At 41.3% G+C, this 41440-nt stretch carries 58 protein-coding genes and 5 pseudogenes (1 of these 63 running past the window's edge); 45 read left to right on the top strand and 18 right to left on the bottom strand.

What is annotated here, in order from left to right:
* Nucleotides 1–76: 76 nt before the first annotated feature.
* From MKP07_RS40750 to MKP07_RS36550, 11 genes and pseudogenes are all read left to right on the top strand, one after another.
* A complete protein-coding gene (locus MKP07_RS40750) occupies nt 77–640 on the top strand; it encodes a tryptophan--tRNA ligase (RefSeq protein ID WP_262920232.1) in 564 nt (187 codons plus the stop codon).
* 28 nt (nt 641–668) lie between these two features.
* A complete protein-coding gene (locus MKP07_RS40745) occupies nt 669–974 on the top strand; it encodes a tryptophan--tRNA ligase (protein ID WP_262920231.1) in 306 nt (101 codons plus the stop codon).
* Between the two features lie 193 nt (nt 975–1167).
* Nucleotides 1168–1559 (top strand): annotated as a pseudogene (locus MKP07_RS43455) (deoxynucleoside kinase).
* Nucleotides 1560–1572: 13 nt separating this feature from the next.
* Complete coding sequence (locus tag MKP07_RS40735) at nt 1573–1803, top strand: deoxynucleoside kinase (protein WP_317236270.1); 231 nt, start codon at nt 1573–1575, stop codon at nt 1801–1803.
* 183 nt (nt 1804–1986) lie between these two features.
* Nucleotides 1987–3279 (top strand): aminopeptidase P family protein, encoded by a 1293-nt coding sequence (locus MKP07_RS36580; RefSeq protein WP_240852947.1) that lies wholly within the window; start codon nt 1987–1989, stop codon nt 3277–3279.
* A 25-nt stretch (nt 3280–3304) separates the two neighbouring features.
* On the top strand, nt 3305–4099 hold the full coding sequence (locus tag MKP07_RS36575; protein ID WP_240852946.1) for a CDP-alcohol phosphatidyltransferase family protein: 795 nt from the start codon (nt 3305–3307) through the stop codon (nt 4097–4099).
* A gap of 2 nt (nt 4100–4101) precedes the next feature.
* Nucleotides 4102–4335: an SAM-dependent methyltransferase gene (locus MKP07_RS36570; protein WP_240852945.1), complete on the top strand. Its 234-nt coding sequence runs from the start codon at nt 4102–4104 to the stop codon at nt 4333–4335.
* Nucleotides 4323–4538, top strand: a complete 216-nt coding sequence (locus MKP07_RS36565) for a hypothetical protein (RefSeq protein ID WP_240852944.1) — start codon at nt 4323–4325, stop codon at nt 4536–4538. Before MKP07_RS36570 ends, MKP07_RS36565 begins: the two co-directional genes overlap by 13 nt.
* 17 nt (nt 4539–4555) lie before the next feature.
* The gene (locus tag MKP07_RS36560; protein WP_240852943.1) at nt 4556–4804 is read left to right on the top strand and encodes a hypothetical protein; all 249 of its coding nucleotides are present in this window, start codon (nt 4556–4558) and stop codon (nt 4802–4804) included.
* A gap of 243 nt (nt 4805–5047) precedes the next feature.
* On the top strand, nt 5048–6142 hold the full coding sequence (locus MKP07_RS36555; protein WP_240852942.1) for a M1 family metallopeptidase: 1095 nt from the start codon (nt 5048–5050) through the stop codon (nt 6140–6142).
* Nucleotides 6064–6882, top strand: coding sequence for a M1 family aminopeptidase (locus tag MKP07_RS36550; RefSeq protein WP_317236269.1), 819 nt, complete (start codon nt 6064–6066; stop codon nt 6880–6882). The genes MKP07_RS36555 and MKP07_RS36550 overlap by 79 nt, the downstream gene beginning before the upstream one ends.
* Before the next feature lie 68 nt (nt 6883–6950).
* On the opposite strand, the gene MKP07_RS36545 is transcribed toward MKP07_RS36550, so the two are convergent.
* The gene (locus MKP07_RS36545; protein ID WP_240852941.1) at nt 6951–7817 is read right to left on the bottom strand and encodes an AraC family transcriptional regulator; all 867 of its coding nucleotides are present in this window, start codon (nt 7815–7817) and stop codon (nt 6951–6953) included.
* Between the two features lie 322 nt (nt 7818–8139).
* On the opposite strand from MKP07_RS36545, the pseudogene MKP07_RS36540 reads away from it, so the two are divergent.
* The 7 genes and pseudogenes from MKP07_RS36540 (at nt 8140) to MKP07_RS41815 (ending at nt 13454) form a co-directional block, all read left to right on the top strand.
* Nucleotides 8140–9584: pseudogene (locus tag MKP07_RS36540) on the top strand (glucoamylase family protein).
* A gap of 28 nt (nt 9585–9612) precedes the next feature.
* Nucleotides 9613–10065: a Gfo/Idh/MocA family protein gene (locus MKP07_RS36530; protein WP_240852939.1), complete on the top strand. Its 453-nt coding sequence runs from the start codon at nt 9613–9615 to the stop codon at nt 10063–10065.
* 103 nt (nt 10066–10168) lie between these two features.
* The gene (locus MKP07_RS36525) at nt 10169–10777 is read left to right on the top strand and encodes a Gfo/Idh/MocA family protein (RefSeq protein ID WP_317236267.1); all 609 of its coding nucleotides are present in this window, start codon (nt 10169–10171) and stop codon (nt 10775–10777) included.
* Nucleotides 10778–10835: 58 nt separating this feature from the next.
* Nucleotides 10836–11081, top strand: a complete 246-nt coding sequence (locus MKP07_RS36520; RefSeq protein WP_240852937.1) for a phytanoyl-CoA dioxygenase family protein — start codon at nt 10836–10838, stop codon at nt 11079–11081.
* Nucleotides 11075–11662, top strand: coding sequence for a phytanoyl-CoA dioxygenase family protein (locus MKP07_RS36515; protein WP_240852936.1), 588 nt, complete (start codon nt 11075–11077; stop codon nt 11660–11662). Before MKP07_RS36520 ends, MKP07_RS36515 begins: the two co-directional genes overlap by 7 nt.
* A 59-nt stretch (nt 11663–11721) precedes the next feature.
* The gene (locus tag MKP07_RS36510; RefSeq protein WP_317236258.1) at nt 11722–13296 is read left to right on the top strand and encodes a GMC family oxidoreductase; all 1575 of its coding nucleotides are present in this window, start codon (nt 11722–11724) and stop codon (nt 13294–13296) included.
* Nucleotides 13293–13454 (top strand): GMC oxidoreductase, encoded by a 162-nt coding sequence (locus tag MKP07_RS41815; RefSeq protein WP_317236257.1) that lies wholly within the window; start codon nt 13293–13295, stop codon nt 13452–13454. The genes MKP07_RS36510 and MKP07_RS41815 overlap by 4 nt, the downstream gene beginning before the upstream one ends.
* A gap of 271 nt (nt 13455–13725) precedes the next feature.
* Here the strand turns inward: MKP07_RS41815 and MKP07_RS40730 are convergent, their stop codons facing one another.
* Nucleotides 13726–13860: a hypothetical protein gene (locus MKP07_RS40730; RefSeq protein WP_262920229.1), complete on the bottom strand. Its 135-nt coding sequence runs from the start codon at nt 13858–13860 to the stop codon at nt 13726–13728.
* A gap of 205 nt (nt 13861–14065) precedes the next feature.
* Here MKP07_RS40730 and MKP07_RS36505 point away from each other — a divergent pair, with 205 nt between their 5' ends.
* The 8 genes from MKP07_RS36505 to MKP07_RS36470 all read left to right on the top strand — a co-directional run bounded on the left by MKP07_RS36505 (nt 14066) and on the right by MKP07_RS36470 (nt 18208).
* Nucleotides 14066–14503, top strand: coding sequence for a hypothetical protein (locus tag MKP07_RS36505; protein ID WP_240852935.1), 438 nt, complete (start codon nt 14066–14068; stop codon nt 14501–14503).
* 23 nt (nt 14504–14526) lie between these two features.
* On the top strand, nt 14527–15822 hold the full coding sequence (locus MKP07_RS36500; RefSeq protein ID WP_240852934.1) for a hypothetical protein: 1296 nt from the start codon (nt 14527–14529) through the stop codon (nt 15820–15822).
* The gene (locus MKP07_RS36495) at nt 15794–16009 is read left to right on the top strand and encodes a hypothetical protein (protein WP_240852933.1); all 216 of its coding nucleotides are present in this window, start codon (nt 15794–15796) and stop codon (nt 16007–16009) included. The genes MKP07_RS36500 and MKP07_RS36495 overlap by 29 nt, the downstream gene beginning before the upstream one ends.
* Before the next feature lie 169 nt (nt 16010–16178).
* Nucleotides 16179–16478, top strand: a complete 300-nt coding sequence (locus MKP07_RS36490; RefSeq protein WP_240852932.1) for a BlaI/MecI/CopY family transcriptional regulator — start codon at nt 16179–16181, stop codon at nt 16476–16478.
* Nucleotides 16475–16675, top strand: a complete 201-nt coding sequence (locus MKP07_RS36485; protein ID WP_240852931.1) for a hypothetical protein — start codon at nt 16475–16477, stop codon at nt 16673–16675. The genes MKP07_RS36490 and MKP07_RS36485 overlap by 4 nt, the downstream gene beginning before the upstream one ends.
* Nucleotides 16676–16743: 68 nt before the next feature.
* Nucleotides 16744–17316 carry a M56 family metallopeptidase gene (locus MKP07_RS36480; protein WP_240852930.1) on the top strand — a complete coding sequence of 191 codons (573 nt, stop codon included), beginning with the start codon at nt 16744–16746 and terminating at the stop codon, nt 17314–17316.
* A gap of 11 nt (nt 17317–17327) precedes the next feature.
* Complete coding sequence (locus MKP07_RS36475; protein ID WP_240852929.1) at nt 17328–17897, top strand: hypothetical protein; 570 nt, start codon at nt 17328–17330, stop codon at nt 17895–17897.
* Entirely contained in the window at nt 17861–18208 is a 348-nt protein-coding gene (locus MKP07_RS36470) for a hypothetical protein (RefSeq protein ID WP_240852928.1), read from the top strand. Before MKP07_RS36475 ends, MKP07_RS36470 begins: the two co-directional genes overlap by 37 nt.
* A gap of 60 nt (nt 18209–18268) precedes the next feature.
* Here MKP07_RS36470 and MKP07_RS36465 read toward each other — a convergent pair whose 3' ends face one another.
* The 3 genes from MKP07_RS36465 to htpG all read right to left on the bottom strand — a co-directional run bounded on the left by MKP07_RS36465 (nt 18269) and on the right by htpG (nt 20152).
* Nucleotides 18269–18736 (bottom strand): hypothetical protein, encoded by a 468-nt coding sequence (locus MKP07_RS36465; RefSeq protein ID WP_240852960.1) that lies wholly within the window; start codon nt 18734–18736, stop codon nt 18269–18271.
* A gap of 32 nt (nt 18737–18768) precedes the next feature.
* A complete protein-coding gene (locus MKP07_RS36460) occupies nt 18769–18942 on the bottom strand; it encodes a hypothetical protein (protein WP_240852927.1) in 174 nt (57 codons plus the stop codon).
* 163 nt (nt 18943–19105) lie between these two features.
* Nucleotides 19106–20152, bottom strand: coding sequence for a molecular chaperone HtpG (htpG, locus tag MKP07_RS36455; protein ID WP_240852926.1), 1047 nt, complete (start codon nt 20150–20152; stop codon nt 19106–19108).
* Between the two features lie 332 nt (nt 20153–20484).
* Between htpG and MKP07_RS36450 the strand changes: the two genes are divergently transcribed.
* The 6 genes from MKP07_RS36450 (at nt 20485) to MKP07_RS36425 (ending at nt 23884) form a co-directional block, all read left to right on the top strand.
* Nucleotides 20485–20844 carry a cupin domain-containing protein gene (locus MKP07_RS36450; protein WP_240852925.1) on the top strand — a complete coding sequence of 120 codons (360 nt, stop codon included), beginning with the start codon at nt 20485–20487 and terminating at the stop codon, nt 20842–20844.
* 306 nt (nt 20845–21150) lie between these two features.
* Nucleotides 21151–21771: a mechanosensitive ion channel family protein gene (locus MKP07_RS36445; protein ID WP_240852924.1), complete on the top strand. Its 621-nt coding sequence runs from the start codon at nt 21151–21153 to the stop codon at nt 21769–21771.
* Between the two features lie 109 nt (nt 21772–21880).
* Entirely contained in the window at nt 21881–22240 is a 360-nt protein-coding gene (locus MKP07_RS36440) for an iron chaperone (protein ID WP_240852923.1), read from the top strand.
* 63 nt (nt 22241–22303) lie between these two features.
* Nucleotides 22304–22609: a cation:proton antiporter domain-containing protein gene (locus MKP07_RS36435; RefSeq protein ID WP_240852922.1), complete on the top strand. Its 306-nt coding sequence runs from the start codon at nt 22304–22306 to the stop codon at nt 22607–22609.
* 166 nt (nt 22610–22775) lie between these two features.
* The gene (locus MKP07_RS36430) at nt 22776–23408 is read left to right on the top strand and encodes a cation:proton antiporter domain-containing protein (RefSeq protein ID WP_240852921.1); all 633 of its coding nucleotides are present in this window, start codon (nt 22776–22778) and stop codon (nt 23406–23408) included.
* On the top strand, nt 23387–23884 hold the full coding sequence (locus MKP07_RS36425; protein WP_240852920.1) for a cation:proton antiporter family protein: 498 nt from the start codon (nt 23387–23389) through the stop codon (nt 23882–23884). Before MKP07_RS36430 ends, MKP07_RS36425 begins: the two co-directional genes overlap by 22 nt.
* A gap of 53 nt (nt 23885–23937) precedes the next feature.
* Here MKP07_RS36425 and MKP07_RS36420 read toward each other — a convergent pair whose 3' ends face one another.
* From MKP07_RS36420 to MKP07_RS36400, 5 genes are read right to left on the bottom strand one after another with little or no spacing between them, the layout of a single operon-like run.
* Nucleotides 23938–25278 (bottom strand): MATE family efflux transporter, encoded by a 1341-nt coding sequence (locus MKP07_RS36420; protein ID WP_240852919.1) that lies wholly within the window; start codon nt 25276–25278, stop codon nt 23938–23940.
* 48 nt (nt 25279–25326) lie between these two features.
* The gene (locus tag MKP07_RS36415; protein ID WP_240852918.1) at nt 25327–25677 is read right to left on the bottom strand and encodes a hypothetical protein; all 351 of its coding nucleotides are present in this window, start codon (nt 25675–25677) and stop codon (nt 25327–25329) included.
* Nucleotides 25668–26075, bottom strand: coding sequence for a class I SAM-dependent methyltransferase (locus MKP07_RS36410; protein WP_240852917.1), 408 nt, complete (start codon nt 26073–26075; stop codon nt 25668–25670). Before MKP07_RS36410 ends, MKP07_RS36415 begins: the two co-directional genes overlap by 10 nt.
* A gap of 4 nt (nt 26076–26079) precedes the next feature.
* Nucleotides 26080–26436: an acetyl-CoA C-acyltransferase gene (locus tag MKP07_RS36405; protein WP_240852959.1), complete on the bottom strand. Its 357-nt coding sequence runs from the start codon at nt 26434–26436 to the stop codon at nt 26080–26082.
* Between the two features lie 47 nt (nt 26437–26483).
* Complete coding sequence (locus tag MKP07_RS36400; RefSeq protein WP_240852916.1) at nt 26484–27263, bottom strand: acetyl-CoA C-acyltransferase; 780 nt, start codon at nt 27261–27263, stop codon at nt 26484–26486.
* 226 nt (nt 27264–27489) lie between these two features.
* Here MKP07_RS36400 and MKP07_RS36395 point away from each other — a divergent pair, with 226 nt between their 5' ends.
* The gene (locus MKP07_RS36395) at nt 27490–28764 is read left to right on the top strand and encodes an exo-beta-N-acetylmuramidase NamZ family protein (RefSeq protein WP_240852915.1); all 1275 of its coding nucleotides are present in this window, start codon (nt 27490–27492) and stop codon (nt 28762–28764) included.
* 423 nt (nt 28765–29187) lie between these two features.
* On the opposite strand, the gene MKP07_RS43980 is transcribed toward MKP07_RS36395, so the two are convergent.
* Nucleotides 29188–29607, bottom strand: a complete 420-nt coding sequence (locus MKP07_RS43980; RefSeq protein WP_240852958.1) for an MATE family efflux transporter — start codon at nt 29605–29607, stop codon at nt 29188–29190.
* A gap of 264 nt (nt 29608–29871) precedes the next feature.
* Nucleotides 29872–30275, bottom strand: a pseudogene (locus tag MKP07_RS43975) (MATE family efflux transporter); the annotation flags it as partial.
* Nucleotides 30276–30467: 192 nt separating this feature from the next.
* On the opposite strand from MKP07_RS43975, the gene MKP07_RS36380 reads away from it, so the two are divergent.
* The 12 genes and pseudogenes from MKP07_RS36380 to MKP07_RS36325 all read left to right on the top strand — a co-directional run bounded on the left by MKP07_RS36380 (nt 30468) and on the right by MKP07_RS36325 (nt 37927).
* Nucleotides 30468–31289, top strand: a complete 822-nt coding sequence (locus MKP07_RS36380) for a DUF3822 family protein (protein ID WP_240852914.1) — start codon at nt 30468–30470, stop codon at nt 31287–31289.
* On the top strand, nt 31265–31474 hold the full coding sequence (locus MKP07_RS40720; protein ID WP_262920228.1) for an RsmD family RNA methyltransferase: 210 nt from the start codon (nt 31265–31267) through the stop codon (nt 31472–31474). Before MKP07_RS36380 ends, MKP07_RS40720 begins: the two co-directional genes overlap by 25 nt.
* A gap of 23 nt (nt 31475–31497) precedes the next feature.
* Nucleotides 31498–31800: an RsmD family RNA methyltransferase gene (locus MKP07_RS40715; RefSeq protein ID WP_262920227.1), complete on the top strand. Its 303-nt coding sequence runs from the start codon at nt 31498–31500 to the stop codon at nt 31798–31800.
* Between the two features lie 264 nt (nt 31801–32064).
* On the top strand, nt 32065–32634 hold the full coding sequence (locus MKP07_RS36370; protein ID WP_240852913.1) for a 5-formyltetrahydrofolate cyclo-ligase: 570 nt from the start codon (nt 32065–32067) through the stop codon (nt 32632–32634).
* Nucleotides 32624–33696, top strand: a pseudogene (gene lpxK / locus MKP07_RS36360) (tetraacyldisaccharide 4'-kinase). Before MKP07_RS36370 ends, lpxK begins: the two are co-directional and overlap by 11 nt.
* A 41-nt stretch (nt 33697–33737) precedes the next feature.
* A complete protein-coding gene (locus MKP07_RS36355) occupies nt 33738–34046 on the top strand; it encodes a hypothetical protein (RefSeq protein WP_240852909.1) in 309 nt (102 codons plus the stop codon).
* A complete protein-coding gene (locus MKP07_RS36350) occupies nt 34039–34431 on the top strand; it encodes a hypothetical protein (RefSeq protein WP_240852908.1) in 393 nt (130 codons plus the stop codon). The genes MKP07_RS36355 and MKP07_RS36350 overlap by 8 nt, the downstream gene beginning before the upstream one ends.
* A complete protein-coding gene (locus MKP07_RS36345; RefSeq protein ID WP_317236266.1) occupies nt 34377–35717 on the top strand; it encodes a ribonuclease R family protein in 1341 nt (446 codons plus the stop codon). Before MKP07_RS36350 ends, MKP07_RS36345 begins: the two co-directional genes overlap by 55 nt.
* A 123-nt stretch (nt 35718–35840) precedes the next feature.
* A complete protein-coding gene (locus tag MKP07_RS36340) occupies nt 35841–36083 on the top strand; it encodes a carboxymuconolactone decarboxylase family protein (protein ID WP_240852906.1) in 243 nt (80 codons plus the stop codon).
* The gene (locus tag MKP07_RS36335) at nt 36020–36265 is read left to right on the top strand and encodes a carboxymuconolactone decarboxylase family protein (RefSeq protein ID WP_240852964.1); all 246 of its coding nucleotides are present in this window, start codon (nt 36020–36022) and stop codon (nt 36263–36265) included. Before MKP07_RS36340 ends, MKP07_RS36335 begins: the two co-directional genes overlap by 64 nt.
* Nucleotides 36266–36480: 215 nt before the next feature.
* On the top strand, nt 36481–36822 hold the full coding sequence (locus MKP07_RS36330) for a YciI family protein (RefSeq protein ID WP_240852904.1): 342 nt from the start codon (nt 36481–36483) through the stop codon (nt 36820–36822).
* A 1-nt stretch (nt 36823) separates the two neighbouring features.
* Nucleotides 36824–37927 (top strand): RNA polymerase sigma factor, encoded by a 1104-nt coding sequence (locus MKP07_RS36325; protein WP_240852903.1) that lies wholly within the window; start codon nt 36824–36826, stop codon nt 37925–37927.
* Between the two features lie 706 nt (nt 37928–38633).
* Here the strand turns inward: MKP07_RS36325 and MKP07_RS36320 are convergent.
* From MKP07_RS36320 to MKP07_RS36300, 6 genes and pseudogenes are all read right to left on the bottom strand, one after another.
* Nucleotides 38634–39047 (bottom strand): hypothetical protein, encoded by a 414-nt coding sequence (locus tag MKP07_RS36320; protein ID WP_240852902.1) that lies wholly within the window; start codon nt 39045–39047, stop codon nt 38634–38636.
* A 1-nt stretch (nt 39048) separates the two neighbouring features.
* Nucleotides 39049–39414: a hypothetical protein gene (locus tag MKP07_RS36315; RefSeq protein WP_240852901.1), complete on the bottom strand. Its 366-nt coding sequence runs from the start codon at nt 39412–39414 to the stop codon at nt 39049–39051.
* A gap of 2 nt (nt 39415–39416) precedes the next feature.
* Complete coding sequence (locus MKP07_RS36310; RefSeq protein WP_240852900.1) at nt 39417–39926, bottom strand: GbsR/MarR family transcriptional regulator; 510 nt, start codon at nt 39924–39926, stop codon at nt 39417–39419.
* A 324-nt stretch (nt 39927–40250) separates the two neighbouring features.
* Entirely contained in the window at nt 40251–40571 is a 321-nt protein-coding gene (locus tag MKP07_RS43450; RefSeq protein ID WP_394803775.1) for a carbohydrate binding domain-containing protein, read from the bottom strand.
* A 135-nt stretch (nt 40572–40706) separates the two neighbouring features.
* A pseudogene (locus tag MKP07_RS43445) lies at nt 40707–41347 on the bottom strand (glycoside hydrolase family 5 protein); the annotation flags it as partial.
* A protein-coding gene (locus tag MKP07_RS36300; RefSeq protein WP_240852898.1) for a hypothetical protein crosses the window boundary here: on the bottom strand, nt 41293–41440 show its end. Its footprint extends 179 nt past the window's final position; 148 of the gene's 327 nt are visible here — the last part of the coding sequence; its start codon lies beyond the right edge, outside the window — the gene reads right to left on this strand; the stop codon is at nt 41293–41295. The gene MKP07_RS36300 and the pseudogene MKP07_RS43445, both read right to left, overlap by 55 nt.

Raw genomic sequence — 41440 nt, 5'->3', positions numbered from 1 at the left:
GAAGAAAAATAAGTATGAGGTATTTTAATGCGCATTTCATATTTATCTCGCGACTCGCGAGCACAATAAAGAGACCTTGCTCACCGGGCAGCAGGTAGTGGTAAGCGGCGTGGCAATCCTACAGGTAATTTACACCGTACTATTTTTGGCGCTTTATGTAATTATGAAAGATGCAGAATTGCATTTATTGTTATTTCTTTATGCGGCCGATCTGCATTCTCGAAGAAAAATAAGTATGAATACCAAAGAGCTAAAAGAGAATGTGCTTCATGTCGCTTCAGAATACATGGCTTGTGGCCTTGATCCCGATAAAGTGGTTCTGTATTGCCAGAGTGATTTACCCCAGACAACAGAATTATATCTTTTCCTGAACATGATGGCCTATAAAGGGGAATTGGAGAAGACTACTACTTTTAAAGATAAAGTACGTTTGCAGCCAGAAAATGTAAACGCCGGATTATTAACCTACCCCGTTTTAATGGCGGCTGATATTATGATTCATCGGGCTAAACTGGTGCCGGTAGGTAAAGACCAGGAGCAGCACCTGGAAATGACCCGAACTTTTGCTAATCGTTTCAACCATCGCTACGGTGATGTTTTCCCGAACCCAGGGCTTTTAATTTTGGCGAGCAATTGCTGAAAGTACCCAGCCTGGACGGAGCAGGAAAATGAGTAAGAGTGAAAATCAATACGCTACCATTTACCTTTCTGATGATGATGAGCTGATCCGTAAGAAGATTATGAAAGCAAAAACAGATTCGGGCCCCACAGAAGCTAATAGTGTTAAGCCAGATTATATTGAGAACGTTTTCGACCTGATGAAACTGGTAAGTGCGCAGGACACGATTGATAAATTTGAAACAGATTATAACAACTGTAATATACGCTATGGCGATATGAAAAAGCAGCTGGCTGAAGATATGGTGAATTATATAGCTCCGATCCGTCAAAAGGCAAAAGATATATACGGCTAACGAAGCTGAATTAAATATCATTTTGAAAGTGGGAGCTCAAAAGGCTGCTGAAAGTGCAGACAAGACGATTAGTGCCGTGCGCGAGGCCATTGGTCTAAAATATTTTTAGCGCATAGAAAAAGACTTACTATTGCCGAGTTTTAAAAATTATACCAACGAGCCTGGTTGAGACTTCAGGCATTATACAGCAAAAATGGCCAAGTCGAAATCGAAACCCAAGCATATTGCAATAGCCGGTAACATTGGTGCCGGTAAAACTACATTAACACAAATGCTGGCTAAGCATTACAAATGGATCCCCCATTTTGAAGATGTAGATCATAATCCGTACCTGATGGATTTTTACGAGGATATGCCAAGGTGGAGCTTTAACTTACAGATTTACTTTTGCACGGCCGCTTAAAGCAGTTGCTGGATATTCAGGAGGGTACAGAAACTATTATACAGGATCGCACTATTTATGAGGATGCTAACATTTTTGCACCTAACCTGCACGAAATGGGGCTGATGAGCAAACGCGATTTTGATAATTATTTCGAATTCTTTCAGACGCTCAAAAAATGGTTAAGCCACCAGATCTCATGATCTATTTGAATGCATCAGTTCCTACATTGGTAGGACAGATACAAAAAGAGGTCGCGAGTATGAAGAAAACATCCGCCTGGATTATTTGAAAAGGCTCAACGAATTTTATAACAAATGGATTGCGGCCTACAAAGAAGGCCCGCTGCTGGTAATTGATGTAGACAAAAATAAATTCGGCGAAAACGAAGAACATTTTGGTGATATTATCACGAAAATCGATTCAACACTCTACGGGTTATTTTAATACACACCCGTCCTGTAATTACGATTTAGATTTTCGGGACATGATCCCGTTCATCACATTCTTCCTCTCTTCTTTTGCCTGCTATGTTTTTATTTAGCAGAAGTGTTTACTTTTATGTGCTATTATTAAGGTTCCAAATGTTAAGTTTGTAACCATATTTAGTTTTCAATCTTCAATATTTACATGAAATACTTACCGTTAAATCCTAAACTGTTTATTAATAACAGGGAGCGTTTTGTAAAGAAAATGCAAAAGAATTCTATTGCTATTTTTGTTTCGAACGAGGAAGTGCCGCATAACGCGGATGCTTTATATAAGTATAAACCGAATAGTTCTCTTTTTTGGTTAACCGGCATCAGGCAGGAAGATTCAATGCTGATCCTTTTCCCGGATAATCCGGATCCTAAATATAGAGAAGTGCTGGTATTGGTTCGTCCTAATGAACTAAAAGAAAAGTGGGATGGCAAGCGGTTAAGGGCAGCAGAGGCTACGGCCATTAACGGAATCAAAACAATTGTATGGACAGATGTTTTACCGGCTTTATTACAAGCCTGGATGCATGCTGCCGAAAATGTATACCTGGATTCTAATGAACATGATCGCAAAGGATCCTGGCTCGATACTGCGCAAACACGTTATATTAAGCACATTCAAGAGCGCTACCCACTGCATAATTATCTGCGTGCAGCACGTATCATGCACGAATTAAGGGCCATAAAAACGCAGTATGAAGTAGAGGTAATTCAGAAAGCTATTGATATTACCGAAAATGCATTCCGTGGCCTTTTACAATTTATAAAGCCCGGTGTATGGGAATACGAGATTGAAGCTGAGATTGTTCATTCTTTCCTGAGCCAGCGTGCAACAGGAGAAGGATATAATAGTATTATCGCAAGCGGTGACAATGCCCGGGTATTGCATTATATCTTTAATAGTAACCAGTGCAAAGATGGGGAGCTGATATTGATGGACTTTGGTGCTGAATACGGTGGGTACAATGCCGATTTGACCCGCACCGTACCTGTGAACGGTAAGTTTACACCACGCCAGAAAGAAATATACAATGCCTGCCTGCAGGTGCATCGTTATTGTGCCGGTATTCTGAAGCCGGGTATTACCATTGCTGAGTATCATGAAAAAGCCGGCGATGAGTTTACCAAGCAATACCTGAAGCTGGGCCTGATTAGCAAAGCTGATGTAAAGAACGAAGACCCTCAAAACAGGGCCTATCGCAAATATACTTATCATGGCATCTCTCACCACCTGGGTATTGATGTGCATGACCTGGGCCCTAATTTTTACCAACCCATTAAAGCTGGAATGGTATTTACGATTGAGCCCGGTATTTATATAGAAGAAGAGCAAATGGGCATCCGCATAGAAAATAATTTCTGGCTTACTAAAAATGGTAATATCGATCTGATGAAAAATATTCCAATCGAAGCCGATGATATTGAAAGATTGATGAAGAAGTAGGTTAATAGCTAATGGTTGATCGTTCATGGCAGAATACAAACTATGGACGATCAGCGATGAACCATCAACTCGTATGAAACAGATCCCCAATTTATTTACCCTTCTCAACCTGGTATTCGGCTGTATAGCCATCATTTATATTTTTAAAGATGATGGGTTTTTGATGACCAGTGCTGCCGGTACTTTTTCGATGGGGCTGATAGTAGCCGGAGTCTATATCTTCCTGGCTGCAGTAGTTGATTTCCTGGATGGTTTTGTAGCCCGTTTATTTAAGGCTACTTCAGACATGGGCGCTCAGTTGGATTCGCTGGCCGATGCCGTAACCTTTGGTGTGGCGCCGGGTATGATCATGTATCGGTTGCTTCAATTGGCTTTAACCAAAGCGGCTATGCCGGTAGGTGATATATGGTACCTGCTGCCAGCCTTGCTGATTCCATGTTGTGCCGTATGGCGTTTGGCTAAGTTTAACCTCGATAAAGAGCAGACCTATTACTTTAAAGGCGTGCCTACACCGGCTGCAGGGTTAATGATTGCGTCGTTGCCTTTTATTGTAAATACCACTAATAGTTGGGCCGAAGCCTGGCTTTCTAATCCTTACATCTTATATGCAATTATAGTATTGGTATCTTTTTTAATGGTATCCAATATTCCATTGATCAGTCTTAAATTCAAAAATTTCAGTGTTAAAAGCAACACCGACAAATTTGTTTTATTGCTGATCGCCGTATTATCTATCATCTTCTTAAAATGGTTGGCTGTACCGGTTATATTTATTGCGTATGTGCTGCTGTCTTTAATTTTCAGACCCAATAAAGCTTAATCATGTTATATCTGGTTCCTACACCTATTGGTAATTTAAAGGATATAACCCTTAGAGCGCTGGAAGTGCTGAAGGAGGTAGATGTTATACTTGCTGAAGATACCCGCACTACTTCACACTTATTAAATCATTACCAGGTATCCAGGCCACTTACACCTTACCATCAACATAACGAACATAAAATCGTGGAACACTTGGTGCAACAGTTGGCCGCCGGTAAAAAATGGCTTTGGTAACCGATGCAGGAACCCCAGGGATTTCCGACCCGGCTTTTTTGCTGGTAAGAGCATGTGTGCAGCAGGGTATTGAAGTGCAAAGTTTACCTGGCGCCACGGCTTTTGTGCCTGCATTAGTAAATAGCGGGCTGCCAACTAATAGTTTCTGCTTTGAAGGTTTTTTACCTTTAAAAAAGGGCGACATACTTTTCTTGAGAAATTAAAGAGCGAAGAGCGAACGATGATCTTTTATGAGTCGCCGATGCGTTTGGTGAAAACACTTAATGATCTGGCTACTTATTTCGGTGCTGACCGGCAATGTAGTGTAAGCCGGGAACTGACCAAAATGTTCGAAGAAAATAAAAGGGGTAGTTTGCAGGAAGTAGCTGCTTATTTTTCGCAGAAAACCGTAAAAGGCGAGATAGTACTGGTGGTAGAAGGTTTTAACGGAAAGCGAATAGAATATGAGCAAGTAGGCGACGGCGAGTAGTAAATAGGGAAGATAGACTATATTCACGTTGCTTTGTGCCTCCGTTTCTTTTTGCGCTCTGCCTGCCTGAGAGAACTTCATTCTGGCGGGTGCTAAATAGAAAGCTGGTAAGAAATGTCAAGCAACAATTGAGAAATGCTCAATATCCAACTCCCCGTATCCTGCTGCTTTATTATTTAAACGGTTAGGATTCCCTTAACATATATTTTATATTTGCGCTTTTCGTACTTAAGGATAACGATTATGATCAGGAAACTTGTAACAGTTGCTTTAGCCGGTTTTTGGGGAACAATTGCATTGGCTCAACAGGGTTATTGGCAGCAGAAAGTAAAGTATGTGATGGACGTAGACATGGATGTCCAATCCAATCAGTTTACCGGTAAACAAAAATTAGAATATTGGAATAATTCTCCCGACACATTAAAGAAGATCTTTTATCACTTATACTGGAATGCTTTTCAGCCGGGAAGTATGATGGATAATCGCAGCCGCCGCCAGGGTGAAATAAGCATTAATGGCAAGCCAGACTGGGATCCCAGAGTGAGAGGGCGTATTGATAGCCTGGCTAAGGATGAGATAGGGTATCAGAAAGTAAAATCTTTAAAACTGAATGGCGTACCTCAAAAATTTGAAGAGCTCGAAACCATTTTAATGGTGCCGCTAACCAAAGCCATTTTACCCGGACAAAAAGTGGTGCTGGATATGGAGTTCGACGCCCAGGTGCCTTTACAGATCAGGCGCAGCGGTAGAGATAACCCTACTACCAAAGTTCGCTATTCGATGAGTCAATGGTACCCGCGTATCTGTGCCTATGACAAAGCAGGCTGGCATCCTACTCCTTATGTGGGAAGAGAGTTTTATGGCCCTTTCGGGGAGTTTGAGGTCAATATCAGTATTGACAAAAATTATATACTGGGTGGTACCGGCTATTTAAAAAATGCGAACCAGATAGGTTTTGGCTATGAGGCTGCCGGTGTAAAGCCCGTGGTACCAGCTACTGAAAAGCTTACCTGGAGGTTTACCGCATCGAACGTGCACGATTTTATGTGGGCCGCCGATCCTGAGTTCATTCATAAAACCAAACTGATCAAAGATGGCATTACGCTTCATTTATTGTATAAAACTGCCGGCAAAAAAGCCGAAGACTGGGAGAATATTTTAATACAGGCTGAAAAAGCCTACCCCTTTATGGAGAAGCAATTTGGTGCTTATCCTTACAAACAATACTCGTTTATTACCGGTGGTGATGGTGGTATGGAATATCCTATGGCCACCTTATTGGCCAGCCCGGCGCCTGGTTACATGAATGGTTTCACAGCTGGTACCAGGGGGTATTAGCCACTAATGAAAGCCTCTACCCCTGGATGGACGAAGGGTTTACTTCCTACGGAGAAAACATTGTAAGTGTTTGGTTGAAGAATGGTAACCGCGATACTGCTAATTTGGCCGATTATAACAGCTATTATAAATTGGCTCGCTCTAATTTTGAAGAACCGTTGGCTACTCATGCCGATCATTTTAATACCAATATGGGGTATAGCATTGCCAGCTACTCAAAAGGGGCCGTGTTCTTAGAGCAATTAGGATATATTGTTGGAGCAGCAACACGCGATAAGATCTTACTGGATTACTATAATACCTGGAAGTTCAAACATCCTACTGTTGATGACTTTATACGGGTTGCAGAAAGGGAAAGCGATATGAAGCTGGACTGGTATAAGGAGTTTTGGGTAAACAGTATTAAAACCATTGACTATGCCATTGAAAATGTTTGGGAGGAAAATGGAAAGACGCAGATTAGGCTACGCAATAAAGGTCTTATACCGATGCCTGTTGATCTGGTAATTACCAGGGAAGACGGTAAGCAGGAGTTGCACTATATACCGATGGATCTGATGTATGGTTTGAAGCCGGAAGAGAATACGATCCCACGCAAAACCCATCCTGTTTGGCGTTGGACCAGCGAAACCTATGTTATTTCAACTGATTTGAAGAAAGAAGATATCGCTATTATAGAGATTGATCCCACCCAGCGGATGGCCGATATTAACCGGCAGAACAATAAGCAAAACTTTTAAAACAAACCTGTTTATTAAAATATAATAAGGCTACCATGCAGGTAGCCTTTTGCTGTTTTGTATATGTATCATGACCTGTATATTCTTTTGTATTTAACCGGGCTCATCTCATAGTGATTCAAAAATTGACGGTTGAAATTAGAAAGATTATTATATCCGCAGTCATAGCATATTTGTGTAACTGATAGCTCATCATTTTCGATCAGTAACCGTGCTGCCTTTTGCAGGCGCAGTTCCTGTACAAATTGAGAAAATGTTTTTTTTGTACGTTTGGAGAAAAAACGGGAAAATGCATTCTCCTGCATTTGGGCAATGCTAGCCGCCTGCTTAAGTGTTATGCCCTCTTCAAAATGATGAATAGCCCAGTCCAGTACATCCCATAATCTTTTACTTTCTTTAGGGTTATGCCCTTCCTGCGACCAGTTGCATATCGGTTTTAGATCATTGGATTCTGCCAGAGCGGCAACGATCTCCCAAAGGCAGATCCAGCGCTTTAGACCGTTTAAACCAACTATTTTATATAAGAGTTCGCTTACATACCGGTTCGTATTACCTGTTACTTCAATGGCTCTTTTCGATTGTTCAAATAGCCTTTGTATTGCCTGTGTTTCGGGTAAATGCAATGTTTCATTGCCCAAGGAAGCTTCCGTGAAATGTATAACAATAGATCTGGCTCTGAGCCCTGCATCTTTTTCATAATACCTGTCATGGTTTCTATAAGTATGAGGTATATTGGGACCTATCAAAACCAGGTTACCCGGTTCAAAATCGGAGAGGTGGTCGCCAATAAATCTTTTTCCTGTGCTTTCAGTAACCAATACAATTTCATATTCGGGGTGATAATGCCAGGGATTAGGATAGTAATGATAATCAAAATCTCTTACGGCAAATGATTCATTTCTTTCTTTTGGCAGGTGTTCAAGTGCAGGTTTCATTAGAAGTAATTGTTTTGTGCTTTTATAACTATTAAAATAATCTATTTTTTGCTAAAAAAGTATCAATCTTCACTTTTTTGTAGTAGTTTCTCGTTACAACGATCCATAGTTTTGATTACAGATTGCTTTTATATAGGTCGTATCGCTTTGCCGGTAAATAGTTTTTGAATTGCTGTTTACCATGAATTTGTACAGGTATTAAAACTCAAGATTGTGTGTCAACCTATAGAGGATGGTATATCTTCCCGACTAATATATAGCATCCTGGAAGCAGGGTTACAGCTGTGTAATTGAAATCGTTCATCAAAATCTGTGTAGTAATATGAGGAAGTTTTTAATTGGATTGATGCTTATCTGCTGGTCCTGCATCTTTGCAAATGCGCAGCTTTCATTAACAAAAGGTAAATATGGTGATGGACCTGATAGTATTGCCCCGCTTGGCATAAGGAAGGGGCTTAGCGATGAGCAGCTATTAGAAACCGTACAAAAACAAACTTTCCGCTTTTTCTGGCATGGTGCTCATCCACACAGCGGGCTGGCGCTGGAGCGCAGTAATACTGTTTTAGCACAGCATTATTGGGATTATATCAATGAAGCATGGGATGAGCCTAATTTCAGCACTAAACCTTTTGGTCCTGATGCAGGTGCTATTGGCGGAACAGGATTTGGTATAATGGCTACTGTAGTAGCTGTAGATCGTGGCTGGATAGGGCGAGATACGGCTGTAAGGCGATTGATTAAAATAGCAGATTTCTTAATTACTTCCGATTGTTATCATGGTATTTACCCGCACTTTATGGATGGCCGTACTGGTAAAGCCATTCCATTTGACCGCTTAGATGATGGGGCTGATATTGTAGAAACCTCTTACTTGCTGATGGGCTTTTTATGTGCAAGAGAATATTTTAAAGGCAATACACCCCGCGAAGTATACCTGCGCAAAAGAGTAGACCAGATGTGGGGAGCCGCTAACTGGAACTGGCACACGAATGGTCAAAACAAGTTGTTCTGGCATTGGAGCCCTAATAATGGTTTTGATATGAACTTCCCGGTATGGGGATGGAACGAATGCTTGATCACTTATATTATGGCCGCCTCAGCACCTAATCCTGCAAAAGCAATTGCCAAATCTGTTTATGATGGCTCATGGGTAGGCAGCTATGGCTTTAAAAATGGGAAAGAATATTATGGTTACCGGTTACCATTGGGAAACTATGATGAAGATAAAGGTGGTCCTTTATTTTTTGAGCAGTATACATTTCAGGGTATTGATCCTAATGGATTAAAGGATACCCTTGGTAACGATTATTTTGAGCAGGAAAAAACCATACGCTAATCAATAGGGCCTACTGTATCGAGAATCCCAAAAAGTATAAAGGATATAGTGAAAAATGTTGGGGTCTTACGGCAGGTGACAGTTATAAAGGGTATGTAGCGCACAGTCCACATCCACAAAACGATTTAGGGGTTATTCAACCTACAGCGGCAATTTCATCTATGCCATTTACTCCCAAAGAAAGCATGCAGGCGCTCCGGTATTTTTATGAAGAAATGGGCAATAAAATATGGAGTCGATATGGATTTGTAGATGGGTTTAGCATCCATCATAACTGGTATGCTAAAAGTCATCTGGCAATTGACCAGGGGCCGATTGTTACCATGATTGAGAACTATCGTACCGGGTTGTTATGGAAATTGTTTATGGGCATACCAGATATAAAAAATGGGTTAAAAAGATTAGGCTTTCAAAGCCCGTCTATTCAGTAAAGACGTAATACATTAAAGCAATTGTAATATGAATTCCAAAATATCAAGAAATGAATTCCTGAAGTCTACAACATTTGCCGGTGCAGCTATTTTATTGTCTTCATTAGAGTCCTGGGCGATCAGTTCCGACAGGAAACTAAAGGTAGCGGTAATAGGTTGTGGCAGTGTAAGCAACAGGTATATACCGCACCTGCAATCATCGCCTTATATTCAAATTGTAAGTCTTTGTGATATCAAGCCGGAAAGAGCAATTGCTCAAAACAAGCAATACAACCTGAACGCTAAAACTTATTCGCACATTGATGTAATGTTGAAGGAAGCGCCTTTTGATATGATGGTGACGCTTACGGATATGCAGGTACATGGAGATCTGAATAAAAAAGCATTATTGGCTGGCCGGCATGTTTGGAGTGAGAAGCCATTGGCTAACACCTATGCAGAGGGAAAGGCACTGGTAGCATTAGCAAGGCAAAAAAACTAAAGATCTGGGGCGCTCCGGCAGTTGTCAATAGTCCGCAATTTGCGTTCATGAGCAAATGTATACAGCAAGGTAAGTTGGGAAAAGTGGCTAGTGCTCATGGACAATATGGACATACAGGTCCCGGCTGGAGTTCTTTTTTTATGAAAAAGGAGGTGGCAGTATGCCCGATTTAGGGGTTTATAATATAACTACTTTAACAGGGTTGTTAGGCCCTGCAAGATCGGTTATGGCTATGACCAGTATAGTGAAACCAGAGCGGAAAATTGATGATAAAGGAACTATTAAAGTAGTAGCGGAAGATAATGCACACATTTTACTGGAACATGATAATAATGTAATAAGTCATGTAATGTGTGGCTTCAATTATTTTGACCCACATGGTCATGAAGCCGGCAAGCAAGCGCTGCATTCTATACAGGTTTACGGCGATTATGGCAACATGCGGTTAATAGGTTATGACTGGGAAACAAATGGTGTGATGGTGGATACTTCATGGGATGAACCGGCAATATTAATGAGCAGTGATAAAGGAGATTTTGTTTGGCAGGAAGGCGCTACCAAAGTAGGGGAGTCGTTGATCAATAATACCGACCTGCTTATTAATGTTGAACATGCTTTACATGTGCTGGAAATTATTGAAGCTGCCCGCAAATCATCAGCTATGGGCACTAAAGTAAAATTAACCAGTCAATTTAAATGGCCCGTGGTATAACGAAGGCCACTCTGAAAGAGGTATTATTACAAATGAGGTAGTACTAAAAAACAAGGTTATGGAATATATGCCATTGTCGGCTGATCAGGTTGCAGCGTATGAACAAAAAGGGTACATCATTGTCAAGAACTTTTTGTCACAGGCAGAAGTACAAAAACTGCACACTATTGCGGTAACGGATCATGTATTACAAAAGCATGCTTTTGATCTGAACGATCAGGCTGGTAAAAAACAAAGCTTACTTTATGGTACACACCGGGTAATGATGCCTATGGTTTACTCACTAAGAGTCAACGCATGGTAAATGCAGCCGACAAATTGTTGGATGGAAATGGAGCTGTCTGTCATTTTCATAGCAAGCTTATGCAAAAGGAACCGCAAACCGGAGGCGCCTGGGAATGGCACCAGGATTATGGTTATTGGTATAAAAATGAGTTTTTGTTTCCTGATCAGATGATCAGCATTATGGTGGCTATCACTGATGCGAGCAAAGCAAACGGGTGTTTACAGGTGCTACCGGGATCGCATAAGATGGGCCGGGTAGAGCATGGTTTTTCGGGAGAGCAGGTAGGCGCTTCCATGCGTTATGTAGAATTAGCTTTAAAAGAAATGGACCTGGTATATGTAGAAATTAATGCGGGAGATGCTTTATTGTTTCATCCGAACTTGTTACACAGGTCAGAAGCAAATTTATCCGACAAGCCGCGCTGGTCGCTGATATCAGTATATAACAGGAGCAGTAACATACCGTATAATGAACGCTCTTCTTCCAGCACGATGCCGCTGCAACCCGTTCCTGATGAAGCTTTGATGAAGTGGGTAGCTGATCATATTGATGATGGCGCCAATTTTTTGCAAAAAGATAATGATGCAGCTTTAAAATAATTCAGGATACAAGCAACCGGATTGAGGCGAATAAATTGTTTTAATTGTAATAATTTTATATGAACGATGTTTTGGTCAATGATTCTAAAAACATTAATACAAATGGCAAAGCTACTCACACCTATGACGCCATTGTCGTAGGCAGTGGCATCAGTGGTGGATGGGCTGCAAAGGAACTTTGCGATAAGGGGCTTAAAACACTGGTGCTGGAACGCGGGCGGGACGTGCAGCATTTAAAAGATTATCCAACGATGAACCTTCGTCGTTGGGAATTACCCCATAGTGGATCCATAACACTTCAGCAAAAGGTAAACAACCCGTTGATTTCAAAAGCTGCCGGATATGATGAAGCGACACAGCATTTTTTCGTAAAAGATGAAGAGCACCCTTATATTCAGGAAAAGCCCTTTGATTGGATACGTGGCTACCAGGTAGGAGGAAAATCGCTTACCTGGGGGCGTAGCTGCCAACGTTGGAGCGACTGGGATTTTTCAGCTCCCCTACGTTATGGTTATGCAGTTGATTGGCCGGTTCGTTACAATGATATTGCACCCTGGTATAGTTACGTAGAGCAGTTTATAGGCGTATGTGGCAGCAGGGAAAATATAGAATCAATGCCGGATGGGGAGTTTTTGCCACCCATGGAGTTTAATTGTGTAGAAGAGCATTTTAAAAAAGTGATCTGGGATCAGTACCAGCGTAACTACATACCCGGGCGATTGGCACATATAACGGAGCCGAAGGAAATACATGGGCAGCAGGGACGGGCACAATGCCAGAACCGGGATCTTTGTATGCGTGGCTGCCCTTTCGGAGGATATTTTAGTTCCAATGCCTCTACTTTACCCTGGGCTAATCGAACAGGTAATTTAACATTGCGTCCGCATAGTGTTGTCCATTCTGTTATTTATGATGAACAAAAACAAAAAGCCACAGGCGTAAGAGTAATAGATGCTTTAACTAAAGAAACGACGGAGTACTTTGCCGATATTATTTTTATCAATGCATCAGCATTAAATACCAATCTGATCCTGCTTAATTCCACCTCAACCCGCTTTCCTAATGGCCTGGGTAACGACAATGGCCTGATGGGAAAATACATTTGCTTTCATAATTATCGCGGCAGTATGAATGCCACATTTGAGGGAATGGAAGATCAGTATTATAAAGTACGAAGAGCCACTGAATGTGTTATTCCCAATTTCAGGAATCTGAAGAAGCTGGAAGCCGACTTCTTAGGCGGTTATGTCATTTTTAGTGGAGGTTACAGATCTAACAAAATTTATAGTACAGCTGCTGGGATCGGCGCGGCGTTTAAAGAGGAGCTTTCGGAACCAGGCGCCTGGGGCATGTATATGTATATGCAGGGTGAAACCATACCCAAAGCATCCAATCATGTAAGATTAAGTGATACTGAAAAAGATAGGTTTGGAATGCCCCTATTGATTACCTCTGTAGGATATGATGAGAATGATGATAAAATGGTGCATGATTTTCTTGAACAGGGACAAGCGATGTTTAAATCTGCTGGAGGCGTTAATATTCAGGTGAACGATAGCCGCAGCCACCGGGATTGGATATTCATGAGATGGGTGGCATACGCATGGGACATGATCCTCAAACTTCGTTGTTGAACAAATGGAACCAATTACACCATTGTAAGAATGTATTCGTTACAGATGGTGCCTGTATGACCAGCACAGGTAATCAAAGCCCGTCTATATTGTATATGGCTTTAACGGCCAGGGCTGTGAACTATGCCGTAACACAGTTAAAGAAAGGTGAGCTTTAATTGCATTTTATCGGTAAGTAACAAGACCAGATAAGCAACATAAAATAAGCGGCGTATTATTTAAGAAATATTATTTCGAGAAAATTAGGTTGTTTTTTATCGCTATTCCTGGGGTGATCTTTCTTTTTATCATCGCCCATTGTATTCACCCACCTCTTCGCTTCATGTAGAAATACCAGTGACGAAAAGTAAGCTTCACTGCCATGCTTTTGGTATAGCTAACCTCATCAACCCTTCCCAATACTAAAGCAAGTATGTTAGGGAGTTTATTCTAAATAAATACCCAAAATCCGGCGAAGGAAAAAGGCATTTCATCTGCTACCGCTACTGTTTCACCGAATAAATCTAATTCGCCTCTTAAATAGATAATAGATTCGCAATCTAATGTCATAATGCCTGGATTCATATAAGGTTTTAATGGCTTTAACCTTCTTCACAAATAGTAGAACGAGTTTAAGCAATATCTGATGCCAGATAAGAAGCATCAGGCAAATATGCATTAACAGAGAGTTGTTGGTAGATGCCGGTAAGCCTGTACAGTATGGTTTGGTGGGCTTTGCTAACGATTCCCGAAACCCTCTAAGATATTCTAAACAAAAAGTATCCAAATCATGAAGAGGATTTATTCTATCTGTCTATCTATGACAGTTGTATTTTCTGTAGCCTGTTCACAGGCACTTAGCCAGGTTTATCGAACTATTTTATACAGCAGTTTTGGCACCGGATCTGCAAACCCGTCAGCCAATCCGGCCAGTAATATTTTGCCCGGCACTACTTCTTATACGGCTCAAACGGGATCCGGCAGTACTATTGATGGTAATTACTCGGTGGTAAATGCAACACGTGGGTATAGCTCTTTATGGATCGCAGGTGCGCCGGATCATACATCTGGTGATGTTAATGGTTATATGATGCTGATTAATGCAAATCCCGGAAAAAAGGACAGATCGGCGGAACCTATTTTTTATATACCACATCAGCTTTTGATGTTCCTGGCGCGGAATATGCGATCGATTTCTGGGCAGCCAACCTTTTACAGAATAGTATAAGCACAACTGTTTATAAGAACAGTATGATCGGTTTAGCTGTAAGTCCGTCTATTACCAATGCCAGTGCGGCTTATTCTAACAATAGCTGGACCCTGGCCAGGTCAGCCAGCAATACAGCATTAGCATGGGAAAATCATAATCTTCCTTTTACATTGCCTTTAAGTTATAATGGTGCTGCTTTGTACTTTAATTTTTACAATTCAGACAATGATCTTGTGCCCAATACCAATGGTAATGATCTCGTGCTGGATGATATTACCATTAAAATAAGGGTAAGCGCGCTTTCGGGTACCGTGTTTAACGATCTCAATGGTAATGGTATTAAAGATGGCGTTGAAGCCGGTATTAATGGTAGCGCTACTCCATTATACGCCTATATCGTCAAAGCCGATGGAACCGTAATGGCAAAAGTTGCGGTATCAGCTACCGGTACCTATAGCTTTAATGAAGCCGTTACAGCAGGTACAGGTGTACCTTATATTGCGTCGGACCAGGGGTTGAAAGTTTTGTATTCTACCGCAAATGTAGCGGTAGGGGGCTCCGTGTCGGCAGCCATACCACCTGCAGGGTATGGTATATTGAGAGAAAATGTAAATGGCAATACAACCGGCGGGGCTGTTGATAATACTGCAGGGGACGGGATTATTAATCTTACCAACACCAGCACTGATAAAACAAATCTTAATTTTGCTGTAAATGCCTTGCCCGAGGCTTATCCAGAAAATAAATTTGTTTCCAGCCAACCGGTTTTAACCAACCTGGGCGATATTCCTTTAGAAGGTCGTGATCCGGTAGACCAGCCCACCAGGACCAGCTGGAGTGGTAGAACCGTAATATTGAATCCGCCCAGCAATGGTTTTATATTAAAGTATAATGGAACAATAGTAACCACTGATTTCCTGGTAGCCAATTATAACCCTACCTTATTAACTATAGAACCTGGTCCTTCCACTCCAGGCAATGTAACTGCTACCGTCTTCACCTATAGAGTTGTGGATGGAGCAGGTCTGCAGAGCTCTCCTGTTAACTATACGGTTAGCTATGCCACCAGTCTTCCTGTAGTATTCGGAGCCATACAGGCAAACTTATCGGGTAGCACACTTACAGTAAACTGGCAGACTGTTTCCGAACTAAACAATGATCGTTATGAGATTGAAGCTTCTTATGATGGAACTAATTTTATCAAAATAGGAGAAGTGAAAACCCAGTCACCCGATGGTAACAGCGAAGAAGCATTGCAATACAGCTTTACTAAAACTCTACCAGGCCAATTAGCAGGCATTGGTGTGTGTGTTAGCATTGGTGGCATTTCTTTTTAATAAGCGCAGCCGGGTTGTATTTGCATTCATGATGTTAGCGTCGGTAATCATCTTAAATACCGGCTGTACTAAAAACGGGAATGATGTTAGTGATTATACTAATCAGGATGTCTTTGTACGAATCAAGCAGATCGATAAAGACGGTACTGCCCGCTATTCCCAGGTAGTACAGGCTATAAGAAAATAACTTTATTCAGATGAATTATTGAAAGCTGTCTTTATTAAAGGCAGCTTTTTTCTTTGGGGACTTTTTAGGCTGTTTCACAACGATAAAATAGTTTTTAATAAAAAATTTGGAGAAGTATAATTTTGTTCTACATTTGTAGAAATAAATCTATAGTTGTAGAATGATTAAGTTGTCAAAATCCGAAGAGCAGTTAATGGAATATATCTGGCAGAAGGAAAAAGCTTTTATGAAAGACCTCATAGAAAGCTTTCCCGATCCGAAGCCCGCAAGTACTACTGTGGCTACTTTGTTGAAGCGCATGACGGATAAAGGGGTGATTGCCTTTAACCAGTATGGAAATTCACGCGAATACTATCCCTTAGTAAAAAAGGCGGATTATTTTTCGATACATGTTAGTAGTATGATCAAAAATTACTTTGATGATTCTGTACTACAATTTGCCTCTTTTTTACTAAAGAAACCAATTTGAGTAAATCGCAGCTGGAAGAATTGAAGAAGATTATCGATTCTGAAATCCAAAAAAGAAATGATATGCTTATCTATCTTTTAAAAATGATTGCCTGCAGTGCCGCTTTTTATGGGCTTTACGCGCTGCTGTTCCGAAACGAAAAAATGCTGGTATTTAACAGGTTTTATTTGTTGGGAAGCTTACTTTTTCTTTTCTGATTCCTTTGATAGCCATACCCGTAGAAGCTCCGGTTATTGTGCCGGTCATTATGGAGAATACAAGTTTAATGAATCAGGATGTAGAAACTTCGTTAAGGCCAAATGCTGATTCAGGTGGAGGAATTATTAACATAATAGCGGTGACTTTCGCTGTCGTAAATAGTTACTTAATGTTTCGGTTGATCAGGAATTATTTGATAATAAAAAAGGCAGTAAGGCAAGGTCAGGTCTTTCTCATCGAAAAGATACAGGTAGTCTTATTAGATCAACCTCTAACGCCACATAGTTTTCTAAATACTATTTTTTTGAATAGAGATGAGTATAATAGTGGTAAAGTAGAAGCAGAAGTGATACAACATGAAATTGCTCATGTAAAACAAAAACACAGCTGGGATATTTGTTTACTTGAATTGGTTCAGGTTTTTGCCTGGTTTAATCCCGTAATTTATTTATACAAAAAATCTATTAAAATCAACCACGAATTGTTGGCTGATGCTTCAGTAGTAAAACAACTGGATAATGTGCGCAGTTATCAGGAAATTTTATTACGGCGGGCTATTGCGCAAAGCACGTTTGTATTGGCTAGCAGTTTTACATTTTACACCACAAAAAAACGATTAGTCATGTTAACAAAAAAATAAAAATAGCGAAAATGCTACTACTGGTATTTGCGGTACTTCCGGTTTCTTTTCTTTTAGTAGCTATCTTTTCCAGGAAGGTCTATTCTCAAAAAGCAACAACCTCAGATAAAACCCGGATAGCAGACGTTAGTAATTTAAAGAATAAATACCCTCCCGGTGCAAATGGTATGGTATTGAAATTTAAAGATCGAAAACCTGATAAGTTTATTATCGAGTATCCAGATAAACCCGAATTGATTGAGGACGCTTCTACTTTGGAAAAAGTTAAAATAATTGAGGATAAATACAATATTGATTTTTTAACCAAAGCAATAGAATCTCTTAAGTCCGACGCTGGAAATAATATTGCGGCTGCAGTTCTTCGTACAACAAGGGTTGTAGTTAAGTATCAAAACAATGTTAGAACGGCACATATATATTATGAAGATGGGCGTGTAATTAAAGGTAATATTTCATCTGAGGAAAAAGCAGCTACTTTTGAAAAGAAATATGGAATAGAGCTTCCGTCACCACCACCGCCCGCACCCCTGTTAGGAAAAAGAAAATGGCAGCACCGCCGCCGCCACCTCAACCGGCAGTAGTAAAAGTGAAAGCTCCATTGCCACCCCCAGCGGCACCACTTCCACCTAAGAAAACGAAGATGGTACCGCCACCTCCTCCGCCCAAACCTAAGAAAGGAGAGCAGGTAATCTCATTCGCACCTCCTGTAATAGTGAGAGATAAAAAGGCAAATGAAGCATCTGTTAAGCATACGGAACCCGCAGTTGCAGCTACAAAAAAAGTGAAACGATTGGCTCCCCCTATAATTGTGAAAGATGATGAAGTGCATAAAACTATCAAAGAATCGTCTCATGCCGAAGGTGTGGATAAAGCAAGAATACTTGAATTTTAGACGTTATAGAAAACGCCGGCCAATTGGCCGGCGTTTTTATTTCACATCTTTAATATTACCTTAAATCAGTTTCACACTTCTTTCAACGAAAGCGGTCAGATCAGCTCCAGTTAACATGCCCTGCGCCAGTAAGGCCAGGTCAAATGCCTGTTGCGCCAATGCTTTTTGTGCATCGTTATTGGTTTCTGCTAATATTTTAGTAGCTAAGGGGTGGTTGGCATTAACCGCCACTTTGTAACGATCAGGCATGGAACCGTAAAAATTCATGCCGCCACCCATAGCCGCCATATCTTTCATACGGCGCATAAACTCATCCATAGTAACCGTTACAGGCAATCCATCAGCAGAAAGATTCTCAATGCTCACCTCCATACCTGGTTTGGTAATAGCTTCTTTAAATACCGTTTCCAGCTCCTTGCTTTGTTCTTCACTTAAGCTGCTCTCAATCTTTTCATCTTTGTCGATCAGCTTTTCAACCACATCAGCATCTACACGCTTGATCTGGGTTTTCTCCAGGTCACGTTCCAGGTGGCTTACAAAGTGGTTATCCAGCGGACCATCTAACAGTAATACATCATATCCTTTTTCTCAGCAGCACTGATATAACTATGCTGCCTGTCAGCATTAGCTGAGTAAAGGAATATTACATTGCCGTCTTTATCTGTTTGAGTTGGAGCTACTTTTTCACGATACTCAGTTAATGTAAAGAAATCCTTTTTTACATTATTCAACAACACAAAATCTTTTGCACGTTCAGCAAATTTGGGCTCGCTTACAATACCATATTTTACAAATACGCCTATATCGTTCCACTTCTCTTCATAACTTTTGCGGTCATTTTTAAACAGCTCGGCTAATTTATCAGCTACCTTCTTTGTAATATAGGTATTGATCTTTTTACATTACCATCTGCCTGTAAAAAGAGCGGGATACGTTTAGAGGAATGTCCGGTGAATCAATCACACCATGCAACAACATCAGGAACTCTGGCACAATATCTTTTACATCATCGGTAATAAACACCTGGCGGCTAAACAATTTGATCTTGTTACGCTGTATCTCCACATCATTCTTGATCTTAGGGAAATACAAAACACCTGTCAGGTTGAACGGATAATCTACATTCAGATGGATCCAGAATAAAGGATCTTCTGTGAAGGGGTATAATTCTTTATAGAAATTTAAGTAGTCTTCATCTTTTAATTCCGATGGAGCTTTTGTCCATATGGGCTTAACCGTATTAATAATATTGGGTGTCTCAACCTCTTTATATTTTGGCTTGCCTTCTTCATCTTCACCATCTGGCTCACTTTCTGTTTTAGTACCAAATTGAACGGGAACCGGTAAAAACTTAGCATACTTATCTAAAATAGATTGCAGCTTGTGATTTTCTAAAAAGTCTTTATTCTCTTCATTGATGTATAAAACAATATCGGTACCACGTTCCGTGCGGCTGCCTTCGCTCAATTCAAATGTGGTGCTCCCATCACATACCCAGCGGGCTGGTTCGGCGCCTTGCTGGTAACTTAAAGTATTGATTTCTACTTTATCGGCCACCATAAAAGCAGAATAGAATCCGAGGCCAAACTGACCGATGATCTCGTTTGCATCCTTCGCTTCTTTAAATTTCTCCAGGAACTCACTAGCTCCCGAAAAGGCCACCTGGTTGATATATTTTTTAATCTCTTCGGCAGTCATACCAATCCCATTATCTGAAATGGTAATGGTTTGAGCGTCAGCATCGAGTTTTACTTGCACCAGTGGTTCGCCTAATTCACCCTGGAACTGGCCTAAAGAAACCAGTCTTTTGGCTTTCTGTATCGCATCTACCGCATTAGAAACCAACTCACGAAGAAAAATTTCGTGATCACTGTACAAAAACTTCTTAATAATAGGGAAGATATTCTCTGTGTGGATCGAAATAGTACCTTTTTCCTGAACCATATATTGAATTTATTTTTTCCATTTCAATCAAAATTGATACCGGGAGCAGTTTAGAGCCAGATTGTCAGATTTTGGTGAAAATAATTCAGAATGGATTAGAATAAAGGGCTTGAATACCTGATGGTTGATACCCGGGATGTTGGACATTAGATATCTACTATCGGAATTTCTTAAGAATCAAATACAAATGGCATCATTGGCACCGGAAGCGTCACATTGAATCACGATAAGCCAGCGAAATAGGATACAGAGGTCTGCGCTACTCAATATTAAATTCTAATTGTATTTTACATGATGTGCTGGTTATTAGGCATTTGTTTTATCTTAGTAAAATGTATAATAAAACGTTTTTCCAGGTAGACAGCGATATAGAATGGAAGGACCTGGGCAATGGGGTGTCCAGGCAAATGTTAGGGCATGATGGACAGATGATGATGGTTAAAGTGAAATTTGAATCGGGCGCAGTAGGTACCATGCACCAACATCCACATGTGCAGGTAAGTTATGTGGAAAGTGGCGTTTTTGAACTGACTATAGGAGAAGAAATCAAAACTTTGCGACAAGGTGATGGCTATTTTGTACCTCCTGATGTATTACATGGCTGCTTGTGTGTAGAAGCGGGCGTATTAATTGATGCTTTTACCCCCGCCCGGGAAGATTTTTGGTTTAGCTGCTATAATCTTATCGAATAATGCCCGGGGCTGATGTTTGAATCAGACCCACTCGTCGAAAGTTGCGGAAACAGGTGTACAAAGCTTTTTATTTTCATTCATAAACACAAACCAATGACCTTACTTCAAATTGAAACAGTTACCAACCAGGCTTCTTTTTCGCCTTAAAGGCTAAAGAAATGGCTATTGAATACGCGCCCAAGGTGGCGGGTGCCATACTGGTATACATTATCGGCTCCTGGATTATAAAAAAATAACCCAGTTGCTTAACAAACTCTTTATTAAGAAAAACTACGATCCGTCACTAAGAACTTTTTATCTTCTTTAGTGCGTGTGGCATTAACTATTTTGCTAATGCTTTCGGTGTTTGAAATGATCGGTGTAAAAATCACTGCATTTGCAGCATTACTGGCAGGCGCAGGGTTGGCCATAGGTGCCGCCTTAAATGGTTCTCTGGGCAATTTTGCCGGTGGTGTGATGATGTTATTATTTAAACCTTTCAAAGTAGGAGATATGATCGAAGCCCAGGGGCAGACGGGCGTTGTATTGGAGCAGGGTATTTTTAATACCATCATTCTTACAGCTGATAATAAAACAGCCATTTTGCCCAATGGCCCGCTTTCAACCGGCACTATCATTAACTACACTAGTCACGGCAATCTTAGGGTGGATCTGACCATGGCAATTGCTCCCGATATGGATATTGCCAAAGCCAGGGAAGTAGCTATTGCTGCCATGAAGCAACATCCGAAAGTATTAGATACACCAACACCCGAAGTAAGTGTATTGAAGGTAGGGGATGGAATGGTAACATTAGCCATTCGACCTTATACCACCCAACCCGACTATTGGGACGTGTATTTTGGTGTGCAGGAGCTGGTTAAAAATGCCTGGGATGCCAATGGCGTAGCAGGACCTGTACCGCACAGGGTGTTAATACAGAAGTAAAGTAACCTGATAATATTTAAAGCAGCGCATTTATGTGCTGCTTTTTCGTTAACATTTGTTAGTGTTATATGAAAAAATAATATACTTGCAGTTCAATTAAACCTTCAACATGGCGAAAACTGACTATCAGAATATTGATGAGTACCACAATGCCTTCACAGGTGACGTACAACAAAGAATGCAGCAAATTCGCGATATAATTAAGAAAATCGCTCCTGAAGCAGAAGAAGTAATTAGCTACCAGATCCCGGCTTTTAAAATAGAGAAGAAATTTTTGATCTATTACGCGGCATTTGCTAAGCATATAACTTTATCCAGTCCCTGGAGTGCAGCACTCCTGGAGCAATTTGAGACAGAACTAAAGGGGTTTAAACTTTCTAAGTCCGCAATTCAATTTCCTAACGACCAACCATTGCCATTAAAGTTGATTAAAGCAATAGTAACATTCAGGAAGGCTGAAATGAAATAGTAAATGCCGCTGACATACACCGTCAGCAGGGGATGTTTTTAATAATAGAAATAAAGTATTTGAATGCATAATCTGTTACCTTTTCTGCTGGCAATGATCGCAGCGATTGTATTGCTGCAAATGTTTGCGGCAAAGCTCAAGATTGCTTACCCTATATTATTGGTGGTAGCGGGTTTGCTGGTAAGCTTTGTACCCGGTTTACCTGTGGTAAAGATCAACCCCGACCTGATCTTCTTTATTTTTTTACCACCCTTACTTTTTGAAGCATCCTGGACCATATCCTTCAAAGAGATGCGGAAATGGTATCGTATTATCACCAGTTTTGCTTTCCTGGTAGTTTTTTTACAGCCTTATCAGTCGCTGTTGTAGCTAATCATTTTATACCCGGTTTTACTATTGCTTTGGGGTTTCTGTTAGGTGGTATTGTATCGCCCCCGGACGCAGTAAGCACCGCGGCTATTACGAAGTTTGTAAAAATTCCCCGGTCAACGGCAGCTATACTGGAGGGAAAAGCCTTTTAAATGACGCCTCTTCCTTGATTATTTTCCGCTTTGCTTTGGTTGCTGTTGGTACCGGGCAATTTATTTGGCAGGATGCTGCAGTTAGCTTTTTATGGATGGTGATTGGTGGCGCAGGAATTGGCTTGTTGCTGGCCTGGATATTTGTGCAGGCGCATAAAAAACTGCCTACTGATGCGCCTTCCGATATTGCACTTACGCTCATCGAACCCTATTTTATGTATTGGATCGCAGAGCAGCTACATAGTTCAGGTGTGTTAGCTGTGGTGATAGGTGGGCTATACATGTCTTCGAAGCGCCTGATCTTTTTAAACAGCGCCAGCCGTATCAGAGGCTATAGTGTATGGGAAAGCTTTGTTTTTATTCTGAACGGAATTGTGTTTTTGGTAATAGGATTGGAGCTGCCCGAAATTATAGACGGCATACGTTCAAAAGGTATTCCTATAAATACAGCAATAGGTTATGGCGTATTGGTAACAGTTGTATTAATTCTTTCAAGAATGATCAGCAGCTATGCTGCATTATTTGCCACACTAATTTTCAGGAGGCGATCGTTGCCACATGTATCCAACAGACGAAGAAGGTACCTGATGCCTTTATTATTAGGCTGGACCGGCATGCGGGTGTGGTGTCGCTGGCAGCAGCTTTAGCAATACCGGTTACGCTGAGTGATGGTACCGCCTTTCCCCACCGCGATCTTATACTGTTCATCACTTTTGTGGCTATCTTACTTACTTTGCTGGTTCAGGGACTTACATTGCCGTTTATCATTAAACGCAGTCGTTTGTTCGATGGGATCTTTAATGAAGCAGCCGAGGAAGAGACCCGTAAGAAAATGAAACAGGGATTGAAACAGCATGTATATGAGGTATTGAAAAGTCGTTATGAAAACGACCTGAATGGACATGCCGGAATAGAAAAAATATTAAGACAGTGGGAGGAAAGAGCCAAGGCCGCAGACGACAGCTGGATGAATGGAAAGACTAAAATTATTTTTGTCGAATTACTGGAAAGCCAACGGCAATATCTCACCGAATTAAATAAAGATCCATCGATCGATGAGGAGATCATTCGTCAGCAATTGTATCAGATAGACCTGGAAGAAGAAAGGTTGAAGATTATTTAGCAGGTTATTTTTAAATCAATCTCCCCTCATGCCAGGGGAGATTGATTGTTGAACTACGATAAGTGCTGTCGTGTCTTCTTTAGAAAACGGATGGTAAGGAAGATCGCAGAAAAACTTAAACCACTGATAAAGCCAACCCAAATACCTTTTTCAGCCATTCCAAAATGGAAGGCCGCCAGGTAACCCAGGGGAATTCCCAATACCCAGTAAGCAATAAAAATAAAAAGGGTTGGCACATTCACATCTTTAATACCTCTCAACAGCCCGGCGCTGGTAGCCTGTATCGCATCGGGTATCTGGAACGCAGCCGCAAATAACAGCAATGCGGCGGCTATGCTGATTACTTTTTCTTCGTGGTTGAAAAGCAAGGGTAGTTGTTGTTTAAAAACAGCGAATAAGATACAGCAAACAGCTCCGTAAATTAAAGCCAGCACCACGGTGCTTTTGCCGATGATGGCTATGCGTTTCCAATTGGTAGTGCCAAATGCGTGGCTTACCCTGATAGAGCCGGCCTGCGATAAACCTAATGATACCATGAAGGCAAAAGCTGCAGAACTTAGGGCTATCTGGTGCGCGGCTTGTTCAGCGGCTCCTATAGTACCTACTATAATGCCCGATACGGCGAAAGCGCCTGCTTCCATTCCTATTTGTAAACTACTCGGAATTCCTATTTTTAAAAGTTGTTTTAAAGTGTCTTTTTTAATCTTCCATTGGGTTTTCGAAACGGCCATGTACTTTTTAAATACCTTGTGGTTGAGTATCACAATTCCCAACAAAACAAAAATGGTAACACGTGTGATGAGTGTGGCATAACCGGCACCGATCAGCTCCAGGCGGGGAAATCCCCAGTTGCCATAAATCAGCAGCCAGTTTAAAAATACGTTTAATGGTATAGCCGCTATGGATAACGCCATGGCTGTTTTAGTATATTGTAAACCATCCGCAAATTGCTTTAAGGTCATAAAGAGAACCATGGGGATAATCGAAAAACTCATCAATGTCATAAAAGGCATAGCCAGCTCAACAACTTCAGGGTCTTGCTTAAGATGCAACAGAATATCGCGACCGAAAAATAATCCGAGAGATATTAGTACGCCAAAAACCGCACAAAGCCAGAAGCCATTGTAGAAATAGTGTGATACCTGTTGCTTATCGAATTTTCCGTGCGCCAGGGATACCATTTGCGCAACAGAAATGGTAATGCCAATTCCGAATATAAAGGGGATATTGATTACGTTTAAAACCAGCGCTGCCGCGGCAAGCTGTTTATAGCCGGTATAGCCGATCATTGCAGTATCGATCAGGTGGAGGCTCATTTGAGCCAGCTCACCAAAAATAATAGGAAGCGCCAGCTTTAAAGTATTCCTGGCTTCAGTTTTATAAGAAGGGTACATGAAATCCGTATGTTAGTAGTATAAGAAATTATAGTATTGTAGTTTTTGTTATAAGGTGTAATACATGATCGTATCGTATTGAAACAAGACCTTTCCATTTTCTTCGTATCGATGAAAAAGATCATGCATTTCACTTAATATTTCATCATGTAGCAAGCCTTGTTTGGGCATAAACGATGAAGAGAGTGCTCTGCCTTTAAAACCTTCCCAGTCAAAAGACTGACTATTGCTCAAAACCTGCTTTTTCATTTGCCGGGGCTGGAAAAAATCACGTATCGGCTCCATATCAAACTTTCTATGTTTTGAGGCTGCGTATTCCGGAACCAGGCGATGAAGAATAGCTTCATAGCTGCTGGTAAAAGGAGCGTCGTCCTTTCTTACATTCCATATCAGCAGCATATGGCCGCCTGGTTTAAGAATGCGCATAAACTCTTTTTCGTTTCAATGGGGTCAAACCAATGAAAAGCTGTTCCTGCAACAATCAGGTCGATAGTCTGATCTGCCAGTTGCGTTGCTTCAGCCGAACCATTAATGACTTTAAGATTTGTATCGGAACCCAAAAGCTCGCTGCAGGCAGTACGCATAGCATCATTAGGCTCAACTGTGTAGGTGAGATTGCCGTTATCCAGGAACAACTCGGTAAGTAGGCCGGTTCCGGCGCCTATGTCCGCTACTACATCATCCGATTTAAACTGAAGATCGGTCTTCAGAATATCAATAACCTCTTTCGGATATTTCGGACGATACTTTATATAATCTGCAACGCGGTCGGAGAAGCGTTGTTTAGGGTCTGTCATACAATTACAATTTTTCAATCACCATGGCGCTGGCGCCACCGCCGCCATTGCAAATACCGGCAGCTCCATATTTCGCATGATGTTGCCTGAGCACATGGATCAATGTAACAATGATCCTCGCGCCACTTGCTCCCAGGGGGTGGCCTAGTGAAACCGCACCGCCATTTACATTTACTTTGGCAGAATCGAGCTCTAGTCTTTTGGTATTCTCTATGCCTACAACACTAAATGCTTCATTAAGTTCCCAGAAACTGATGTCTTCTTTGGTAAGTCCTGCTTTTGCAAGCGCCTTCGGCAAAGCCAGTGAAGGGGTGGTGGTGAACCATTCAGGAGCCTGCTCCGCATCAGCATAAGAAACTATCTTGGCAATAGGCTTTAATCCCAGTTCTTCACATTTTTCCTTGCTGATTAAAACCAGCGCCGCAGCCCGTCATTCATGGTGCTGGCATTGGCAGCTGTTACAGTACCTTCTTTTTTAAAAGCGGGATTCAAAGACGGGATCTTCTCAAATTTCACATTAAAAGGTTCCTCGTCTTTTTCAAATATGATGGGATCGCCCTTTCGTTGCGGTATAGCAACCGGGATTACTTCTTCAGCAAAGCGACCTCCAGTCCAGGCCGCCTGGCTTCTTTTATAACTTTCGATCGCAAATGCGTCCTGATCTTCCCGGCTGATACCACATTCACTGGCGCATAACTCTGCGGCTATACCCATAGCATTGCCATCATACACATCTGTTAAACCGTCTTTTGCTAAGCCATCAATAAAACTCGTATTGCCGTATTTATTGCCCCATCTTAAATGAGGTGAATAGAATGGTACATTGCTCATACTTTCCATGCCACCGGCTATCACAATATCTGCATCTCCTAATAATATACTTTGCGCGCCCTGGGTGATTGCTTTCATGCCACTGGCGCAAACCTTGTTGACAGTGGTACAATTTACTTCATTGGGCAGACCTGCAAATTTGGCGGCCTGTCTCGCAGGAGCTTGTCCCAGGTTGGCCTGTAAAACACAGCCCATTAAAACATCCTGTACTTGTTTACCATCAACCCCTGATTTTTTAATAGCGGCTTCAATGGCAATAGCGGCTAGCTGGGTTGCTGAAAGGTCTTTTAAACTGCCGCCAAAACTTCCCATAGGGGTACGCACAGCAGAGAGAATGTATACTTCTTTGTTATTCATATAGCTGGATTTAAATGCAAATGTAGTTTTCTTTTTAAAACTGCAGGGTTATGGATGCGTTATTAGGCCAGTCCGGCATTTTTTAGTTGAACCGCAGGGCTCGATAATTCACAGAAGCGTTCTTGTTTCTCTTTGCGTCCTTGTGTCCTAGCGGTAAATCTTCTTCAAACATTTAAAAATGAGTAACCATTATTGCAACCCTGTGGTTGGAAAAAAACGTGTAAGTTTGAAAAGATTTGCCAGGACAATCAATGCTCCGGCATCTGAAAGTAAACTAAAAACCACAGGCATGAAATTAAATGTTGCTTTGTTACTGATGCTTGCTATGGCAATATCAGCTTTTACTAAGAATGAAAGTATTAAAGAACCTGTAAAGGGAATCATTACCGGAGCCGATCAAACCAACTTATATGTACCTTATTTAAAGGGAAAGCGGGTTGCTATTATGGCCAATCCAACTACTATTATCGGTAAGAAGCACCTGGTAGATAGCTTGAAAAGCCTGGGCATCAACATTGTAAAAGTATTTGGTCCTGAACACGGATTCAGAGGCAATGCAAGTGCGGGGGTAAAGGTAAAAGATGAAATAGATGCGGCGACAGGGATACCTATTATTTCGTTATACGGCCCTAAAAATAAGCCTACCAAAGAAGATATGGCTGACGTAGATGTGTTGTTATATGATCTGCAGGATGTAGGAGTACGCTTCTATACCAATATTAATGCCTTGTCCCGGTTGATGGCAGTTTGTGCCGAGAATGATAAAGAAATGCTGATCCTTGACCGGCCCAATCCGAACGGTTACCTGGTTGATGGCCCGATACTCGACATGAAGTACAAATCGGGTATTGGTATGTTCCCTATTCCAATGTCTCACGGGCTGACTGTAGCCGAATTTGCGCAAATGGCTAATGGAGAGGGATGGCTGGCCAATAAAGTGAAGTGTAAATTAAAGATCATAAAAGTGGCCAACTACGATCATAACATGCCTTATACTTTGCCGGTAAAGCCGTCACCTAATTTAAACACACAACAGGCTATTTTGCTATATCCCTCTACCTGTATGTTTGAAGGCGTTTATATCAACCACGGTCGTGGTACGCAGTTTCCCTTTACTGTTTTAGGTAGTCCCGAATTAAAAGGCAAATATGCTTTTTCTTATACACCTACTTCTATTAAGGGTATGGCAGAAACGCCTATTTTTATGAACGAGGTTTGCTATGGGCTCGATCTGCGAAATTATGATACAGAGAAATTACGCAAGAGCGGAAAGATCAACATTCAATGGATCATGGAATTGTATAAAGCACATCCCCATAAAGAGAAGTTTTTTGAATCTAAGTTCAGCAATCAAATGAACAACATCGAGATTCAGATTGGCAATGGTATTTTTCGAAAACAAATTATCGACGGCGTATCCGAAGCCGATATTCGCAAAAGCTGGGAACCTGGTTTGAGTCAGTATAAAGAAATGAGGAAGAAATATTTGTTGTATCCTTAGTTTGGTTGACTGGTTGATAGGTTGACTTGTTGACAAGGTTAATATGACGATCTTTATTTGTCAATTTATCCTGGTAATCGAAAATTCCCTCGAGATTGAGAATGAAACCTGGTAGAATAGGAGTGGTGATCAATCAGTCAAATTTTCAACTTTTAAACAAGTGAGTCCTTCAGCCGCCAGGCAGGCCCTCCACTAGTTAACCTTTCAACCATTCAACTTTTAAACTATTCAACTAGCATCACCTCCACACTTCTTTCCCCTTCCACTTACCGCTGCGCATATACCACCAGGCAAAAATAAAGGTCACAAACCAGTACAAAAATTCACTGGCCCAGGCATACACTAGGGATAACTGAAGTTTTTCCACCACAATAAATACGTAAATGGTATAGGCGACAATGGAGGCTACCTCTATTCTTAAATTTACTTTGGTATTGCCGGTGCGGTGATGCTATTGAGCCATACAACCGCAACCGACATCATAATCAGGCAAACCGAAATAGTACGCACCACCGGGATGGCATCTGCAATAAAACCCGGTTCAGCGCCGTAAATGCTTAAAAGCGTAGCGGGGAACAGGTTCAGCGTGAGGCACAACACTACTATCGTGAAAAAGCTTAGTCTTGCAATTTTTCTTACCAGGTGTAAAACCTCATCCTGTCGCTGTTGTCCGATGATATTGCTCACCATCATATTAGTGGTATTGGCATAAGACCAGGTGAAAATCCCGAACACAGCGAATATATTCCGCATGGTATTACTAATGGCCAACTCCCTTTCCCCATGATGTTCTATAAGAACATAAAATAATAACCAGGCACTTACGCTTAGTACAAATTGCATAACCAGCGGCAGCGATTGATTGAAAATGATTTTGATCGTTTGAGGATCGGTTTTTTTGTGCAGGAACAGTGAAAACCGCTGTGCAAAACCTTTTCGGAAAATGATGAGGAATACGACAATAGCTCCGGTAACCTCAGCAAGAACAGATGCATAAGCTGCGCCATTGAATCCCATTGCCGGGAATCCCAATTTGCCAAAGATGAGTACATAGTCTAAAAATACATTAACCAGCGCTTCGGCTATAAAGCCATATTTGAGGTATTTGCTGTTATTAGTGCCTACCAGGAGGGCATTACCCATTTGAAACACATACAAAAAGGGGAGACCCCATGCCCTTATCTTTAAAAAGGAACCAGCGTCTGCTAAAATCGATTCACTTTTCAATACAGAGGATAGAAACAGGTCTACCAATAAATAATTGAGCGCGATAATTACAAAGGCAAAGGATAAGGCAATGTAAATGGATTGCAAAAAAGTCTGCCGATCTCCCGAGGTTTATTCTCACCTGCCCGCCTGGCTATCAAGGCTTGCAGCCCACTATTTAATCCATTACCTATTAAGGCAAATATTAAGTAATAGACCCCTGTAATACCCGCTGCGCCAAGTTCCGTTTCACCTAAATGGCTAAGAAATACTGTGTTGGCAATAAAATTCAGTTGGGGCACCATCATTGCTAATGCAATAGGCGTAGCAATTTTGATGATCTGCCGGTTGCTAATATTTACCCGTAAGCTTTCGAACTGAGCCATATTAATTAAAGTAAAAAGACGTCAAATTTCGTGAATCCGCTACTAATATTCATCCTTATTATTCAATTTTTAATGGGATATTTGCCCGGTTAACATTTAAACAGCGTTGTTGTGCACGAACAGTTTAGTTTTTCAATAGGAGCGGATATGCATGCAGGCGATAACTGCCTGGCAATGGAATTGAGTACTACCCATTTTAGTTTTTGTATCTATAATCCAGACGATCAAAGGTTGTTGGAATTAAAGAGATATGTATTTAATGAACTTGATGAGAAGGAGTTACAGGAGATAATGGAAATAAATCCGCAACTACAAAATAGTTTTTATAAAATAATTACCGGGCTCGATTTCGGTTTCAGTTCCCTGCTTCCTGCAGATAAAGATAACGGAGATGCTGCTCCGCTGATGTATTTAGAGAATGCTGACCAACAGGATCATGTTATTACCGAGATAATCGAAGAAAGGCAGTTGGCTAATATGTACACGGTAGCTCCAGGTATACTCACCTGGCTGGTACATCATTTCCCTTCCTCGGTGTATTTACATGCGCATACGGTGCAGATCAAGTCGGTTGAAGGCTCATTTGAGCAGGGGTTACTAAGGGTGAATATTGGAGAAAAGATTTTTACTGTGCAGGCTTATAAAAATGAAAATTTGCTTCTAAGTAAAACTTATTCTTATCGTGCTACTGCAGATATGGCTTTTTACCTTTTAAAGATCTGCGAGGTTTTTGGTTTTGCCCAGGAACAGGTTCTTTTACAACTTTCCGGTTTGATAGACGCTCAGTCTAAATTATACAGGGAATTATACGACTATTTTCTTCACATCTCGTTTAAGGCGGCCAACTGGTCCGATACCCTGTCTGATTTACCCTCTCATTATTTCACCTCTCTTAACGAATTGATCCAATGCGAATTATTTCAGGAAGCTTAGGTGGCCGCAGGATCCATCCACCCACTAAAATGCCTTATACCCGCCCTACCACCGATGTGGCCAAAGAGGGTTTGTTTAATACCCTCCAAAACCGGATAGATTTTGAGGGAATCAAAACATTAGATATTTTCGGAGGAACGGGGAGCATCAGTTACGAACTGGCCAGCCGTGGCGCGGTGATCTGACAATTGTTGAGAAAGATAACCAGATGTTCGACTTTATAAGAAAGACCGCAGGGGCACTAAAAATTGAAAATATAAAGTTTGTAAAAATGGATGTGTTTAAGTTTTTACAGGGACATAGCCAGCAATACGATTTTATTTTTGCAGGTCCGCCTTATGCTTTAACAGAGATCGATGAGCTGCCTCGAATCATTGTCGCCCAGAATATGATCGCACCCGATGGCATGTTTGTATTAGAGCATACACCACGTAATGACTATAAAACTTTTGAAAAATATAGTTTTGAAAAGAATTATGGTACAACTATTTTTTCGGTTTTTAAAGGTTAGTTGAAATCTATTATATAGATTGACTTGTTCAATTCTCTAGTATGCCGCCCCTACAGAATTGGTAAGTTCTTGGGAAGGATTACTATTGCCAATAAAAGGTCCCGTAGGGACAAAATATTGGTAGAAAAATGGGAGAAGAGCACCGAGTTCCGTAGGAACGGTACCTGTCGGTTGTTATAGCAAATAGAAATGCCCAATATTTATACGAGAAAGGACGGGCGACGAACAATTACTTTAAATCCCAAACCTGAAACATTAAATCCCATGCTCAAATCCGAAGCCCGCAAAGTATTTTCAGCCAAAAGAAAGGCTACCACAGCTCAGCAACGGTTGAAATGGGATGATCTGATCCTGATTCAATTTCAAAGCCTCGCGCTACCGGATATTGATACCCTATTTACCTATGCGGCAATGGAAACCGAAGTAAATACCGATCCGATCGTAGATTATCTACATTTCAGAAACCCGGCAATCCAGGTTGCTTACCCGGTTTGTGAATTCGACAACTATACCATGCAGGCCGTGTTGGCTACACCAGATACACCGTTTATTCAGAATCAATATGGCACGCCCGAACCGGAGACTGAAGGAGCGTCCATTATTCCGCCGGAAGCCATTGACCTGGTGATCCTTCCCCTTTTATGCTTTGATAAGCTGGGGTACAGGGTAGGGTATGGCAAAGGTTTTTACGATAAATTTTTAGAACAGGTCAGCGACGAAGTAATAAAAGTTGGATTAAGCTATTATGAACCAATAGATAAAATACAGGACCTCAACGAATTTGATGTACCTTTAGACTATTGTATCACACCCGAAAGGATGTATGAATTTTAGCAAACTTATCCGTCAAAGAAATATATTACTGGTTCCCTTCTCCTGGTTATATAAAGCCGGCGTCTTTTTTTTTCATAAATTATATGAGTGGAAGCTTATAGGTTCTTACCAACCCAAAATACCCACCATCTGCGTAGGCAATTTGTCGGTAGGGGGCACAGGGAAATCCCCATGGTGGAATACTTGTTAAGGTTACTGCAGGATAAGGCCTCCGTTGCGGTCATCAGTCGCGGATATCGCCGGAGAACAAAAGGTTTTTTAATTGCAGATGAGGCAACAACAGCCACTGATATTGGTGATGAGCCGATGCAATTTCATCAAAAATTCCCGGGTGTAACCATCGCCGTAGGGGAAGAACGTGCCAAAGCTATTGAGGAGTTGATTAAACAAAAAGTAGAAACGAATGTTATTATACTCGATGATGCTTTTCAACACCGCGCCGTAACACCTGGGTTTAATATATTACTTACAGAGTGCAACAACCTGTTTACCAGGGATGGCTACCTTCCGGCAGGCAGCTTGCGCGATCTGAAATCCAACTATAAAAGGGCTGATCTGATTGTAGTAACCAAATGTGATGCTGGTTTAGATAATGGCAGACGGGAGCAGATTATTCATGAGATTAATCCATTGCCTCATCAGCAGGTTTTCTTTACCACTATCGCTTATGGAACGCCTTACTATGTGTTTTTAGGTAAAATGATCGATTGGCAGGGTATTTCTGCAGCAGTTCTCGTTACCGGGATAGCCAACCCACAACCTCTTTTGGAACACTTACAATTAAAGCCGTTCGAGTTACATCATATAGCTTACGCAGACCATCATCACTTTTCAGCAGAGGATGTTGAGAAGATTTTAACAGCATATAATGCTATTAATCAAACAAATAAAATTATATTGACTACAGAAAAAGATGCAGTACGGCTTGCAGACTTTAAAGAGCTGCAAAGTTTGCCTGTAGTGGCTTTGCCGGTACAGCACCAGTTTCTGTTTAACGAAGGAAACGTCTTTGATCAAAAAATAATCCATTTTCTGGAACCAAAATTGAAGATGTTATCATAAGAAGATCAATGATTTGATCGTTTATATTTAAACCATAGACAATGAGTAAAAGCAATAAACCTAAGAAGAAGGCAGGACAACAAAAACAAACCAAACGCACGAAGCGCGAGCCGGATACCGGAACCCTGAAGGGCCGCCTGGATGTAACCCGTTCGGGCCGCGGTTTTGTAATTGTGGAGGGATTGGAGGAAGATATTATGATTGCTCCTGATGGTCTTAAAGATGCCATGGATGGCGACACGGTTCGTGTAAAATTATCCGGTGGCTATGAAGGCAGGCCAAAAGGGAAGGTGACCGAAGTGGTACAAAGGAAAAAGAAGCGAGTTTATAGGCAAAGTGCAAATGAATAAGGGCTTCGCATTTATACTGGGCGATAAGGACAAAAATATTCCTGATCTGTATGTAGCCGAAGAAAACCTGAACGGAGTGAAGAATGGTGAAACAGTAGTGGCGCGTATACTGGAGTGGGGTGGTGAGGGCAAGAAGCCGTCGGCAACTGTTGTATCCGTACTAAGCGGCGACGACGCAGCGGATGAAGCCATGAGAGCTATATTGCTGGATAATGGCTTCGCACTCAATTTTTCAGACGAAGCGCAGGAGATTGCCGCGAGAATACCGGAAGTGATTACCAAAGAAGATATCAGCCATCGTAAAGACGTTCGGGGGTACTTACTTTTACCATCGATCCGGCTGATGCGAAAGACTTTGATGATGCCATATCTTACCGCAAGCTGAAAAATGGCAATCATGAAATTGGTGTTCATATTGCAGACGTGAGTCACTATGTAACGCCGGGCAATGCATTAGACGACGAAGCTTATCAAAAAGCTACATCCGTTTATCTACCCGATAGGGTAAACCCGATGTTACCCGAGCATATTTCCAATGTATTATGTTCTTTAAGGCCCAATGAAGATAAGCTGGCGTTTTCCGCTATTTTCCAGATCACCGATAAAGCGGAAGTAAAGCAATACTGGTTGGGTAAAACGGTGATCCATTCCAATCGCAGGTACACGTATGAAGAAGCCCAGCAAATTATAGAAACTGGAGAAGGAGATCATGCAGATGTAATACTTACCGTAAATAATATTTCTCAAACGCTGCGTAAATACCGCTTCGATGAAGGCGCTATCAACTTCAACTCAACTGAAGTGCGGTTTAAGCTGGATGAAAAAGGAAGTCCTGTTGGTATCGTTTTAAAAGAAAGCAAGGAAGCGCACCAGTTAATAGAAGAGCTCATGTTGCTGGCAAACCGTTATGTAGCAAAGCATGTGTCAAAAATAAAGATCAATAATAAAGCAATACCTTTCCCATATCGTATTCACGATACGCCAGATGAAGAAAAACTATTGCCGTTTATAGCATTTGCCAATAAGTTTGGTTATAAGTTCGATATATCGAGTGCTGAAGCGATAGCTGCATCCTTTAACAAGCTATTGAAAGATATAAAAGGGAGACCCGAAGAAGCCGTTTTGCAGCAACTGGGTATTCGCACCATGGCAAAAGCCAAGTACACGGAAAGCAATGTTGGCCACTACGGGCTAGGCTTTGAGTATTATTGTCACTTTACCTCACCTATACGTCGTTATCCTGATGTGATGGTGCACCGTATTTTACAGGATGTGTTGGAAGACAGCGTGAAGATCGACAAGCGGATGGAGGAGAAATGCAAGCATTGCAGTGAACGGGAACGCGCTGCAATGGACAGCGAACGCTCTGCCAACAAATACAAACAGGTGCAATACATGGGCAATTATGTAGGAGAGGAGTTCGATGCTATTGTAAGTGGTGTTTCAAAATTTGGATTCTGGGCTGAAACGGTTGACCACATGTGTGAGGGATTGGTTTCCATCACCAGCCTTGCCGAACATGACAGCTTCCGCCATTCTGAAAGTGATTATGCGCTGGTGGGGCATCGTACCGGTAAAAAATTCACCATGGGTGATAAAGTGCGCATTAAAGTAATTGCTGCCAACCTCGAAAGGAGGCAGTTAGATTACGAGTGGGTGAACGAAAAATAATTTTTTAAAAAAAGATCCTTTTTCTGTCCAGAATAAAGAATGCCGATTGTTATTCAATTTTATAACAATTAAAATTCAGAAAATGGAACAGAGATTAAACTTTTTCAGGTAGGAAACGCGGCGATGCGTTCATTGTTTGGCATTGCGGGGCACCTAGCCAAAACTACGATCGATAAAAACATATTGCATTTGCTCTATTACAGGGTTTCGCAAATCAATGGTTGCGCTTATTGTTTAGATATGCATTCCAAAGACCTGTTGGCCGCTGGTGAATCTGTACAACGCTTGTTGGTGCTGGATGCATGGAGAGAAGCTCCTTTTATTCAGATAAGGAAAGAGCCGCCCTGGCCTGGGCTGAAGCCTTGACCAGTTTAAATGGTCCTGTATTTCCCGAAGATGTTTATAACAAAGCCGCCCAACAGTTTTCAGAAGAAGAATTGGTTGATCTTACGCTGGCGGTAACTACTATCAATACGTATAACCGTTTTAATATTGCATTCGGCGCGGCTGTGGGTACTTACCAGGTGGGGCAATTTGCAAAAAACTAAGAACCTGAATTGATTTTTGAAAGTGCTGGATATCTTAACCGCAAAGAAACAAGGGCGCAAGGTATACGCAGAGGTATAGTCTGATTCTGATAAATTAAAACATGGAGTATGTAATGCAAACTACTCTGCGTTGTCTCCGCTTCTCTGGTTCTCCGCGGTTAATAATGCATATCTGCAAGGGAACTACATCTATTTTAAAATTTAAACTTTTTACAATGACTGACTTTTTATTCATATTTCGCAGAGACGAAAACGAGATACCCAAACTCTCTCCCGAAGAAATGCAGGCCGATACGCAAAAATGGATCGACTGGATCAGCGGTATCGCAGCACAGGGCAAACTTAATAATCGCGGCAACCGGTTAGAAAGAAGTGGGAAAGTAGTAAGAGCCAATGGTATGGTTACTGACGGGCCTTTTATGGAATTAAAGGAAGCCATTGGCGGGTATATTGTGGTGACAACGGAAACGATTGAAGAGGCGGTAGAATTAGCAAAAGGATGCCCGGTTCATGGCTATGGTGGTAATGTAGAAGTGAGAGCTATAAAAACATTATAAAGTGCAGCAGGAGCTGATACCTCATTTATTCAGAACAGAGTACAGGAAGATTGTAGCGGTACTCTGTTCTCTTTTTGGTTTGCAGCATATAGAAACAGCCGAAGATATTGTAAGCGATACTTTTTTATCCGCTACCGAATTGTGGGGATTAAAAGGTGTTCCCGAAAACCCGGTTGCCTGGTTATATACCGTAGCAAAAAATAAAACTAAAAACCACCTCAGGCGGGGCGCGATCTTCGACCAGAAGGTGAGCCGGGAACTACAAACGAATGAGAATACGTCGGGAGAGGTAGAGTTGGATTTGTCTGATAAGAACATTAACGATAGTCAATTAGCCATGATGTTTGCTGTTTGTCACCCGGTGGTTAACACGGAAGCCCAGGTTGCGCTTGGTTTAAATCTTTTATGCGGTTTTGGTGTACAGGAAATCGCAGATGCTTTCTTAACCAATAAAGAGACCATTTATAAACGCATCCAAAGAGCTAAAGAAAAGCTAAGACAGGAAAATGCACCGATTGCTTACCCCACGGTCACCGAGATCGGTAACAGGATGGATGCAGTATTGTCCACGCTTTATTTATTATTTAATGAAGGGTATTACTCCTTCTCGCAGAATAATGTTTTAAGAAAAGAATTGTGCTGGGAGGCCATGCGGCTTTGTCACTTGCTGGTAGTTAATGAGGTAGCCAATACACCGTCAGCCAATGCATTATTGTCGCTCATGTGTTTTCATGCATCCAGGTTTGAAGCCCGCTTAAACGAGCAGGGTGAATTGATATTGTACAAAGACCAGGATACTCAACTTTGGGACCCTGCCCTGATCGAAAGAGGAAGGTTTTATCTAAAAGCAGCTTTTAATGGCGATGAGATCAGTAAATACCACCTCGAAGCTGCAATCGCCAGCTGGCATACGATAAAAGAAGAGGTTCCTCAAAAATGGCAAACCACACTTCAGTTATATGATCAGTTATTACAGGTCGAATATTCACCCATGGCAGCATTAAACCGGGTATATGTTTTTTCCAAAGTACACGGCAAGCAGCAGGCGATCAAAGAAGCGGAATCCTGGTGGTACCTCAGAATCATTTTTACTTTACATTATTAGGCAAGCTTTATGAAGGCCAGAACAATCAAACAGCTTTAAGTTACTTTAATAAGGCGCTTACCTTAACCAAAGCTGATGCAGAAAAGCAGGTTATCAACGCGCATATCGACAACCTGCATTTACGGAATGATTGACAATTACAGGGATAGATTGGTATAGCAACGGCCTCAAAACTATATTCTTAGCCTAGTTGAATGTTTTTGCTGATGAGAGGATAGGTCGCAGCATAGTTGTATACGCTTGTCAACACTTTCCTTCACTACTTTGACGCTTATGAAAACATGTTAAAGAAGGTTTTTAAAGCGATTGATGAGATATGGCAAAATGCACATCACCATTATTACTACGATGATGTATCGGTATTCTTTTTCAGGATCATGTATATAGAGTGACCAAATTCTCCTCGAAGTATTTAAGGCAAAGATTCCTCCGCAGATACATCCAATTAACGCCATTTTTTTGTATGAAAGATGGTACTTCGATTTTGCAATCATAAGTATCATCACTATTAGAAAGAAGCCTGTGTAAAAGCTAAGTAGAAAATAAGCTGGTAGGTAAAATAGAAATCGCTGAAAAACACCCGCTCTGTCACAACTATTATTGAAATACCAGCACAAAAGATAATCACTCAAAGTAAAAAGAACAGCTCCTATAACATGGATCAAAATCATGATAGCTATAAAAGAGCCTAATCTTTTTAGAAATGTTAAGACCATATCAGAATGATTACAAAACTGCTAAGCTTTATAGGGAACCTGGGCCACCAATCTTTTTCTCTTGCCACTCTTTTTCCCCTGAAAAACAAATACATGTTTAGGAACAACATTACACCCAGGTAAATACTAAATCCACCCACTTTCATACTAAGTATTTCAATAGCGCCCTGGGTATTGATCTTCTCGGCCGTTATCTTTAAGATATACAAGGCAAAGCCCAGGTTCATGAGGTAAAAGCCGATCTTGAACAAAGTATTCGTGGCTTTGGCTATCTCCTCGCGGCCATTGAAAATGTCTTTCATGTACACGATGCTGTTTTTAAAAAGCTGGTGCGCGACGTAATAGGTGAGTAGCATTACGATAGGGAGGTACACGAGATAGGCGGTTACGATTAAGTTTTTCATTTTATGATGTTTTAGATGTGATGAATGTAGATTTTTTGGAAAGCGTATATATAATAAAAATGTTACAGTAATGCGTTGCTGCTAATATTAATATCAGTATGCCCGTTTTGTTCGAAACAGAGGAGATCAACTGGCCGGCATTGGTAACCTGCTCCCAAAAGCTGAACTGGATAACTGCGTACCCAATATTAAAGAGATAGTAAGCAACAAGGATGATATTGTTGGTGGTGTCGGCTAATGAAGAATTGTCGTTAAATAGCTTCACTATAAATACCCTGCCATTACGGTGGAACAATTTCCCTACCCATATAATAATATAAATAGTGATGATTGAGTAAATGATATAGCAGAAAATATTGTAGTTCATGGCTACATAATTACTTTCAGTAATTTTAGCAACAGTTCTCCCCGGTTCGATTCAAATACTTTGTCGGCCATAGTGCTGATCTGGTCGGTAAAGGATTGAATTTCGCCTACCATTTTATTAAAGGCTTTTCCCTCGGTTGTTTTATCGCCCCGGGTATCATCCTTCAGATCTTTTAAAATAGAAAGTACCGGGTTGATTTCTTTTTGCTTGCGCATCATAGCAATGCGAAGCGCCCATTTCCACACATCCTTTTCAGCAATAAAAAACTCCTTTCTTTCTCCCGCCATTACTTTTTTATAAATAATGCCATAGTCCATCAGCTGGCGCAAGCTCATATTGGCATTTCCCCTGGATATTTTTAAAGCCTCCATAATATCATCCGTTGATAAAGCCTTATCAGATACCAGTAACAGGGCCTGCACCTGTGCCACCGATTTGTTAATTCCCCAGTCACTGCCCAAGGCGCCCCAGGTGTCAATAAATTTTTGCTTGGATTGTTCTACTGCACTCATGTTGGCTGTTTTGTTATGTAAAGATATTCTAAAGTTATTAAACTTTCAGTATTTATTGAAAATAAAATAAGTAGTCTTTTCTTTTACGCACTATGGTCATGCAATACGGGCGAAAGTAATAATGCCGGCGAGTAAAAAGGCAGTTAAAGAATGGATGAATAAGATAATAACCGTAGCAATCAAAATTTAATTTCTTCCAGTTTGATATTGGAAAGCGTTACGGGAGCGAGCCCATTATTTCCCAAAGAAAAAACGAGGTTGGTTTTCGCGTCGGTACTGGCGGCTGTAAAAACGTGTTGGTAAGTTTCTTCGCTTTTGGTAATACTAAATTGTTTGCTTCCATAAACCGTCCAGGGGCGCTGCTTTGCTGAAACGCAAGGAGATGTTCCTGTTGTTTTCAGCAGCCGCAGTAAACGTCAGGCGATAGGTTTTTCCGGCAGTTATAGATGTGTTAGCGCGTATTAACTGTATATACCATGTTTGGGTTCCCGCTGATGAAATATGTATAACGGCCTTGCCATTTATTATGGTAAGGGCAGCGGAGGCAGAGGCGTCATTGTTATAAAGTTTCCAGCCATCAGCCTGTGGGTTCGAAAAGTTACTGCTGTAAAGATTAGTAAAGGTTACGGGTACAGGTGTAGTCATTGCATCAGTAGTAAGTGCATTTACCAGGCCTGTGTTGTAAGTGTTTTTGACGGGGTCATAAATGCCAAATCCTGAATTAAATTCCCAGTAGTTCCAGCTAAATTGCTGTTGCTCAAAATAACGTGCCATAAACCGCGTCCATTTAATGCGGGAGTCCATATCGGCGGTACTGTAAGCGCCAAATTCACCAACATTCACAGGGATGTTCCTGGCTTTAGAAAACTCAATGGCAGCTTTAAAATCATCTTTAACTTCCTGCCGGTCCAGTTCGGTGTCTCTCCAACGCGTGCCCAGCCAGGCATCAGATCCTGCTGTCCAGCTGGCGCCCTGGTGGGTAAAATGAAAAGGATTATAGTAATGGATCGTAAGTATCAGATGTTGATCCTGCGGAACGGAGAGCTTACCGAGTGCGCTTACGCCACCCCATTCGGCAAGCCCCAGTAAGACGGTTCTTTGTGCGTTCGTTTCCCGAATAATTTGCAGTGCTTCCGCAAAAAAGTATTCCATCTGCCGGCATCAAGGTTTCCGTGCGGCTCATTCAGCACTTCAAACAAAAGGCTGTCAGGGTAATCTTTAAAAGAAGACGCTATTTGTTTCCATTGTGCCAAAAACATCGGCTTTAATTGGTCTGGATGAGCGTACAGGCTGTCATGATGATGCATATTAATGATAACATGCAATTTATTTTTCAGCGCTTCATCTACAGCTGATTTAATTTTATTCAGAAAAGTATTATTAATGGTGTAAGGGGCCGTGAATTGAGACCGGTCTGGCATTTCCCAACGTATGGGCAGCCTAACGCTGGTAAACCCTTTAGACGCAATTTTTTCGAAATCGGCCGGTACACTTTCTTTTTATCCCAGCTGGAT

Source organism: Paraniabella hibiscisoli (assembly GCF_022512515.1).
Classification (GTDB): domain Bacteria; phylum Bacteroidota; class Bacteroidia; order Chitinophagales; family Chitinophagaceae; genus Niabella; species Niabella hibiscisoli.
This window is presented reverse-complemented; position numbering and strand designations above follow the sequence as displayed.

What these genes read in the sequence shown, in the direction of transcription:
- MKP07_RS40745 (WP_262920231.1), top strand. Translation starts at nt 669, where the DNA reads ATGAGTAAGAGTGAAAATCAATACGCTACCATTTACCTTTCTGATGAT.
- MKP07_RS36580 (WP_240852947.1), top strand. Translation starts at nt 1,987, where the DNA reads ATGAAATACTTACCGTTAAATCCTAAACTGTTTATTAATAACAGGGAG.
- MKP07_RS36575 (WP_240852946.1), top strand. Translation starts at nt 3,305, where the DNA reads ATGGCAGAATACAAACTATGGACGATCAGCGATGAACCATCAACTCGT.
- MKP07_RS36570 (WP_240852945.1), top strand. Translation starts at nt 4,102, where the DNA reads ATGTTATATCTGGTTCCTACACCTATTGGTAATTTAAAGGATATAACC.
- MKP07_RS36565 (WP_240852944.1), top strand. Translation starts at nt 4,323, where the DNA reads ATGGCTTTGGTAACCGATGCAGGAACCCCAGGGATTTCCGACCCGGCT.
- MKP07_RS36560 (WP_240852943.1), top strand. Translation starts at nt 4,556, where the DNA reads ATGATCTTTTATGAGTCGCCGATGCGTTTGGTGAAAACACTTAATGAT.
- MKP07_RS36555 (WP_240852942.1), top strand. Translation starts at nt 5,048, where the DNA reads ATGATCAGGAAACTTGTAACAGTTGCTTTAGCCGGTTTTTGGGGAACA.
- MKP07_RS36545 (WP_240852941.1), bottom strand. Translation starts at nt 7,817, where the DNA reads ATGAAACCTGCACTTGAACACCTGCCAAAAGAAAGAAATGAATCATTT.
- MKP07_RS36530 (WP_240852939.1), top strand. Translation starts at nt 9,613, where the DNA reads ATGAATTCCAAAATATCAAGAAATGAATTCCTGAAGTCTACAACATTT.
- MKP07_RS36520 (WP_240852937.1), top strand. Translation starts at nt 10,836, where the DNA reads ATGGAATATATGCCATTGTCGGCTGATCAGGTTGCAGCGTATGAACAA.
- MKP07_RS36515 (WP_240852936.1), top strand. Translation starts at nt 11,075, where the DNA reads ATGGTAAATGCAGCCGACAAATTGTTGGATGGAAATGGAGCTGTCTGT.
- MKP07_RS36510 (WP_317236258.1), top strand. Translation starts at nt 11,722, where the DNA reads ATGAACGATGTTTTGGTCAATGATTCTAAAAACATTAATACAAATGGC.
- MKP07_RS40730 (WP_262920229.1), bottom strand. Translation starts at nt 13,860, where the DNA reads ATGAATCCAGGCATTATGACATTAGATTGCGAATCTATTATCTATTTA.
- MKP07_RS36505 (WP_240852935.1), top strand. Translation starts at nt 14,066, where the DNA reads ATGAAGAGGATTTATTCTATCTGTCTATCTATGACAGTTGTATTTTCT.
- MKP07_RS36500 (WP_240852934.1), top strand. Translation starts at nt 14,527, where the DNA reads ATGATCGGTTTAGCTGTAAGTCCGTCTATTACCAATGCCAGTGCGGCT.
- MKP07_RS36480 (WP_240852930.1), top strand. Translation starts at nt 16,744, where the DNA reads ATGAATCAGGATGTAGAAACTTCGTTAAGGCCAAATGCTGATTCAGGT.
- MKP07_RS36475 (WP_240852929.1), top strand. Translation starts at nt 17,328, where the DNA reads ATGCTACTACTGGTATTTGCGGTACTTCCGGTTTCTTTTCTTTTAGTA.
- MKP07_RS36470 (WP_240852928.1), top strand. Translation starts at nt 17,861, where the DNA reads ATGGCAGCACCGCCGCCGCCACCTCAACCGGCAGTAGTAAAAGTGAAA.
- htpG (WP_240852926.1), bottom strand. Translation starts at nt 20,152, where the DNA reads ATGGTTCAGGAAAAAGGTACTATTTCGATCCACACAGAGAATATCTTC.
- MKP07_RS36450 (WP_240852925.1), top strand. Translation starts at nt 20,485, where the DNA reads ATGTATAATAAAACGTTTTTCCAGGTAGACAGCGATATAGAATGGAAG.
- MKP07_RS36440 (WP_240852923.1), top strand. Translation starts at nt 21,881, where the DNA reads ATGGCGAAAACTGACTATCAGAATATTGATGAGTACCACAATGCCTTC.
- MKP07_RS36435 (WP_240852922.1), top strand. Translation starts at nt 22,304, where the DNA reads ATGCATAATCTGTTACCTTTTCTGCTGGCAATGATCGCAGCGATTGTA.
- MKP07_RS36420 (WP_240852919.1), bottom strand. Translation starts at nt 25,278, where the DNA reads ATGTACCCTTCTTATAAAACTGAAGCCAGGAATACTTTAAAGCTGGCG.
- MKP07_RS36415 (WP_240852918.1), bottom strand. Translation starts at nt 25,677, where the DNA reads ATGCTGCTGATATGGAATGTAAGAAAGGACGACGCTCCTTTTACCAGC.
- MKP07_RS36410 (WP_240852917.1), bottom strand. Translation starts at nt 26,075, where the DNA reads ATGACAGACCCTAAACAACGCTTCTCCGACCGCGTTGCAGATTATATA.
- MKP07_RS36400 (WP_240852916.1), bottom strand. Translation starts at nt 27,263, where the DNA reads ATGAATAACAAAGAAGTATACATTCTCTCTGCTGTGCGTACCCCTATG.
- MKP07_RS43980 (WP_240852958.1), bottom strand. Translation starts at nt 29,607, where the DNA reads ATGCAATTTGTACTAAGCGTAAGTGCCTGGTTATTATTTTATGTTCTT.
- MKP07_RS40720 (WP_262920228.1), top strand. Translation starts at nt 31,265, where the DNA reads ATGCGAATTATTTCAGGAAGCTTAGGTGGCCGCAGGATCCATCCACCC.
- MKP07_RS40715 (WP_262920227.1), top strand. Translation starts at nt 31,498, where the DNA reads ATGTTCGACTTTATAAGAAAGACCGCAGGGGCACTAAAAATTGAAAAT.
- MKP07_RS36370 (WP_240852913.1), top strand. Translation starts at nt 32,065, where the DNA reads ATGCTCAAATCCGAAGCCCGCAAAGTATTTTCAGCCAAAAGAAAGGCT.
- MKP07_RS36355 (WP_240852909.1), top strand. Translation starts at nt 33,738, where the DNA reads ATGAGTAAAAGCAATAAACCTAAGAAGAAGGCAGGACAACAAAAACAA.
- MKP07_RS36350 (WP_240852908.1), top strand. Translation starts at nt 34,039, where the DNA reads ATGAATAAGGGCTTCGCATTTATACTGGGCGATAAGGACAAAAATATT.
- MKP07_RS36340 (WP_240852906.1), top strand. Translation starts at nt 35,841, where the DNA reads ATGCGTTCATTGTTTGGCATTGCGGGGCACCTAGCCAAAACTACGATC.
- MKP07_RS36335 (WP_240852964.1), top strand. Translation starts at nt 36,020, where the DNA reads ATGGAGAGAAGCTCCTTTTATTCAGATAAGGAAAGAGCCGCCCTGGCC.
- MKP07_RS36330 (WP_240852904.1), top strand. Translation starts at nt 36,481, where the DNA reads ATGACTGACTTTTTATTCATATTTCGCAGAGACGAAAACGAGATACCC.
- MKP07_RS36320 (WP_240852902.1), bottom strand. Translation starts at nt 39,047, where the DNA reads ATGAAAAACTTAATCGTAACCGCCTATCTCGTGTACCTCCCTATCGTA.
- MKP07_RS36315 (WP_240852901.1), bottom strand. Translation starts at nt 39,414, where the DNA reads ATGAACTACAATATTTTCTGCTATATCATTTACTCAATCATCACTATT.
- MKP07_RS36310 (WP_240852900.1), bottom strand. Translation starts at nt 39,926, where the DNA reads ATGAGTGCAGTAGAACAATCCAAGCAAAAATTTATTGACACCTGGGGC.
- MKP07_RS43450 (WP_394803775.1), bottom strand. Translation starts at nt 40,571, where the DNA reads ATGACTACACCTGTACCCGTAACCTTTACTAATCTTTACAGCAGTAAC.